Genomic DNA, 43314 nt, shown 5'->3' with positions numbered 1-43314 from the left:
GCTGACACAGGTCAGCGAATACCACACGCCCACAACACAATCAGGCGATCACGCGCCCCAACCCCACCCCACCTGAACTCCTTCCACGGATCCAGGCTGAGGTGCGAGGAGCGTTAGCGACGAGCCACGAAGGGCGCCGACTCCTCCGCCTCGGCCGGCGGCACTGCCTGCGAACCGCTTCCGCTGCCCCGCAACAAGAACGCCGCCGCGACGCCCGCGACCGCCGTGACGGCGACCGCGGCCCAGACCGCGTCGTGCAACCCGACCATGAAGGCGTCCTGCACCGCGATCCGGACCGCATCACCGATCGCGCCCGGCGCCTGGTCGGCCACCCCGACCCCGGCCATCACCGATTGCTTCGCCGCGTCGACCGCCTCGGCCGGCAACCCGCTGCCCGACAGCCGGTCCCCGACCCCGGCGACATACGCCGATGTCAGGATCGACCCGAGGACCGCGACACCGAGCGTCCCGCCGATCTCGCGTGTCGTGTCGTTGACCGCACTGCCCGCGCCGGCCTGTTCCGGACGCAGCGCGTCCATGATGAGCTGGGTGCACGGACCGGAGATGAAGGCGAGACCCGCCGCCATCAGCGACATCGCCCAGATGATGAGTTCCCAATACCCGGAGTCCCGCGCGGAGAGCTCGACGAGCGCGAACCCGCCGGACATCAGGAAGGCACCGGTCACCGAGACCACCCGAGGCCCGAAACGGTGCGACAGTGCCATCGCAACCGGCGACAGCGCCGCCATCACGATCGCGAACGGAAGGGTACGGACACCGGCCGCCAGCGGACCGTATCCCTTCACCGCCTGGAAGAACTGCGTGATCAGGAAGATGAAGCCGAAGAGCGCGAAGAACGCCACGCTGATCATCCCGGCCGCGGTCGCAAAGCGCCGGTTGGCGAAGAGCCGGACGTCGAGGATGGGGTGCGCGATCCGCAGCTGTGTGGCCACGAACACCGCCAGGATGGCCACTGCGACAACGACACCCACTACAGTGCGCGCCGTGGCCCAACCGACGTGGGGCGCCTCGATCAGGGTGAAGGTCAGCAGGCCCAGGCCGGCGATCGAGAGCACGACCCCGAGCGCGTCGAACCGGGGCACCGACACCGGTCGCGTGCCGGGTACGACCGCCAGGATCATCGCGAGGGCCACCACACCGAACGGGACGTTCACCCAGAACACCGATGTCCACGAGAAGTGTTCGAGGAGCCAGCCGCCGAGAACCGGTCCGATGGCCACCGCCACGCCGGAGACCGCTGCCCAGATCCCGACAGCCATCGCGCGTTCCCGGGCATCGACGAAGATGGTCGTGATGATCGCGAGCGTGGCGGGGAAGACCAGCGCCGCGAAGACCCCGAGCCCCGCGCGACCGGCGATGAGCTGCCCGAGGTTCTGGGATGACGCCGCCAGCACCGACACCAGCATGAAACCTCCGATGCCGGTGAGGAGCACGCGACGGTGCCCGAACCGGTCACCGAGGTAGCCGCCGGTCAACAGCAGGCCGGCGAAGACGAGCGTGTAGGCGTCGACGATCCATTGCAGGCCCGAGATCCCGGCGCCGAGGTCGCGGGCGAGCGTCGGGAGGGCCACGTTGACGATCGTGTTGTCGATCATCACGAGTAGTTCGGCGAAGCTGAGGGCGCCCAGCGCCCACCAGCGAGCATGCGTGCGTTCGGTTGGCATCGATCTTCTCCTGGTCGGGTGGCGCAAGCGATTTCTGCGATCCGTTAGGACAACGTTCCAGAGTTGTAGAACAGTGTTCTATTCAAGAAGAACACCGTTCCAGTAGGTTGTCAACATGTCTCCCGCGAAGCCGCGCACGCGTACAGCAGGCGCCGACGTCCGATCCGCGCTACTCCGGGCAGGTCGCACGATCCTCGAGCGCGATGGCACGGCCGGTCTGACGGTTCGGGCCGTGGCCGGTGAGGCGAAGGTCGCCCCGATGGGCGTCTACAACCACTTCGACGGCCGGGACGGCCTGCTGGACGCCCTGGTCACCGACGGGTACGCGGAGTTCGGACGGGCGATTGCGACGAGGGAAGACGATCCGGCGACTCGTCTGCGCAACGCCGGTGTGGCGTACCGGAAGTTCGCACTCGCCAATCCGGTGCTCTACGGGCTGATGTTCTCAGCGCAGTGCACGCCCGAGATCGACGTGGCCGCAAACGCATTCGAGGTCCTCGTCGACACCATCCGGTACGGCCAGGTGGCCGGGGTCATCTTGTCCGCCGACCCCGTCGAACAAGCCATGCAGACCTGGTCCGCCGTTCACGGCGCCGTGAGTCTCGAACTCGCCCATGCCTATCACCCCGACGTCGATGCATCGGCGAACTACGAGAACGTCCTCGACTTCGTGGCCCGCGCACTGGCGCCCCGGCCCGGCGACTGAGACCCGGCTCGGACACGGTCATCGGGTTCTTGCGTCAGGGCAGGACGATCGGCGGCAGACCGGGAAGCGGGATCGTCACGCCACCTGGCGGACGCGGAGTCCGCGGCCGGGGACGAGGCCGGGGCGCGGGCTCCTCCGCGGAGGGCGTCGTCGTCTCCGGCGGAGGAGGAGTCGTGTACCGGCGCGCCGGTTGCCGGGCCTCGGCATAGATTGCGGGATCGGCGAATTCGGGTTCCGGAGTGGCGCTGGTGCGCTGGGGAAGCGGCGCGGCTACGGTCGGCGACGCCTCATCGTGTCCGACGGCCAACGCCGTGGCCACCGCGACGACGGCCACCGCGCACAGCAGCGCCACCGCGGCGAGAACGCGCTTGCCTCCGTGCCGCCGTCGCCTCGCGCCGGCCGCCTGCGGCCCTGCTACGGACACGTCGGAGTGCGGTGGAGCCCCGATGGCCGACCCTGTGTCCGCCGAATACCCGGCCATCGGATCGACGTTCACCTCCCCATCGCCGGACCGGACGGGCGGCGTGGGCGTATGCGCCGACGTCCACCGTGGCGCAAACTCGGCCGACGGCGGCGGCTCGGCAACCGGATTCGTCGGCGTGCGCTGATCGTGACCGACCGGAGAGAGCTCGGAGAACTGCTGGTCGTCCCGAAGCGGCTGGGCGCGAGGGACATCCGGGGCAGCAACATACGGAGCGAGCGCCCCGAACGCCATGGCCACCACCGGTGGCGACTGGGTGACGGACTCGAAGATGGGGGTGTCGTGCGTATCGTGCGTATGGTCGTCGCCACTCGGAGCGATCTCGGCCATCTCGGCGGGGGCCGAGAAACCGTCATCCGGCCGGGTCGGGACCGCATCCTGTTCGGCGGGCGGGGTCGCCACTTCCACGTCCGGTTCGATCACATCGCCGGACACCGCGATCGGGTGCGGTACCTCCGGTTCCGCCGCGTGTCCGCCGTGCACCGGGGGCCGAGTGATGCTTCCCGACGGAGCGACGTCGACGACCGGCACGGGTACCGCTCGCGCGATCGCGTCCCGGAGGCCGGGCCATGCGCTCACGCGATCGGTGACCACGACCGCGGGGGCGGAGGCTCCGGACACCGCCGCGCGAGCGAGGTCCTCGGCGCGTGCGGTCAGCGGGGCTCCGGCTTCGGCGACGTCGCGGCGCGCCATGCGGAACAGCCGGATGTGGTCGCGGCCCATCAGGAAGGTGCCGTCGGACTCGCGGAGCCGCTCGCGGCCGCGGGTGACGAGGTCGAGGACCTCCTCGTGCCATTCGCGCGAGGTCGGTGCCGCCACCCGCCCGACCCGAACGAGATGGTCGGCGATCACCTCATCCAGGACGGCGAGGGTGAGACCGGAATCGGAGTAGGAGTCCGCGACGGTCCCTCGAGCCGGGTCCAACCGTCCCACCGAGACGCCCGCCCGCGGATCGAGATCGAACAGCACGACCTCGGCGTTCTGCACGATCCCCCGCCCCGCGAGTTCGGCGCGCACGGCGTCGACGACGGCAGCACTGACCGTGACCTCTGCCTGCGCAGACGTCGGTGTCACGGCCGGATCGGCCACCGTGTCGGTCATCTGGTTGATTCCTGCACCTCACGTGCACCTCGCCTCATGTCCCCCACGGCGAGACGGTGCCCCCTGGACAATCGCGAGCTCAACCTAGCACGACTCAGCGGACGGTGGCCCCCGGCGCATATCCGTTCACCTGCTCGGACGGGTGGTTTCGCGGCGCCGGGCGGGTGGGAGCGGGGCCGCCCAGGGCGCGGTAGTCCCAACCCGCGTCGCGCCACATCTGCGGGTCCAGGCAGCGCCGGCCGTCGACGATGCGCTTGGCGCGGACGACGCCCTCGAGTTCTTCGGGCGCCATGTGCACGAACTCGGCCCACTCGGTGGCGATGACGACGACGTCGGCCCGGTCGCACGCGTCGCGCGCCGAGGTGGCGTAGCCGAGGCTCGGGTGGACGCGTCGTGAGTTGTCCATCGCCTTCGGGTCGAAGACGGTCACCGACGCCCCTTCGAGCGCCAGCCTGCTGGCCACCGTCAGCGCGGGTGAGTCACGGACGTCGTCGCTCTCCGGTTTGAAGGCGGCGCCCAGGACGGCGACGTTGCGCCCGAGGACCTCGCCGCCGAGGGCCTCGAAGACCAGTTCCACCGCCGCACCCCGGCGACGCATGTTGATGGCGTCGACCTCCCGCAGGAAGCCGACGGCCCGCGGGGCGCCCATGTCGTCGGCGCGCGCGGTCAGGGCGCGGATGTCCTTGGGCAGGCAACCGCCGCCGAAACCGAGACCGGCGTTGAGGAATCGGCGTCCGATCCGCGGGTCGTGCCCGATCGCGTCGGCGAGGGTGTTGATGTCGGCGCCGGCGATCTCGCACAGTTCGCTGATCGCGTTGATGAACGAGATCTTGGTGGCCAGAAAGGCGTTCGCCGAGACCTTCACGAGTTCGGCGGTGGCCCAGTCGGTCTCGATCAGCGGCACGCCGGTCTCGAGGATCTCGCGGTAGATCTCGCGGGTGACCTCCCCGGCCGACGACCCGGCCTCGGGGTCGTCGGCGGCCGTGTTGAGACCGCTCGGGTCGAGCGAACCGGTACCGAGGACGAGCCGATCCGGCCGGAGCGTGTCCTCGACGGCGAATCCCTCGCGCAGGAACTCCGGACTCCACGACAGTTCGACATCCGCCCCGGCGTGCGACAGTACCGAGATCCGTTGTGCGAGTTCGGCGCAGGTGCCGACCGGTACGGTCGACTTGCCGATGATGAGGTGGGCGCCCCGCAGCGTCGGCACGAGCGCGTCGATCGCCGAGTACACGTGCGAGAGGTCGGCCCGGTGCCCGCGGGGTTCCTGCGGGGTCCCGACGCCGAGGAAGTGCACCGAGGCGTGATCGGCGGCCGCGAGGTGGTCGGTCGTGAAGCGGAGTCGTCCGGCGTCGATGTTGCGGCGCAGGATGTCGGCGAGCCCCGGCTCGAAGAACGGGACCTCGCCGGCCTGCAGGCGTTCGATCTTGTACGGATCGACGTCGATGCCGACGACCTCGTGCCCGAGTTCGGCCATGCAGGCCGCGTGAGTGGCACCGAGGTAGCCGCATCCGATCACCGTGAGCTTCATGAGGGCAACGGTTACCCAGGCGGAACCACCGGTAACCATCCTCGTCGTGGCGGGTTGTCATCGGCTGGGTGAACTTCCGGAGCCGCGCCCACCCGGTCCGCCCACCCGCCGGTTGAGCCGAGTGCTCCCGCTGGTTGAGCGGAGTCGAAACCTCAGTCGTGCTTCTGGAAGTTCAGGTACGCCTTTGACGGGGTGGGGCCACGTTGTCCCTGGTACTTCGATCCGACCGACGCGCTGCCGTACGGCTCCTCAGCCGGGCTGCTGAGGCGGATGAGGCACAGCTGCCCGATCTTCATGCCGGGCCAGAGGGTGATCGGAAGGTTCGCGACGTTCGACAGCTCGAGGGTGATGTGGCCGGAGAAGCCGGGGTCGATGAAGCCCGCCGTCGAATGCGTGAGGAGGCCGAGCCGACCGAGTGACGACTTGCCTTCGAGCCGGCCGGCGAGGTCGTCGGGCAGCGAGCACACCTCGAGGGTGGACCCCAGCACGAACTCGCCCGGGTGCAGCACAAAGGGCTCGCCGTCGGCGGGTTCGACCAGCGAGGTGAGTTCGTCTTGGCGTTGTGCGGGGTCGATGTGGGTGTAGCGGGTGTTGTTGAACACCCGGAACAGGCCGTCGAGCCGGACGTCGACGCTGGAGGGCTGGACGAGGGCGGGATCGAACGGATCGATGGCGAGGCGCCCGTCAGCGATCTCGGCGCGGATGTCGCGGTCGGAGAGCAGCACGGTGTCGAGGTTATCGAATGGTCAGGGAGGATCTGCGCCGGTGTCGGTTGGCGCCGACCCTCCGCTCTCCGGTGCCGCTGTACTGCGCCGCCGCCGGACATCAGCGCGCATCCGGTCGAAGATGGCGTCGGTGCGATGGGCGTGGTTGATCCGCGGCGTCGACGACGGGTGCGCGCGGGGCGGGTGCCAGACGGCGCGGCCGGCGTCGACCCCTTCGGTGGCGATGGTGGTGGCCCACTGATCCACCCCGGTGCCGACCACTCGGTTATGTGGTGGGCAGGCGGTCGCGAGGGTGTCGAGGTCGGTGGATCCGTGGTGGGCGTCCCACTCGACGACGTGGTGGATCTCGCAGTCGAACGACGGCCGCGTGCATCCCGGGAAGGTGCAGCCGCCGTCGCGGGCGACCGCGGCGATTCGTTGTGCGCGCGAGGCCAATCGCCTGGACCGCCCGAGGTAGAGCACCTCACTGGAGTGGTCCCGGAACACCGCGAGATGGTGCTGCGCGTCCGCGGCGAGATCGATGGCGTCCTTGATGGGCAGGAGGGTTCCCGTCGCGGTCCGTGCCGGGTCGCCGGCCGCGTCGCGCAGCGCCGATTCGGTGATGGAGACGACGAGGTGTGGCGGCAGCCCGTGGTGCGAACCCCCGAGCGCGCCGGCGTCGAGCACGAAGCGCAGCATGGCGCGCAACGCGTCGTGGTTCCGCTTCTCGGTCGTGCGCTCGTCGCGTCCGGCAGCGGCGGCCAGCGCGTCGGGGTCCGCGGCGGCGGGGTTCCCGGTGGGCGACTCGGGATCGGCGGGATTGTTCATCCCGGGAGCGGCCCACACCGACAAGACGACGTCGAACATGGCGCGCGTCACGGGGTCAAGCGTTGCGGTCAGCCGGGACATCAGTTGGGCGTCTTGCGGCCCGAGTTTGAGGCCGCGGTTGCGGGCGCGGTCGCGATCGTCTGTGATGGTTCCGTCGGGGTCGAGGTGGGCCAGGATGCGGGCGCCGAGATCACGGAGTGACGACGGGTCGTACTCGCGTGCGTAGTGCGCGAGCGTTGCCTCGGCGGCTTCCCTGTCGGCAGGGTCCACGTCGGCGGGGATCTTGCGCATCACCTCGATGACGACGTCGACGTGGCGTCCCGAGATCTCGCCGTCGGCAACACCTTTGGCGGTCTCGGGGAAGCGCGGTTCGAGCGGCACCCCCTGCATGTCCGGAAACCTGCCCAAGGCCCAGACCCGGTTCATCAGGCGGGTCGCCTCGCCGCGCCGGTGCAGACCATGGCAGAGGAAGTTGGAGACGGTCTGGCACCCCATCTTCCGGTACGCCGACCGCTCGTCGATGTCGACGATGTGATCGGTGAACAGCGACAGCAACCGTCGTTCGGCACGCTCGTGCTCGATCGCGACCTGTAAGAGGTCAGTGTCGGAGCAATCCGTGGACTGCGTCTCGGCGATCTCGTCCATAAGTGCATGCAGGCGCTTGTACTGGTCGAGAAGAAGTGGTGGTGCTGCAGATGGCTCGGTAGAAGCCATGATTTCATCCCCCGTCATCATGGCTTTACTCGAAACTACGTTCGAGACTACCGGCCGGTCGTCCAGCGCGCAACCCCGTCCCGCGAATTATTCTGCGTCGCAACCGAATCGCGTCGGCCCGCCGATACCCGGTCTCGCCCAGATGTCGCGGTTCGTTGCGCCTCACGCCACGATCTGCGACATCTGCGAGTGCTGACGACCGGACCGGCCACGGGTTTGCTAGGCTGTCGTTCGCGAGTCCGGCACTCGCACGCCGATGTAGTTCAATGGCAGAACATCAGCTTCCCAAGCTGAATACGCGGGTTCGATTCCCGTCATCGGCTCCACCATCACGGGGTCCGCAAGGCACTCCCCTGGTCCACTGACGGACTAGCCGAAGAGAGCCACAGCGGTGCCGGAGATCAGTGGCACGCTGAGCAGGAAGACGACGACTCCGTTGATCCATCGGTGGTCACGCAGAACCGCCAAGAACTCACGGACCTGGGCGTTGGGGACGAAGTATCGCGCGGTGTGGGCGCCGGTCGAGAATCCGTCGATCCCGGCAGACCGCATGAGCATCGCTCCGCGGAAGGCGTGATAGCCGCTCGTCACCACCGCGACCGGTTCGGTCACTCCACGCTCGTCGAGCACACGCCTCGAGTACCGGAGGTTCTCCGCGGTGTCGGTGGATCGGTCCTCGAGTGCGATGGCATCACGATCGACGCCCTTCGAGACGAGGTACTCGGCCATCGCCGCGGCCTCCGACAGCCGCTCGTCGCCACCTCTGCCTCCGGAGCAGATGATCAGCGGGTCCAGGCCGGAAGGCCGGGCCAGATCATAGATCTCGCGACCGCGGTCGAGTCGTGACGCCAGCAGCGGACCGACGCGGGACCCGTCGAGCAGACCGGCACCCAGGACGATGATCGCGCCGACCTTCGCCCGTCGCGCCCGCCACCTGCTCCACCGGCCGTACAGCCACGACCAGAGAAGCAGCGAGGCGAACACGAACCCCAGGTAGCCGGCCGGCATCCCCACCGCCAGAAGGAAGTTGAGCAGCGCGTTGCTCGTCGACACGTCGAACCATCCGACGATGATCCCGAGCAGGACAGCGAGCGCGTAACCGGACAGGAGTGCACCCAGGAGCGCCGACAGCAGGTTCGATGGACGGCGCCCCTCTCGGCGCAGAAGCGTCACGCCGTTGGCGATCAACGACACCCCGAGAATGAGGATGGCAAGCAGCGCAACGAGTCCGAGGGCCACGATGACGACCGCCGGCGCGAGAACCAAGCCGTCGTCGTCGACGCCACTGTCCACGGCCGCGATCACCGCGGCGAGCATCACGCCCGACAAGCCCGCGGTCAGCAGGATGCCGGGGCTCAGACGACGTGGGTCCTGCCATGCGAGCACCGCGCTCGCGATGAGCAGCACTGCAGCAACTATCAGTACCCCCATCACGAGCACGATGGTGTCACAGGTGTCGCGCAGGTCGGCAAATGAGGAATGCGCCCGGCGGCTCTAACTCGATCTCGGCGCACACGAAACGTTTCTCCGTACCCATTCTCGGACGCGATCGAAACCGCGCCGCCGGCGTGCAATCATCGAACGAGTTGGGCCGATGCCACAGTCGGTCCTCGTCATCTCAGGACGCACACATGCATCTGCCCGCGATGAGAACTCCGATTCTGGTGCTGAGCATCGGCCTGCTCCTGAGTTGGCTGCTGCCGCCGCCCGCTCATGCGGCGCCCAACCGGGTCGATGCCACTCCGGCTGGGCTGACGCTCGATGGACGCCAGTGGTGGCCATCCGGATTCGACGCCTACCAGCTGGCCACCGATTGGTCGGTGAATGCCGGTTGCGGAGCGATGGTTGATCTCGACGACTATTTCGCCGGCTTACCTCCGCATTCGCTCACCCGCTTCAATCTGTTCGCTCAACTGGCCGTGAACAAGTACACCCAGCAATTGGATTTCGGGCCGATGGATGCCGTCTTCGACGCCGCCGCGCGGCACGGTCAGATGGTTTTGCCTGTCCTCGCGGCCGCCGACGGCGCCTGCGAGAGTGGTGTGTTCAAGGAACGAGACTGGTACCGATCCGGCTGGCGAACCGTCGCCGGCGCGGGTGGACTCACGTTCGAGCAGTGGGTCAGGACGGCAGTGGGACGCTGGAAGAGCAGGTCGGCCCTGGCGGGATGGGAATTGGTGGGTGAACCCGAACCGTCAATCTGTGGCGATCAATCGTGTGGATGGCAGCAGCGGTCGTGTCCGGTCGACGCCGCGCGCGTATTGCGGTCGTTTTTCGGCGCGGCTGGTGCGATGGTCACCCGGTTGCACGGCGGAGCGGTGATCTGGTCCGGCTTCACCGGCGGTGGCCAGTGCGGTACCGCCGGGCCCGACTATCAGTACGTCGCCGGTTCCCCGTACGTGGATGTCCTGGATTATCACGATTACGGTGCGGATGGGGTCGCGCTCCCCGGGGATCAGTGGAACGGACTGGCCGAACGTCTACGACAGGCCCGCGCAGTCGGAAAACCCCTCGCGGTGAACGAGATCGGCCAGCATGCCGGCTCGTGCGGTTCGAGGTCCGAGCGCGCCGCCGACTTCCGGATCAAGGTCGCCGGTCAGCGGGCGGCCGGGACGGCAACCGCACTGTTCTGGGCATTCGTCCCGGACCCGCGGGACGACCAGTGCACCTACGACATCGGTCCCGGCGACCCGGTGCACGCACTGGTCACCGAACTGACCAGCCTCGAATGAGGCTCAGCACTCGAGCAACAGCGCAACACCCGGCCGAGAGGCCGACCGGCCGTTAGACTCTGCCGGTGTCCAGTCCCCTGGGGATCACCCCCGACGAATCTCTGCGCAAGGGACTTCAGAGTCGTCACATCAGCATGCTCGCGCTCGGCGGCGCCATCGGCACCGGCTTGTTCGTCGCCTCGGGCGCCACCATCTCCGACGCGGGTCCGGGTGGCGCCATCCTGGCGTATCTGCTGATGGGCTGCATGGTCTTCTTCCTCATGCAGAGCCTCGGCGAGATGTCGGCGTACATCCCGTGCAGCAACCCGTTCGAGGAGTACGGCAAGCGCTTCGTGTCCAAGTCCTTCGGTTTCGCCGCGGGGTGGAACTACTGGCTCAACTGGTCGGTCACCCTGGCCGCCGAGTTGGTGGCGGCCGGACTGATCATGAAGTACTGGGCACCCGACGTGCCGTCGTGGATCTGGTCGGTCGTGTTCCTGGCGGGCCTGCTGGCGCTGAACCTGTTCGCGGTCAAGGCGTTCGGCGAGGCCGAGTTCTGGTTCGCGGCGATCAAGGTCATCGCGGTGGTCGTCTTTCTCATCGTCGGCGTGCTGCTGATTCTCGGTGTCGTCGGCGACGGTCCGTCGCCGGGGTTCAGCAATTGGACGATCGACGACGCTCCGTTCGTGGACTTCCCCATCGGAATGCTGTCGGTCTTCCTCATCGCCGGTTTCGCATTCCAGGGCACCGAGATGATCGCGGTCGCCGCCGGCGAGGCAGTCGAACCGAAGACGGCCATTCCGCGCGCCGTGCGCACCGTCTTCGTTCGCATCCTGCTGTTCTACATCGGCACCCTGACCATCATCGCGTTCCTGATCCCGTACACCGACCCCAATCTGCTGAATGCGTCCGAGGAGAACATCGCAATCGCCCCGTTCACCCTCGTGTTCTCCGAAGCGGGGATCGCGGTGGCGGCATCGATCATGAACGCCGTGATCCTGATCGCGATCCTGTCGGCGGGCAATGCGAGCCTGTTCGCGGCAACCCGCGCGTTGTACGGCCTGTCTGTTCAGGGCAACGCCCCACGTGTGTTCGCCTGGGTCACCCGATCAGGTGTGCCACTCCTCGCCGTAGCAGCGACGACGGCCATCGGCGCCCTCTGCTTTCTAGCGAGTCGGGTGGGCGACGGTCGCGCCTACGTCTGGCTGGTCACCGCCTCCTCGGTGGCCGGCTTCATCACCTGGATGGGGATCGCCTGGGCCCACTACCGGTTCCGTCGGGCGTGGCACGCGCAGGGCCTGGACCTCGGCGGACTCCCCTACAAGGCCTGGCTCTATCCGGCCGGACCGATCATCGCGTTGCTCATGTGTGTTGCCGTCATCGCCGGGCAGAATCTCCCGGCGATCCGCGACGGATCCGCGGGAAATCTCGAACTGTGGCTCACCGCCTACGGCGCCCTCTTCGTGTTCCTCGCTCTGTGGTGGGGCCACAAGGTGATCACGCGCAGCCCGACCGTCGACCTGCTCACCGCCGATCTGTCACCCACATCGGCTGCGTCGGCGCATCGCGATCCGGCTCCGGACCTCGTCGGCTGACGATCAGCCGACAAGTTCGGCGATGTGATTCAACGAGTTACGCAGATGGTCGTCGGCGAACGGCGGGAACTCGATGTACTCGCGGATGTGGGTGGGTACGGCCGACCAGTCGTAGGTCAGGGTGAGCTCGGTGGACGACTCCCCCACCGGCACCAGGTCGTACCGCCATGTCCAGCCGCCGAATTCGAGCTCCCCGGAGTCGTTGCGCTGCCCTGATTGCCACGCTATCGCCGACCGCGGTTCGATCACCTCGACCCGGTTCTCCATCAGGTAGTCACCATCCGGATGGTTGGAGTGGTACATGTTCATCCGGAAGAGCTGGCCCACCTCCCGCAGCGGCGTCGTGTCGACTGCGTCCCGAACCCAGCCGGTGCCGTCGATGGCCTGGTGTGTGCGGGGGTCGGCGAGCGCCGCGAACACCTCGTCGGGTGTGGCGGAGATCGTGCGGCTGACGGCAACGTTCTCGTGCGTCATGGTGCTGCCCTTTCGGGTCGGGTCCCCCGGATCGGGGATCGGACACAGAGGTGGACCCGAACCGGCGCCCGTACTCATCGGTGACCTTGTTTCCCACGAGTGCGTGTCATCCTCGTGAGATGGACCTGCGCCTGACTCGGGAACGTTTCGCCGCCGCCCGGTCGGTCACGCTCGCCACCGTGTCACCCTCCACCAAGCCGCACCTGGTCCCCGTCGTGTGCGCACTCGACGACGACGTCATCTACACGTGCGTGGATCACAAGCCGAAACGAACCACCGCACTCCGTCGTCTCGCCAACATCGCGGACAACCCCGCGGTGTCGCTCCTGGCTGACATGTATTCCGACAACTGGGATGAACCCTGGTGGGTGCGGGTCGACGGCCGGGCACATGTCGTCGACGCCGGTGAATCCGTCGGAAGGCACGGCATCGACACGCTGGCCGCGAAGTACCCGCAGTATCGACTCCGACGGCCCGATGGACCGGTGATCGTCGTGGAGTCTCTGACGTGGCACAGCTGGTCGGCCACCTCATAGGCACGTCGGCGGGCAGCGGTTTCGGGCAATTCCGGCACGTTCCTGGATAGGCTGGCTGCCACGCAGGCATACCGAGGAGGTTCCCGATGGTGCAGCGCAGCGGCGAACGGCCACGCGACAACCGGTCCGGATCACCGGGCTCGGCCGGCCGAGGCTCCGGATCGCCTGACCCACAGCAGGACTTCGACGAGATCGACCACCAGTCGGCGGGTGAGCGCGCCGACGAGGTGGAACCGAAGATGCGACGTCAGCAGTGGATCGGACTCCTTGCCGGCGTGGCACTCGCGGCCCTGGTGTACGTGATCCTGCCCGCCGAAGTCGGGCAGGGAGCCCGGCTCACGGCGGCGACCGCAGTTCTCATGGGCCTCTGGTGGATGACCGAGGCGATACCCATCCCCGCAACCGCGCTGCTGCCGCTAGTGATCTTCCCGGTCTTCGGCTCAGACGAAGCAGGCGAGTCGATCTCGGTGAACGACGTCGGCGCGGCCTACGGAAACAACGTCATCTTCCTGTTCATGGGCGGCTTCATCATCGCCCTCGCGATGCAGCGGTGGAATCTGCACCGCCGCATCGCCCTGGTCACGGTCTCGGCGATGGGCACCAAGCCGCCGATGGTGATCGCGGGCTTCATGATCGCCACCGGATTCCTCTCGATGTGGGTGTCCAACACCGCAACCGCCGTGATGATGATCCCGATCGGCGTGTCGGTCCTGGCGCTGGTTCTCGACCTCGGCAAGGAATCGGGCACCGACGCGCCCGGGCCGAAGGCCACCGACACCGACGAACCGGTGGACGGTGAGACCCTCACCCAGGCGGTCATCAAGAGCAACTTCGGCACAGCACTGATGCTCGGCATCGCCTACGCCGCATCCATCGGCTCGTTGGGCACGATCATCGGCACCCCGCCCAACACCCTCCTGGTCGGGTACCTCGAGGGCGAAGGCATCGACATCGGGTTCCTCGAGTGGATGATCGCCGGCGTCCCGCTCGCCGTCATCTTCCTCGCCATCGCGTGGTTCCTGCTCACGCACGTCCTGTTCAAGCCGGAGATCGACGACATCCCCGGCGGCCGGCGCATCATCCGCGATCAGCTCGACGGCCTCGGCTCGATGTCGCAGGGCGAGATCCGGGTCGCCGCGATCTTCGGCCTCACCGCACTGGCGTGGATCGCGGTCCCGCTGATCTGGGACGAGAATCCGCCAATCTCGGACACCGGCATCGCGATGACGGCGGGGATCCTGCTGTTCCTGCTGCCCAGCGGCTCCAAACCCGGTGTGCGCCTGCTCGACTGGGAGACCGCGATCAAACTGCCATGGGGCGTGCTGCTGCTGTTCGGCGGCGGCCTCGCCTTGTCCCAGCAGTTCGAGTCCAGCGGACTGACCGCCTGGATCGGCGACGTGGCCGCCGGGCTCGACACGATCCCGGTCATCGTGCTGGTGGTCATCGCGGCGACCGCGATCATCTTCCTCACCGAGATCACCAGCAACACCGCGACAGCGGCAACATTTCTCCCGGTCGCCGGAGGCGTGGCCATGGGGATGGGTCTCGACCCCCTGGTGCTCACGATCCCCGTCGCCCTCGCCGCGACCTGCGCATTCATGCTCCCGGTGGCGACCCCACCGAACGCGGTGGCCTACGCCAGCGGGTACGTCACCATCGGCCAGATGATCCGTGGCGGGCTCTGGCTCAACCTCATCGGGATCGTGCTCATCACCCTCGCCGCCTACACGGTGTTCGCCTGGTCTCTCGGCATCGCGTACTGACCCACGACTCGACCGGGCCCGGTCGAGTCGCTCGTCACCCTCCCGCCGACCACGGGAATGCACCGAACCGACGGATCCGTTGCGCGAAGGGTCAACAACGTCGTCGAACAAAGAGGTGCAGTTGTGAAGATCGGGATCATCGGAGCGGGATTCATCGGCGGGACGCTCACGCGTCGTCTGACATCGTTGGGACACGAGGTGCGGGTGGCGAACTCACGCGACCCGGAGACGCTGGCCGAACTGGCCTCCGAGACCGGCGCCACCGCGGTATGGGCCGCCGACGCCGCGAAGGACGCCGACCTGGTGATCGTCAGCATCCCGCAGAAGAACACCCCCGACCTCGCGCCGGGCATCCTCGACGCCCGCAAGCCCGACGCCCCGGTGATCGAGACGAACAACTACTACCCCCAGCAGCGCGACGGCAAGATCGAGGCGATCGAGAACGGTACTCCCGAGAGCGTCTGGGTGTCGGAACTGCTCGGCGTTCCGGTGTACAAGGTGTTCAACGGTATCTACTGGAAGCACCTGCTGAACAAGGGCGTACCCGCGGGCACAGAGGGCCGCATCGCGCTGCCGATCGCCGGCGACGATCCGGCCGGCAAGGAGATCGTGTTCCGCGTGGTCGACGAACTCGGGTTCGACCCGGTCGACGCCGGACCGCTCGCCGAGTCGTGGCGGCAACAGCCGGGAACGCCGGTGTACGGCAAGGATTTCGGCGCCGACGACACCCTCAAGGCGCTTGCCGATGCGTCGCCGGAACGCACCGCTGAGTGGCGCGCCTGACGCACTGACAGGGGCGGCACGCCACGGCGGGAATCAGCGACGCTTCGGACGTCCGGGCCCGCGTCGCGCACTCTTGCCGGGGATCTTCCCGGCCGCCTCGCGTGCCGCCCTCTTCGCCGCCGCCTTCTCCTTCGCCGACCGTTTGGGCGCCTCGTCGGTCCGCCCCCGCGACGACGTCGCCTTGCGGCCGCGCACGATGCCGATGAACTCATCGGCCAATTGAGTTGTGGGAGCAGGCCAGAGGAGTCCGACGGACCCGGTCGGGGCGTCGGTGACCGGCCGATACACCAGGTCCTTGCGGTGATGCAGGCGCGCCAGCGACTGCGGCACGAGCAGTACGCCGACGCCGGCCGCGACGAGTTCGACTGCGTCACCGGTGGTCTCGGGCCGATGATCCACCGCCGCACCCGGGCGTTCGGATACTGTCAACGGTTCGTCCAGCGGCCACAGCAACTGCTCGTCGGTCAGATCGGCCAGGGTCATCTCGTCGCCGGCGGTCAGGGCGTGGTCCTTCGGCACGACGACGACCGTCGTCTCCTCGTACAGGTCGATCGTGTGATGTTCCCGCGCATCGCCGGACCGCAGGGCATCGGGCAATCTGGTGATCGCCATGTCGACGCGCCGCTCCCCGACCGCCTCGGCACAGACCGCGACGTCGAGGGCGATGAGTTCCAGCGAGACGTCGGGACGCCGCTCGGCCCAGATCCTGACCCACTTGCTCGGCGTGACCCCCGGAACGTATGCCAGCCGGAAGACAGGGGCCTCGCCCGCTGCGTGAACGTCGGGTGTGGTCACGCCCAAAGGCTACCGCCCGATACCCTCGTCGAATGAGCTCGCAGTCGATGAAGCCGGCCACCGCCGCCAAAAAGCTGGACGTGTACCTGCCGGCCACTCCTGCGGAGTTCCAGCAGGGCCCGATCACCCGGGCCGAACTCGCCGCCCTCCAGACCGACCCGCCGGAATGGCTCCGCACGCTTCGCGCCGACGGCCCGCACCCGAAGAATCTGGTCGCGGCGAAACTCGGCATCTCGAACTCGGGCCTGGTTCGCGGCGGCATCACCGAGGCACTCACGACGGCGCAGATCGACGACCTCCTCGCCGAGATGCCGGATTGGCTGGCCGCCGAACGCGCCACCCAGATCGAGGTCCGTCGCGAGGAGCGGCGCGTCAGGTCGCTGCACGCCGACCGACGACGCGCCCGCGAAGAGGGTGACACGGACCCGGAGAGTTAGTCCTCCGACCGGTCCGCAGCCGCACAACAGTATCCACCCGACAGCGACTATCGCTTCACTGCAACGTCTCTCGGATCTCGACCGCCAGCCCTGTCAAATGCTCCCGGAGCACGCGCTGCGCGCGGGCCGGCGAATCCGTGTCGGCGAGGAGCAGGTGCATCGCCAGACCGTCGACGAGGGCGTGTACCGCGACCGCATGAGAGTCGAGATCGCGGCCGGCGCCGATCAGCCCGTGCTCGTCGAGGACGCCCAGCACCGTCCGACAGAGCGAACGCAAACCGTCGTGGGCCTCACGCGCAGCATCTGCGAGACCGGGATGTGCCACCGACTCGGTCACCATCGCGAGGTTGACGTGCATCTCGACGCGCCGCTCGTCGTCCAGCGGTAGGACCTCGGACAACACGGCCTCGGCCCAGCGCAGCGGGTTGCGAATTCGGTCGTGCCGACGGATGCGAACCGCCACCCGCTCGTAGATCAGCCGCATCGAGAACTCGAGCAGCTCCTCCTTGTCCGCGAAGACGTGGCGGAGCGAGCCGACCGAGATGTTCGCTTCCGCCGCCACCTCGCGGACCGATACTCCGGATGCGCCTTCGCGCAACACGATTCGCCACAGGGCCTCGGCTATCTCGGCGCGTCGCCCGTCCCGGTCGATCAACTTGGGCATTGACTCATGGTAGTACACCCGTGCTACGTTGGCGCCGGTTTTGATAGCACGGTTGTGTCAGCAAAGAACGGAGAACCGATGGCGACCCGACACGCGGCGCTGGACGTCCTGCGCGGCATCGCGATTCTGGGCACCCTCGCCACCAACATCTGGATCTTCACCAACGCGGAGGGGCTGATCGGCTACATCCAGGGCGCCTATCGGGCCACCGGCTCCTGGGCGGTGGCCGAGGACGTCCTGCAGCAGCTCGCCCAGGGCAAATTCCTCGGTCTGCTCACGATCATGTTCGGAATCGGGCTGGCCATCCAGCAGCGGTCGGCTGTTCGACGAGGCCGGACCTGGCCGGGACGGTACTACTGGCGAGCCGCGCTGCTGTTCGTCGACGGCGTGATCAACTACTTCCTCTTCACCGAGTTCGACGTCCTCATGGGTTACGCGGTCACCGGACTCATCGTCGCCTACCTGCTGTCGATGCGGCTGCGGCGCCAGTACGTCGCGATCGCGATCGCTGCGTCGACGCATCTGGCGCTGCTGGGCCTGGTGAGCTGGGCCCTTCTCGCCGCGCCCGCTACATCGGGTCCGGGTGCCGCGCTGTCCCCGAACCCCTACGCGAGTGGCAGTTTCGTCGACCTCGTCGCTTTTCGCGCCGAGAACTTCCTGATGTTCCGTGCCGAGGTCCTCTTCATCCTGCCGATGTCGATCGCGCTCTTCCTCATCGGCGCGGCCCTGCTGCGCGCCGGCGTCCTGGAACCGCGCGGCGCCCGGCTTCGGCGACGCCTGATGGCCGTCGGGCTGGGGATCGCCCTACCTCTCGACTTTGCCGTCGGACTGGCCGGTGGCGATGCCGGACTCGTCGTGGGGCGGTACGGGTTGGCGCCGGTCGTCGCACTGGGGTTGCTCGCATGGGTCGCCGGGTACTACGCCGACGGCCGCACTCCCGGGCGGTGCGGCCGCGCGCTGACACCGGTCGGTCGAATGGCGTTGTCCTGCTATGTGTTACAGAACGCGATCGCGGGTGCCGCCTGTTACGGCTGGGGCCTGGGGCTCGCGCACCATCTCGACGGCTCGACGCTGGTCCCCGCCACGGTGTCGCTGTACCTCGGCATCGCCGTGGTGCTCATGCTGTTCTCCCGCTTCTGGCTCAGCCGATTCGAGCGGGGCCCTCTCGAATGGCTGTGGCACCGAAGCTACGACCGCATCACCGCTTCCGCCGACCGGCGAATGTCACCCGAACGAGTGGACAACCCGCGGTGACGGCTGTTCGACCGCAGGTCAGCGAGCTGACCGGGATGGGTTAGCCATCCCTGCCGCGGGGTACCCGACGCGCACCATCATCCGACCGAGGAGTGAGTCGTGGACACCGCCATCTGGATCATCATCGCCGTCGTCGTCGTGATCGTCATTCTTGCGCTCGTGTTGCTGCTGCTTCGTCAGCGAAAGGCACGCCGACGGGTTCAAGCCGAGGAGATCAGGCAGAACGCCACGCAACAGGTCTCGACCGTCCGCCACCGCGAGGCCGTCGCCGAGGAGGCCGATGCCCGGGCACGGAAAGCGCAGGCCGAAGCCGATGCGAAGGCCGCAGAGGCCAAGCGGCTGCAGGAACAGGCACGCCACCACCAGGGACACGCGGCCGAGTCGCGGCACGAGGTCGAGAGCGAGTTCGCCCGTGCGGACCGTCTCGACCCCGATGTCCGACGGAACGCGGATGGACGGGACACCGAGGGACGGGGCGCCGACGGGCGTGGTGCGGACGGGCGGAACGACCCGAACATCGCAGGCCGGCACGCCGGTCAGCCATCGAACAACCCGATCGATCCGCGTCACCGCCCGGACGCCGATCCCCGCGGACACCAGACGCCGCCGAACGCCCGCTGACGAGACCCTCTCGCAAGCGATGCCGGCCACACCGCCGGCGCGGTGTGACGGAGCCCGCTCCGAAAAGTGGTACTCAGTCCCGAGTGTTAGTGGGTACCATTTCTCTCGTCATCTGCGCCGGGACCTTCGGGGCCGGTCTTCCGCAGCACCAGAGGGGTCCACGCATGGCGTCGTTTCTGTTCAAGCTCGGAAGCTTCTGCTTTCGCCACAAATGGTCGGTGATCGCGGCCTGGCTGGCTGCGCTCATCGCGGTCGCCGGACTGGTCGGCGCACTCCAGCCCAAGTTCGCGCAGGACTTCAGCCTTCCCGGCACCGACTCGGGGGTTGCCACCGAACAGGTCGAGCAGTACTTCCCACAGGTCATGGCCCAGCAGGAACAGGCGTCCACGAGCATCCTCGTCGCTGCCGAGGACGGGCTGCAGAACCACACCGCGCAGCTGAACGAGCTCGCCGCGGCCCTCCGCGGACTCCCCGACGTGATCGAGCCGCAGACCGTCGTCAACCCGCTGACGGTTGCGGCCGCTGATCCAGCACTCGCTGCGCAGGTCGTCGGCGACAACGGTCGGGTCGGCCTCATCCAGGTGCGCCAGGACATCCCGATCCTCGACCTCACCGTCGAGAACAAGGAAGAACTCGTCTCGATCCTGGACGAGTTCTCCGTCGACGGCCTGCAGGTGGAGGCAACCGGGTCGCTGATGCAGGTGATGGAAGCCGGCGGCACGGCCGAACTGCTCGGTTTCGCCGTCGCCTTCGTCGTGATGATCGTGGCGTTCGGAGCCCTCATCGCCGCCTTCATTCCTCTCGTCACCGCGATCGTCAGTGTCGGCATCACCATCCTGCTGCTCACGCTGTCGGCCGAGGCTCTGTCGATCAACGAGTCCGCCACCGCCATCGTCACGATGCTCGGCATCGCCGTCTCCATCGACTACGCGCTGTTCATCGTGTCCCGGTACCGTGCGGAACTCCTCCGCGGCGGCGCGCCATCAGACGCCATCGGCCGAGCCGTCGGCACAGCCGGGTCGGCGGTGGTTTTCGCCGGCCTCACCGTGATCGTCGCCGTGGTGGCCCTCATGGTGATCGGCATCCCGATCATCACTCAGATGGGCGCGGGTGCCGGCGTCGCCGTGTTCATCGCGGTGCTGGCTGCTCTGACCCTCATCCCAGCCATCCTCGGTGCGTTCGGGCGGTTCGCCTTCCTACCTCGAATCCCCTGGATCAAGCACGCCGTGGAATCCGAGGACGACACTCTGGGTGTCAAAGTCGGGCGCACCGTCGTCAAATGGCCCATCCCGTTCATCGTGATCGGCCTGCTGGCGCTTGCGGCCGCGGCCATCCCGGCCACCAAGCTGGAACTCGGTCTGTCGCTGTCCAGCGAAGCCGAAGCACCCGCGCAGGAACTGCTGAGCCGCGGTTTCGGTGAGGGCATCAACGGCCCACTGCTCGTCGTCGTGCACGACGAGGACGGCGCGATCAACGCCCCGGCCGAGGAGACCGTACGGCACATCGCAACCCTGAGTGATGTCGCCAACCCCGAGGGGCTCACCTGGACGGGCAACCGAGCAGGCGACACCGCGCTGATCATGGTCACCCCGGAGAGCGCGCCGTCGTCAGCCGCCACACACGACCTCATGGAGCAGATCCGCGCCTTCGCACCAACGGTCGAGAACCGTGGCGCCGAACTCCACGTCGGCGGTCAGACAGCCATCATGTCCGATCTCTCCCAGAAACTCGACGATGCACTCATCCCCTACCTGGTCGTGGTCGTCGGTCTCGCATTCCTGATCATGATCGGCGTCTTCCGGTCGCTCTGGGTCCCGCTCATCGGCACCCTCGGATTCGTCTTCTCGGTCCTGGCGACCTTCGGCGTCACCGTGGCGATCTTCCAGGAGGGCTGGCTGGGATTGATCACCCACACGCAGCCGATCATCTCCTTCCTGCCGATCTTCCTCATCGGCGTGGTGTTCGGGCTCGCGATGGACTACCAGGTGTTCCTGGTGACCCGAATGCGTGAGGAGTTCATGCACGGCTTGTCGGCCAAGGAGGCGATCGTCGCCGGTTACCGGCACGGAGCCCGGGTGGTCACGTCGGCGGCGATCATCATGATCAGCGTCTTCGCGGCGTTCATGCTCTCCCCGGAGACGACCGCCAAGATGATGGGTTTCGCGCTGGCCGCGGCAGTGTTCTTCGACGCCTTCGTGATCCGCATGCTGGTCGTACCCGCGGCGATCGCGTTGCTCGGCGACCGGGCCTGGGGCCTCCCGCGCTGGCTCGACCGCTTCGTGATCAACTTCGACATCGAGGGCGAAGCAGTCCGCCATCGTGGGCTCGAGGAACCGGACGACACCAGGTCCCCGGTCCCGGCGAGCTGAGAAGCCGCACAATCCTTCTGACAAGAAGTGAGCACACATGGGCAACTGCCTGACTGTGCACGCCGACTCCGACGCCCCGGAACCCGCGCCGGGGCGTCGGATGGGCCTGCGTGAACAGAACAAACTGCGCACCCGCAACGCCATCCGGCAGGCGGCGATCACCCTGATCGCCGAGCAGGGGTACGCCAAGACCACCGTCGAGCAGATCGCCGAGGCCGCCGGCGTCTCACACACGACGTTCTTCCGCTACTTCCCGTCGAAGGAACAGGTGGTCGTCGGAGACGAGCACCTGCATGCCGAGGCGCACGCGATCGTCGAGTCCATGCCGCCCGGCCTCAGCCACTTCGATCTCATCCGGCGCCTGATGACCGAGCTGCACCGCCTGACGGTCGACGACCCCTGGGTCGGCAATCCGCTCCGCATGCAACTGATCCGCACCGAGCCGTTGCTGCAGAAGACCTTTCAGGTCGAGTCCGAGCGCATGATCTCGGACATGACCCAGCTCATCGCCGACTACTTACGGATCGCGCCCGACGACTTCCGGCTCAAGGTGTTCCTCGACGCGGTGGCCGGGGTGACCTTCCATCTGGCCACCGAGTTCGACGACAACCGGGAGATGCCCCAGCTCGAGACGACCCTGCGCGCGCTCGATCTGCTCGAGCAGGGGTTGCCGGTCGGATGAACAGTAGTTGTCCGGCCATTCGCCCCGCGAACATTCCCTCTAGGATTCAGAGCGTGATCTCGGACAACGCTGCCCGACCGCGACCGATGCCGGGCCTTCGACACGGCTCCTCGCTGCGCTCGTCGCCGGCTCAGGCAGCAGGGGGCACTGGCCGCTGGTCAGTGATTGCCATTGCGGTGGTCGCGGCCATCGCGGCCACCGTCTCGCTCGCGGCATCGGCCCAGGCCGCGCCGGCCAAGCCGACCCCGGCGCCGTTCCCGGTGACCGACATCGCGCGGCTCTACGCCTCGGACATCTCGTCGTATCCGGGCGGCGTGTACCTGCAACCGGTGGAGACGTTCACCGCCCTGCGCCGCGATCACCCCGAGGTGATGGCCCGCAATCTCGAGACAGCCGTCGCGATCAACCAGTCGGCGGCCGGCAACCCGGGGCTGCAGCGCCGGGCACTCGCCGACGCACACGACGATCCGCTCTGGACGATGTCCGATGCGTTCGGCGACCGGCTCGGACGGGATTTCCGGAACGCCCTCGCCGCCGATCGCCTCCCGAAGACCACGGCCCTCTTCAGCGACTACCTCGCCCGCGCCGGTGGGCTCGCGAACGCGACGCTCGTCGAGAAGTACGTGTTCGGGTACGAGCGGCCGTTCATCGTCGCACCCGAGCGGATCCGCAAGTACATGCGCGCCGGAGCCAGCGAATACGACGCGCTGGGCAGCAACCCGTCCTTCCCGTCCGGCCACACCAGCCTGTTCTTCTGGCGGGGCACCCTGTTCGCATCGATGCTCCCGGAACTCGCGCCGCAGTTCCTCGCCCGTGCCTCGGAGGGTGGATATCACCGCATCGTGCTGGGCGTGCACTACCCGCTCGACGTGATCGGTGGAGCGATCGTCGGGCAGGCCGCCGCCGCCGATCGCTGGAACGACCCGCAGTTCCGCCGGCTCCTCGCCGCGTCTGCCACCGAGATCCGCAAGGAACTCGAATGGCGTTGCGGCGCAGCCCTCTCGGTGTGCATCGCGCGTGACACGCCCTACGCCACCGACGCCGCGGCCCAGACGATCTACGCCCAGCGCATGACCTACGGATTCGGACGCGTCTCGTCGCCGACACATCCGATGGTGGTGCCCCGACAGGCCGTCGATCTGATCGCCGGGGCGTACCCGCGACTGACCGACGAGCAGCGGCGTCAGGTCCTGGAACAGACCGCGTCGCCCGCGGGATACCCGCTCGACGACCAGCGTGCCGGCCGCGCCTCCTGGCAGCGCCTGGACCTCGTCCGTGCTTACACCGCCGACGTCACGGTCGGCCGCGACGGTCGGGTGACCGTCCACTGAGGGCCGCCCTGACCTGCCGGTAACTGAATCGTTTGTCCCACTGCCCGTTGCGAACTCGTTCGTGACGGGCAGTGTCGTGCCATGTGGTCCACTGTGTGTCCAGTTTCGCCGAACAGCTTGACACCGGCGTAAGGGTATCGCTACTTTTCGAGTGGCCCACATCACATCCGACGTGGACTCACCGCCGTGACCAGGGCGGACGGTGCCGGAATCGCGGACCCAGACACAGCGCTGGGTCGATGAACTCAATCCTTCTAAGCCCCGCCGGGGCGATGTCGCCGTGCCCTCTCGCAGGGCGGTTCCGTCGTGCCCGGAGATCATCGGGAAAGGCAGTCGAAACATGCGTTGGTCGAATTCACGCAGGAGAGCCGGACGGTTGGCGGCGGTCGCCGTCGCCGCGGCGTGCATCTTCTCGGTCGTGTCGTGCAGCAGCGACGACGGCGGATCGTCGGACGGCTCCGCCGCGGATGCCAGCGGCACCAAGGCGTCGGGCGAGGCGATCAAGGTGGGGTTGTTCAACCCCACCAAGGGCCCCGCCACCCAGGGTGGCGTGACCACCGGCAAGGACGCCGCCCTGGACTACATCAACAACCAGATCGGCGGCATCGGGGGCCGGCCCGTCGAGATCGTCGACTGCGGAATCGACCAGACCGCACCGGAATCGACGGTGTCGTGCGCCAACCAGTTCGTCGAGGCCGGCGTGGTCGCCGCGATCGACGGCTACAATGCCGAATCCGCCTCCGCGGTGCCGATTCTCACCTCGGCCGGCATCCCGCTGGTCGGCCAGATCCCGTTCAACACCTCCACCGGCGCCTCGGCGGAGAACCGCGTGTACTTCGGTCCGCCTCCCGCCGCGTTCCTCGTCGGTTTCATGCAGCAGCTCAAGGCCGCGAACAAGAACTCGCTGACGCTGGCGAATGCCGATCTCCCCCAGGCACATCAGGTGTTCGACGGTTTGATGAAGCCGCTCGGCGCCCAGCTCGGCATCGACGTCAAGTCGGTCTACTACCCGCCGACCGGCCCGAACTTCACCTCGCTGGCCACCACCCTGGCCGAGGGCAACCCCGCCGCGGCCGGTCTGATGACCTCACAGAACGACAACGTGTGCACCAAGCTCGCGCAGTCGCTGCGGTCGGTGAACTACGAGGGCACCATGTTCATGGCGGCCTGCACCGACTTCATCGACACCATGGGTGCGCAAGCGGTTGGCGCACAGACATACTCACCGATCTGGCAGCCCCCGGCCATGGACTCCGCACCGGAGCCGGCCAAGGCGAATCTCGGGATCGCCCAGAAGTTCATCGACGAGCAGGGTGGCACCGGCGGTTTCTACGCCTACGGCACCTTCGCGACCCTCGCCGACTTCGCGATCACGCTCAACAACGCCAAGGTCACCGATTTCACCGGCCCGAACGTGCTCGGTGCGCTCAAGGCAGTCACCGACTACCAGTCGTTCATCGGCCCGAAGCTCAACTGCGGTAAGCCGACCACGCCGAACTGCACCACCGAGATGCTGCTGTTCGACGTCGTCGCCGAGAAGAAGACCGAACCCGCCACCGGCGGCTTCATCACCCCGCTTCCGGCTGCGCTGCAGCGCATCCCGGGCGCTTACTGACACGGGTCGCTGGTGTGGCGGGGTGGTCACCCACCCCGCCACACCCGGCTCTGCTCCCCGATCCGAACGCTCCGCATCCTCACACGCGCGTGAGATCCGTACGCGCCGAACGAATGAGTACGCCACATGGGCCAGTTCCTCCAGTTCGTCTTCCTCGGACTATCCGCCGGTGCCATCTATTCGGTGCTTGCGTCGTCCCTCGTGGGCATCTATGCCGCCACCGGCATCATCAACTTCGCGCAGGGCGCCATCGGCCTCTACTCGGTCTATCTCGTCGCCGCACTGCGCACCGACGGCAGTCTCGTCCTGCCCATCGGCACACTGAAACTCGGGAGTGAGTCCGACCCCACCTCGATGGAGTTGGCACTGGTCCTCGGCGTGCTCAGCGCGGTCGTCTGGGCCCTGCTCGCACACGTACTCATCTTCCGGCCGCTCCGCTCGGCCCCGGTGCTCGCCCAGGTCGTCGCCTCGGTGGGACTCATGCTCTTCATCCAGGCGCTCGTCCATCTCCGCTTCGAGACCGAGAACCTCTTCGCCGAGGCCATCCTGCCGGAGGACACCGTCGACATCGCCGGCGCGGTCGTCAACGTCTCGGACCTGATCCTGGCCGGCGTCGCCATCGCCATCTCACTGGTGCTGTGGGCCTACTTCCGGCTCACCACCCTGGGCGTCGCCACCCGCGCGGGCTCCGAAGACGAACTCGCCGCCCGACTGTCGGGTTACTCCCCGGACCGCCTCGCGGCGATCGTGTGGGCACTCACCGGTGCGGCAACCGGTCTCATCGTCGTCCTGGCGTCCTACACCATCGGACTCACCGAGACCAGCTACACCTTCTTCGTCATCCCGGCCCTGGCCGTCGCTCTCGTCGGCCGGCTCACCTCATTCGGGATCGCCTGTGCCGCAGGTCTTGTCCTCGGCGCATTCCAGTCCACCATCACGTGGCTCACCACCAAGGACTGGTGGCCGGAATGGGCGCAGGCCGGCCTCGGTGACGCCGTTCCGTTCGTCATCGTCGTCATCGCCCTCTTCCTGCTCGGCGGTCGGATCCCGTCGCGCGGCTCGCTCGGCGAGGTGCGCATGCCCGCGGTCCGGATCCCCCGCATCCGGCTGATCCCGACCGTCGTCTGCATCGCGGTGGTCGTCGTGGCGATCCTCCTCACGTCCGGCAGCTGGCGGTTCGGCGTCGTCACCTCGGTGATCCTCAGCCTCATCGCATTGTCGTTGGTCCTGCTCACCGGTTACCTCGGCCAGATCTCGCTGGCCAGCATGGCCTTCGCCGGCGCGGCCGGGTTCGCCCTGTCGAAGCTGACGACCAACTGGGATGTGCCGTTCCCGTTCAGCATGATCTTCGCCGCCCTGATCGCGACCGGCCTCGGTGTCCTGGTGGGCGTGCCCGCACTCCGGATCCGCGGCGCCCAGCTGGCCGTCGTGACATTGGCCGCGGCCCTGGCCATCCAGAGCTTCGTCTTCAACAACCCGGCGATCACGTCCTTCGAGGGCAACCTCATCGCGGACCCGACGATCTTCGGCCTCGACCTCGGGGTGCGCGACGGCACCAACCTGGTCACGATCCGGTTCTCGCTGATGGTCCTGATCGTCGTTGCCATCGCGACTCTCGTGGTGCTGCGTTTCATGGGCGGCTCGACCGGCCGGGCCTTCCTGGCCGTCCGCTCCAACGAGCGCGCCGCGTCGTCGGTCGGGATCAACGTCGCCGCAACCAAATTGCTCGGCTTCGCACTGTCGGCGTTCCTGGCCGGCATCGGCGGTTGCCTCATCGGTTACAGCCGCGGACAACTGTCGGCCGGCTCGTTCACGGTGATGATCGGGCTGACGCTGCTCGCGATGACCTACGTCGGCGGCATCACGTCGTTCGCCGGTGCGGTCCTCGCCGGCATCATCGGACCGCTGGGCGTGGGTTACGTGTTCCTCAACCAAACCCTCGCTCTCGGTGAGTACTACGAGCTCTTCGCCGCCGGCAGCCTCCTGCTGATGGCGGTGCTGAATCCCGTCGGCGTCGCGGGGGCCATGTCGGAGCTCGGCGAGAAGCTACGCGCCCACCGGCACAAACCGTCCCCCCGTCCGGAAGCGCCCGGCGCGGCACAGAACGCACAGGAGGGTGCACATGTCTGAGTCGACACTCGAGAAGCCGGCCACGTCGACGACACTCCTCGAGACGGGCGGGCTGTCGGTCCGGTACGGCGGCGTCAGCGCCAACTCCGACATCGACATCTCGGTCTCGGCGGGCGAGATCGTCGGACTGATCGGACCCAACGGCGCGGGCAAGACCACGTTCGTCGACGCGGTCACCGGATTCACCAAGGCCACCGGCACGGTGTCGTTGCGCGGGGAGAGACTGGACAAGGCGAGCCCCCATCGTCGCCGCCGGGCCGGCATGGCCCGGACGTGGCAGGCGGGCGAACTGTTCACCGACCTCACCGTCGAGCAGAACCTGGCCGTGGCGGTCCAGCCGGTCGGCCTGCGGGCCATGCTCGCCGACGTCCTCAACGGTTCCCGTCCGCCCGCCGATGTCATCTCGTCGGCACTCGAACTCGTCGGCCTGGCCGATGCCGCCGACCAGTTCCCCGGCGAGCTGACCCTGGGACAGCAGAAACTTGTCGGTGTCGCGCGGGCGTTGGTCGGCGGGACGCAACTCGTCCTGCTGGACGAGCCGGCCGCCGGACTCGACACCCACGAGAGCCGCGACTTCGGGACCGAACTCCGCCGGATCGCGGCGACCGGTATCGGCATCCTGCTCATCGACCACGACATGTCGCTCGTCCTCGACGTGTGCGACCGCCTGTACGTGCTCGACTTCGGCCGGGTGATCGCCAGCGGGCCCCCGGCCGCCATCCAGGACGATCCGGCGGTCATCTCGGCCTACCTCGGCAGTCCCGAGGTGGACCCGGACGCCGCCCCGACCGGACCCGACCCGAAGGAAACGCGATGAGCGCGCACGCCGCCCCCGGCCAGGCGACACCGGACCCGACGACACCGGATTCGACGACACCGGTGTTGACGATCGACGACGTCACCGTCGGTTACGGCGGGGTTCCCGCCGTCCGCGGTCTCAGCGCCGCCGTGCGTCCCGGCGAGATCCTCGCGCTGCTCGGTCCGAACGGGGCGGGCAAGACGACGAGTCTGCTCGCCGCGGTCGGTGCCCTCGGACTGATGTCGGGCACGGTGACCGCCCTCGGCGACCCCATCGACCGGCGCATCGAACGCAACGCGCGGCGCGGGATCACCCTGGTCCCCGACACCCGGGGCGTCTTCCACCGTCTATCGGTGTCGGACAATCTCCGTCTCGCCAAGCGTCGTAACGGGCCCGACCTCGACACCGTCTACCAGTACTTCCCGAAGCTCAAGACGATGCGGGGCCGACGCTGCGGCAACCTCTCCGGCGGCGAACAGCAGATGCTCGCACTCGCCAAGGCGCTGCTGGCGGACCCGAAGGTCCTCCTCATCGACGAGCTGAGCCTGGGCCTGTCCCCGGTCGCGGTCCAGGACCTGCTGCCCCGGCTCCGGTCGATCGCCGACGAACACCAGATGGCTGTCGTCCTCGTCGAACAGCACATCGATCTCGCCCTCGGCATCGCCGACGCCGCCATCGTGCTCCATCACGGTCGGGTCGCGCTCTCGGCACCCGCGAGCGAACTCCGCAACCGGCGGGACATGGTCGAGGCGGCCTACTTCGGGCGCACCGTCGAGGACCGCGCCTCCTAGGGCCGCGCGGTCTGCAGGCGTACGGACGAGACGACGGAACCGGGACGACGTGGCCACCGGAGACACCGACGATCCGGTGGCCACGGACGCCGGCGTCGTACGACCGGCCCGCAACACCCGCAATCGGCCCACCGACGACGAGTTGCTCGACGCCGCATGCGCGGTCATCGCCGAGGTCGGTGCCGAGCGCACCACGATGACCGCCATCGCCGAACGCGGCGGCACCACCCGGGTCACCCTCTACGCACACTTCGGGTCCCGCGACGAGCTGGTCAACCGGGTGATGACCCGCGAGCTCGACACGTTCACCTCGTTCATGTTCGAGGTGTACGACGCGAGTGAGGACATGCCGTACGGTGCCCGCGCCCGCTACTCGGTGCAGGCCCTGTTCGACTACGCCCGACGCCACCCGGCAGGTCTGCGTGTCCTCATCGGCCACCGGGAGGGTGGCAGTGACCGCCGGTTGTACGCCGCGCTCGAACCCCGTATCGCCGCACGCCTACGCCAGAACTACGCCGAACGCGGCGCGCGGATCGCGGCCAGTGCCGACACCCTCGCGTCGCTCCTGCTGGGGATGAGCCTCGACGTCGCCCACCGCGCGCTGATCGTCGACGGCGCCGGCGTCGACGAGGCCTGCGACCTCGCGATCACCGCGACCCTCGCCGTGCTCCGCGACGTCCGCGCGGACCAGCTGCGCGCTCTCGACGAATCGCTCGGGCAGCGCTGAACCCGTGACCGGCGGTCGACACGGAAGCGCTCAGGACCGGGGCGGTCACCCCAGCCAGCGGCCGGCACGCCGGCTGTGGCCCGCCTTCGTCGCCGCGGGCAACCGGTCGTAGGCCCGGGCGAGGAAGTTCGACCGCGCATTGGCCTCGAAGACGTCCCGGTGGTCGCGAACGAACGTCCAGTACAGCCCGTCCCAGTCGGCGGTCCAGTCGCCGGGCGGTATGTCCGACATCTTCTTCAGATAGTTGCTGCCCGAGACGTAGGGCTTGGTGGTGATCGCCTCACCGGCCGCGAACTGACTCATCGCGTACACGTTGGGGACCATCACCCAGTCGTAGGCGTCGACGAACATCTCCATGAACCACTCGTAAATCTGCTCCGGGTCGATGCGGAGCAGGCACATCGCGTTGCCCAGGACCATCAGTCTCTCGATGTGGTGGGCATACCCGTTGGCGAGAATCCGCCGGATGACGAGGTCCACCGGCTCGAGCCCGGTCTCGGCGGTCCACCACCCGTCGGACAGCTTCCGATCGTGGCCCAGGTGATTCCGGCTCCGGAGAGCACGCCCGCGGGTCTCGTACGACGCCCGCATGTATTCGCGCCAGCCGATCAGCTGCCGCACGAACCCTTCGACGCTGGCCAGTGGGACACGGTTACGTCCACCGGCCTCCAGCGCCCTTCTCAGCACCGTTCGCGGGCTCAGGAGCCCGGTGTTGAGTGCGGGCGTCAGCAACGAATGGAAGACGAACGGGTGCTCGGTGCTGATCGCATCCTCGTACGGTCCGAACTCCGCGAACCGGTCGGCCAGGAACTGCTCGAGCATGGCCAGCGCCTCGTCGTGGGCGGTGGGCCAGGCGAAACCGTCGGCGTCGCCCGGGTTGTCGGGGAACTCGTCGGCCACCCAGGCGATCGCGGCGTCGACCTCGGGATGTCGCGCCGGCGGTGTCGGTTGCGGGACCTCACGGTTCTTCGGCAGTTTCTTCCGGTTCTCGGTGTCGAAGCTCCACCGGCCGCCCGCCGGTTTGCCGTCGTCGTCGACGAGGATGCCGAGCCGTCGTCGCTGCCAGGTGTAGAACTGCTGCATCCGCGGCCGCTTGCCGGCGAAGAACTCGTGGATCTGCGCACGGGTGGTGAGGAAGTTCGGACTCTCGGCGATGTCGTCGGCCGCCAGTGGGCATCCGGCGTGCTGGAAGGCCGCCAGCAGGTCGCCCGTCAGCCAGTCGTCGACGACGTCGTACAGGTGAACCGACGCCGGGGGCCGGCCGGACAGGTACTCCACGAGCTGGTCGTGACTGGACTCCTCCGCGTCGGTCTCGAGCACGTCGACCTCGAAACCCCGGTCCCGCAGCCGGTCCGCGAACCTGCGCATACTCGCCCGGTGCAGGACGAGTTTCTGCACGTGGAACCGGTACTGCCGGAACATCAGATCGTGTTCGACGAGGACGAAGCGGGTGCCGGGGTCCGCGTCGAGGTGCGAGTCGAACAACTGATGCGGCAGCACCACGCGGACGACATCGCCGGACGGACCTGACATCGGCTCTCCTCTCGCCGCCGCTACACGCTCCCGACTTGGACGGCCCTCTCAAGGGCCGGACAAGTCGACCCCAAGTTCGCACCAAGCGCCCGGCGACATCCTGTCGTTCATCACCCGAACACCACGATGAGCCGCCGAAACCGGGCACCCGCCCACTCCAGACGATAGGAACCACGATGTCGCGCAGCACCGCCAGCTATTCGCACCCCTCCGACGATCGGATTGCCGAGTCCGGCGGCGACGTGCCGTCCGTGGACAAGCCTCTCTGGCAGCTGGGCCGGCGTGCCACGGTCATCGCGGCCTGCGTGGGCTTCGCCGCGCTGGCGGCCTGCAGCGTCAGCGTCGGCACGCAGTCGATCGAAGAGGCCTCCGACATCGACGTGGGCGAGTGCCTACAGATCGGTGCCGAAGCCGGCGAGGGCAAGGTCGAGGCGACCAAGGCCGAGTGCGAAGAAACCGAGGGGCTCACCTTCTACGCGGCCGAGAAGGTCAACACGTCGGCGGAATGCGGCACCCCCAACACCTCCGCGCTCACCTTCGGCGAAGGCGACCAGAAGCTCTGCCTCACACCCAACTTCGCCGTCGACACCTGCTACCAGATCCCGATCGGCGGCGGCAAGCTCGCCGACTACCGCGAGGTCGAGTGCGACGCCTCCCCCGCGGAGAGCACCATCCTCGCCAAGACCGTCAGCCGCGGTGCGGACTCCCTCACCTGCACCGAGGACGAGACGAAATGGGCCTTCACACAGCCGCTGTCGGTCAGTTACTGCTTGACCGAGGACGTCACGGCCGCGAGCCGATTCGACGGCTGAGCGGCGGCCTGCGGGCCGGGCGCCGCGTCGACGAGGTCGTGGGTGACGCGGTAGTCCTCCCGCATCCGCGCCATGGCGACATCCCGTGCGCGGTAGGATTTCTCGACGCGTGCTCGTGCCCGCCGGGCGCCACCGACCCGCTGCGCCGAATCCGCCACCGCGAGAACCGGTCCGACCCGTCTCAGCAGATGTTTGAACCGGCCGTCGGGGATTCCGAGCGCGTCGGCGTCGGCGTCACCGATGAACACCCGCTGCAGTCCGTGCATGGTCTTCGTGGCCAGCCGGCGTCGCAGGGCCTGCGGCCCCGGGAACACCGCTGCCAGTTCGGGCACCAGATAGTCGTCGGTCAACGCGACCACGAAATCCCGGTCGTCGGGACCCGGCCCCGGCGAGGTCAGCCGATAGAGCTCTTCGATCCGGACGTGGTCGGCCTCGCAGACCGGGTTGAGCTCGGGGCTCATCCCGACCACATGCCCCACGTACCGCCACAGGTGATAGATGTCGTCGAGCTCGCAGTCGGTGAACCGCACCCCCAGCTTGTGCATCGCGTCGATCGCGATGTGCCCGAACTCGGCGATCGTGAACGCCATGTACGGCTGCGGGATCGGCACGCCCCACGCGGTCTCATCCCAGTCTCCGCGCGCGAGCAGCATGGAACGGACATGCGCGTGGATCATCCGGACCCGCACCGTGTACGCGAAACCGTCACCGCCGCGGCGCATCCCGCCGGGCGTCAGCACCTGCCCCAGCCATTCACCGACCTCCACCGACCGCACCGCCGGCTGGGACACGTAACGCCCGGTGACCGCGAGTGGCTTGCCCGCGATCGTGTTTCCCGCCCCGCGGACCAGCGATGCCGCGCCGAGCACGATGCCCAGCGGTGCGGTGTTGACGACCAGCGCGTCGGCCGCGCGACTGATCCGATCATGATCGACCCAGTCGGGCTCGTCATCGAGGAACTCGAAGAGCGCGCGCAACGAGTCGGTCGCGTCGTCGACCGAGTCGATGCCGTTCTTCAGCGCCGCCCGCAGCACTGTCGTGGTCGGGCCACCGGGTTGCCGGTCGGCGGCCACGGCGTCGGCGAGCGGGTCGGCGATCCACATCTGATCGAGCCAGTCACGGCCGGCCGTCCCGAACCGTTGCACGGCCAAGTCGGTGTTCACGAGGTCGGCGGGTGCGCTCCGTTCCATGGATCCATGAGAACACGAGCAATCCTCACTTACTATTCACTTTTGATGGCATCGTCGACGACTCCCAAAACCACCGCATCGCAACGGCGCAAGGCACCCAAGCAGCAGCGCAGTCGTGAGATGAGGCAACGCCTCCTCACGCCGGCGCTCACACTCCTGGAGCGTCGTCCCGGCCGACGGCCCACCACCGCCGAACTCGCCGACCACGCGCACGTCAGCATCGGGACGGTGTACCGCTACTTCGCCGACATGGACGCGATCGTCGAAGAACTGCGCCTCGCCGCCGTTCACGACATCACCGCCACCCTCGCGAGCGGGATCGGCCGGGCGATGGATCAGCAACCGGACACCGCGATGGTCACGGTGGTCGAGACCCTCGTGTCGTCATTCGAGTCACATGCGCCGGTCCTGCGCGCCTCGCTCGAGATCGGGGAACACGGCTTCGGCGACGCCTGGGCCGAGGTCGAGGGACCGCTCCTCCCGCTGGCGCGGATCCTGCCGTCGCGGATGAGGCCCGACCTCGACGATCAGGCGATCGACGAACTGGTGTTCCTCACCATGGGTGCGACCGCGAGTCTGTGCCTGCGCATAGCCCTGCAACGACCCCGCGACGCCGACCGGACCTCGCTCATCGCGATGGCGGCACGAATGTTGTTGGCGGCATTCGACTCACCGCCGTCGGCCAGTGCTGGTCGGATAAGTGCTGGCTGAGTCGGCGACTCAGAGGCTGCGATGTTTCGCGTACTCCGCCATCGCCGTTCGCTCCGCCTCGTGTTTGGGGTAGAAGAAGAACACCACCGCCGCACCCACCACCACGATGGCGGCCGCCGCGCCGTAGGCGTTCTTGTCGCCCTGTACGAAGGCGTCGCGGGCCGCGGCGATGATCTGATCGGCGTACTGCGGATAGCGTTCGGCCAGGACCTCGGCACTCGAGAACGACTTCGTCAGCGCGGCTTCGGTCTGTTCGGTGACCTGATCGGCCTGCGGCGAACCGGAGATCGTGTTCTGCAACTGCTTCGCGTAACCCGCGGTGAGGATCGCGCCGAGGGTGGACTGCAGGATCGCGCCACCGAGGTCGCGTTGCAGATCGGACATGCTCGACGCCATGCCCGCGCGCTGCACCGGCACCGAACCGGTCAGCGACTGCGACGCCGGGGTGCCGGCGAGACCGACGCCCACCCCGACGAGGACGTAGACGAGGCCGACATGCCAGAAGTGGGCGTCCTCATCCCAGGTGAGCATCGCGAGCACCAGGCCGACGACGATGAAGGCGTAACCGGACAGCAACGTGAACCGCGACCCCATGCTCTGCACGAGTTTGGCCGAGCGCGGGGCCACGATGATCATGGCGGCCGCGGCCGGGAGGATCGTGGCGCCGGCCGCCAGCGTCGAGTAGCCGAGCACGTTCTGCATGTACTGCTGGCCGATGAACATCGCGCCCATGAGCGTGCCGAACACGATCAGCCCACCGACCGCCGCGACCCAGAAGGTGCGTCGGGCCGCGATCCGCAGGTCGAAGAGCGGCACCCGCACACGCAGCTGCCGCCAGACGAAACCCGCCCCTGCCAGCAGCGCGATCGCGGCCAGGATGTAGACCTGCAGTCGCTGATCGGAGTTCGGGGCGAAGTTGATCGCGAGCACGAGTGAGCCAACCATCACGATGGACACGACGCCGCCCAGGTTGTCGACGACCGCCGCCTGATCGCCGTTGTCGTCGGGCACCAACCGCCACGCCGCGATCAGCGCGACGACGGCGAGCGGCAGGGTCACCAGGAACACCGAGTGCCAGGCCAGGATCTCGAGGAGTGCCCCGGACAGGACCGGTCCCAGCGCCGAGATCGCACCGCCGAATGCCGACCACGCGGCGATCGCCCGGACCCGTTTCGGCCCCGACCACAGTGCGGTGATCACCGCGAGGGTGGTCGGGAAGGCCAGGCCCGCGGCGATGCCGCCCACCAGACGAGCACCGAACAGGACCTCGACGTTGGGCGCGAAACCGGCGACGAGCGACGCCGGGATCGACAGGCACATGCCGATGACCAGCATCCGCTTGCGCCCGTGCCGATCTCCCAGCGCGCCGAAGTAGAGCACCGACGCCGCCAGGCCCAGCGAGTAACCGACCGCGACCAGATTCAACTGAGTCGAGCTCGCGTCGAGCGCCTTGCCGATGTCGGGTAGCGCGACATTCGCCACCGCGAGATTGATGTTGGCCACCCCGGCGACCAGGATCAGCGCGACCAGGATCGCCTTCGCCCGCTTGGGAGCCGTCCCCGCCTCGACCTCGGCCGTTGTCGACGTCATCGGGGAATCGTACGTGCGCGAGCGCCATCGGGCCGGGGATCGGGACGCTCCGGCACGAAATGGTCACGGACTCCCGTTTAATCAGATCAGAGGCAGACGCTGATGGTCACCGGCCCGATGGGGATGCCGAAGCAGATCGCCACCGAACCGACGGCCTGCACCGGTTGCACCGGCTGCATCGGCGCCGGCGCGGCGGAAGCGGCCGGCGCGGCGGAAGCGGCCGGCGCGGTGGCCAGTCCGATCGCGCAGGCGGCACCGACAGCGGCCACCCCGACAGACGTACGACGCATGATCCCGGACATGTTCATGAGCAGCTCCCCTCGAGCTCGAGTCCCCCCGGACAACCCTGCGGATGGGGTCAACACGCAGGTGATGGTGACTGGAGATTCTACGCCCCGGCGTCGGCGTCGTCCCCATCCCGACGGGCCGAATCCGCGACGGGTGTCACAGGCTGATGCGGAGGCCGTCCCACTCGTGATCGTGCATGAAGCCCTCAGCGAGCCCGACCCGGTACTTGAGGCAACTGCGCAGGATCCCGGCATAGGCGAACGGGAGCATCAGCGCGGGCTTCTGGTCGCCCGGACTGCTGACGACATCGGACGCACCGCGGAAGTCGCGGATGAAGTCGCGCAGGGTCCGGTCCTTGCGCGACGACGGACGCCACCCGTAGAGCAGCATGCCCAGCCCGATCATCTTGTCCACGCCCGACCCGGGCGTGATCGGTCCGTCGTCGGGATCCCAGGTCCCGAGGAACGCGCGATCGACGCCGTCCTCGGGCGTGAACATCATGATCCCGCTCGTGGCGCGCGGGTTGCACTCGATGCAGAACAGGTCGCCGCCACCGTTCCGGTCCTCGATGAAGTCGAACCCGATCTGGCCGGTGAAGTTCACCCGGCGAACGAAATCGCTGACCCACCGGGCGATCCGCGGATGATCGACGGACCGGAAGTTGAGGCACGAACTGCCGTCGATGGCGTAGTCGACCGGATAGGTGGCGTGGGCGTAGACGCGACCCTCGTGGCAGACCGAATACGTGCAGAAGTTGTTCCCCGAGGCCCACTCCTGTGCGATCCACGGGTTCTGCTCATCGTGTTCGAGCCAGGTGAGCGGATCGCCGGGAGCCACCTTGTGAACCTTCTGCGACCCCCGCGAATAGCAGTGTTTGAGCGCGAACGGCGTGGTGAAATCGAGCGATCCGACGTCCTCGGGTCCGGACAGCCGCGCGAACTTGCGCGTCGGGATTCCGAGTTCGACGAGCAGCTCCTGGAAGTCGTACTTGTTGTGCAGGCGGTTCTCGGTGGTGAAATCGGAGAGGAACAGCCGACATTCGGGCGGGAACACCTCGGCGAGCATCGCGATGATGTCGGTCTCCTCGTGCACCGGGATCACCATGTCGACGTCGTTGTCGGCCACGATCCGGGCGAGGGCGAGGCAATATGCGAGCGGCTCGAACTTCGGCGGGGGCACGCGGTGAAAGTCGCTCACCGCGTTGGAGAATCGGCCGATCCCGACCGGGATGGAGTCGACGATGCTCACCCGGTGACCCGCCGCGGCCATGAGCCGTGCGAGTTCCAGGGTGAGGAACGATCTGCCGAATGTGATCAGTACATGGGTTTGTCCGGCGCTGTTCACCCGAGCGAGTGTAGTGCCGACGGGCCCTGAGCACGGAAGCCGGACGGCCTGCGAAAAAATCCGGTCGGGTCGGGAATATTCAGTACCGTCCTGTCGGTTCACCCTGTTAGCTTTTTGCACGATCGGCCGGTCCGTGTGCTTCGCTTCCGGTTGCGGAACAGCAGTTGCGGAGCAGCGCTGGTGCGGCCCGAGCCGATCGCGTGCGCACGCAGTCGGGGTGGTCGTCGGTCCGAGCCTGTCGAGGCTCATCCGGGCCGAGTTGGAGGAGGCATGCAGCTGTTCGTCATCGGCGTCATCGCCGCGTGCCTCGCCGCAGTCGCCTATGGGATGTCCACGGTCCTGCGCGCGCTCGGCGCCCGCCGCGTGGCCGAAGCCGCTGCCGACGAGGGTGAGGGCATCACCACCGAGAACGGCGCACCGACCCTCTCGTCCACGATGTCGACGCTGGTCGATCCGGCCTTCATCCTCGGCACGACGCTGGTCGTCCTCGGCTTCGCGGGTGGCGCCCTCGCTGCCCGGTTCCTACCGTTGTTCCTCTCGCAGACCATCGTGTCGGCCAACCTGGTCATCACCGCCCTGCTCGGCACGATCATCCTCAACATCGCATTGCACACGCGCGAATGGGTCGCCATCTGGCTGGTCGTGATGTCGCTCTGCCTGCTCGGCGTGGCGTCGTCCCATCACACCGGCGGCGGGGAGGAGGTCGGATTCCACTGGGGTCTGTTCGTCGCGACGCTCGCCCTCTGCGCTCTTGCTCTGGTGGGCGTCTACAACCTCGGTCCGGCGGGCGCCATCGTCGGCGGCGCGTCGGCGGGTCTGCTGTTTGGGATCATCGCCATCGCCGTGCGCATCCTCGACGGAGTCCAGCCGTTCGATCCCGTGGCGCTGCTGACCGATCCGGCCGCCTGGACCATCGCCGCCGCGGGCGCGGTGGGCTTCTACGTCCAGACCGTTGCCCTGCAGCTCGGCGCGGTGAACGGGGTGACTGCGGTGCTCGTGGTCGGCGAGACGGCCGGCCCGAGCCTGGTCGGGGTCGTCTTCCTCGACGACACGGCCAAACCCGGACTCGGCTGGCTGGCCATCCTCGGTTTCGTCGGCGCCGTCGTCGGTGCCGTACTGGTCGCCTGGTGCGGCTCGGTCGACCCGGATCACCTCGGCGAGGCGCCGCCGATGAAGGGCGGGTGGCGCCGTGGCCGCGAGGAACCCGCGTCCGACGAGGAGCACGAAGCGTCCGCGGCAGATGTCGATCCCGACATCGCTGATGGCGATCTGTGGACGACCGACGACCCCGTCTTCGACAGCCGGGACTCCGGGCGCACCTGACGCTCCCGCTCTCGTCATCGCAGGTGGTTGACACCCGCCCCGCTGATGGAGAGGGTGGGTTGATGACATCGACCAGCACGGGCTCCGCTGCTCGGCTCTCCTACGAAACCCTCGAACCCTTCCACATCCTGGCCTACTTCAACCCGGGACTGAAAGGCGCGCAGGCAGACACCGGGCTCGATCCCTACGCCTTCTACGTCGGTGCGCGCGGAGCGCCGTTCGGTCCGTGCGCGGCCTCGGTCGTCGCCTCCGCCTTCTACAACTTCAATCACGAACTGATCGCCAAGGGCTGGACTGCCGCCGTCGACGCCGGGCTCGACCGGGTCCACGAACGACGCAACCAGATGCTCGACGACTCGCTGCAAGAGATCCTGGGCGACTCCATCGACGACTCCCTCCTCGACGAACTCGCCTCCGCCTATTACGATCTGGCGGCCCGGCTCCCGCTCGGCGGACGCCCGCTCGCTGCCGCGTGGTCGACGGCCCCGCGACCGGACACCGCGCGCCTACGTCTGTGGCACGCCATCGCGATTCTCCGAGAGTGGCGCGGGGACAACCACATCGCGGCGCTCGCGCTCAACGGCCTGAACGGCTTCGACGCGGCCGTCTTCCACGAGTCGCAGCTTCCCGACCCCACGGTTCGTCGTCGTACCCTGGGCAAGCGCATCGTGCTGATGACCCGCGGCTGGTCCGAACAGGAGTGGGAGGAAAGCGTAGACCGTCTCGTCGATGCCGGACTGGCCGAGCGCGTTGAGGACGGGCACCGGCTCACGTCCGCCGGCGCGGCAACGTACGACGACATCGAGGCCACCACCGATGCTGTCGGAGAAGCCATCTGGGCCGGCACCGACGACCTCCTCACTCGGACGAGACCGGTCGTGAAAGCCGTCATCGATGCCGGAATCCTGCCGGGAACGAGGACGAAGTGAGCGCGCCCGCCGGCGGCTTCGAGGACCTGCGGGCGATCGAGAGCCTCAAGTATCGCTACCTGCGATCGCTCGACACCAAGGACTGGACGACGTTCGAGTCGACGCTCACCGAGGACGTCACCGGTAACTACGGTGAGAGCCTGGCCTTCTCGAATCGGAACGAGCTGGTCGGATACATGCGCGAGAACGTCGGTCCCGCAGTCATCACCGAACATCGTGTCGCGCACCCGGAGATCGAGATCGACGGGGACACCGCACGCGGACGCTGGTACCTGCAGGACCGGGTCATCGTCGCCGAGTTCTCCTTCATGCTCATCGGGGCGGCGTTCTACGACGACACCTACCGCCGCACCGCAGACGGATGGCGGATCAGCAGCACTGGTTACGACCGCACGTACGAGGCCACCGTCGGGCTCGCCGACGTGCCGAGCTTCGCACTGAAGGTCGGTCCCGCAGTGCAGGTCTGAGGCCTGCCCATGCGCGCCCGCATCTTCGCCGACCGCCGCGAGGCGGGTCGGTTGCTGGGTGCGCGGGTCGTCGAAGTCCGGTACGGCGCCGGCATTCCGGAGGCCCGTACAACAGAACCTGTTGTCCTGGGACTCGCGCGCGGCGGGGTTCCGGTCGCCCGCGAGGTCGCCGACGCCATCGCGGCGTCGACAGGTAGATGCGCGATGGACGTGCTGGTGGTGCGCAAGATCGGGGCGCCCGGCCACGAGGAGTTCGCCATGGGCGCGCTCACCGCGCACCACCTGGTGGTCAACGACGACATACCGCGTCGACTCGGGGTGTCCCGCAGCGAGTTCGACGAGGCCGCCGATCGACAGCGGCGCATCCTCGACGACCGCGAACGACGTTACCGCGGCGGACGTCCCGGCACCGAGCTCGGCGGCCGGACGGTCATCCTGGTCGACGACGGTCTCGCCACCGGGTCGAGCATGGCCGTCGCGGTCGACTCCGTCCGGGCCGCCGGCGCCACCCACGTGGTGGTGGCGGTACCCACGGCACCGTCCGATTCGATTCAGCGACTGCGGGATCGGGGCGCCGACGACGTGGTCGTCCTCGTGACGCCGACGCCGTTCCGGGCCGTCGGCCTGTCCTACGACGACTTCACCCAGGTGGACGACGACGAGGTGATCGCGGCCCTCAGCCGGCCGGGCGACTGAGCCGTCGAGGACCGCACTGAGAACCACTCGCCCGAGCGGCTCCGGCGAGCTGTCGTCGACTGTCGGTTTCCTACGGGTGGTTTTCAGCCGGGCTTTCGCTGGTCTTTGAGGAGTAGCTCGGCAAGCTCGGCACGGTCACCCACATCCAGCTTGGTGTAGGCGCGGAACAGATGCCCTTCGACGGTGCGGACCGAGACGGTGAGTCGCTGCGCGATGTCCTTGTTGGACAGGCCCGCCGCCGCGAGGTTGGCGATCTCCCGCTCGCGCGACGTCAACGGCAACGGTTGCGCGGCCGAGATCAGCGCCGGAGTCCGCAGGCCACCGCACTGCGACGCGAGTCGGTTCGCCACCGCGGCCGACGCCACGGTCGCGGACCGTCTGCCCGCCGCGTCGTGCAGGACACTGGCCTGCGCGGCCGCGTCCGCGGCGGACAGGCACACCCCGGAGTCCTCGAACGCCGTCGAGCACAGATCGAGTTCGACAGCATCGCCGTCGCGGAGCGCCGCGGCGTGGCGCGCGTACAGATCCGAGAGCGGACCGTCGACGCGCTCGGCCAGTTCGGTGAGCCGGTCGGCGACGCCGCCGTCCCCGAACCGGGCGGCGGTGTGCAGGGCCTCGGCCTCCACCGCGAACTGACCGGCGGCACGGGCGGACTCGGCCGCGGAGTGCGCGAGTTCGACGGCGGGCGTGACGGTTCCGGCTGCCGCCGACTGCCAGGCCGCCGCGATGGCGAGCATGGGACCGAAGACGGCCACGTGCTTGCCGGACCGCTTCCGCGCCTTGGCCAACGCGGCAGCGGCACGATCGGCCTGTCCCAGCGCACTCAGGGCCTGCACCAGGAAGATGTGGGCCGGGAAGTTCCAGGACTCGGAGAACCGGCCGCTGTCGAGGATGGCGAGGGTCTGCTCCATCCGCCGGGTCACCGAGGCGCACGATCCGCGGGCGAGTTCGACTGCGGCGACCAGTATTCCGGACATCGCCCAGCCCAGATACTGCGCGGTCTGTGCGGCGGACACGAAACGCCCCGCGGCGCCGTCCGCGTCGTCGAGCCGGCCGGTGAGGGTCAGTGCGAGGGTCTCGCCGAAACCGGTGGGGAACCGGAGCAATCCGTCCACCTCGACCTCGCGCGAGTGTTCGGCCAGCGCCCCGACCTCCGCTCCCCGACCGGCGACCGCACGGGCGAGGCTGCCACCGAAGACCGCCCACTCCACTGCCCACGGCAGAGCCCTGGATTCGGCGAGGACGGCGTCGGACAGCGTGATCGCCTCGTCGATCCGATTCTCGAAGAGGGCGCACGCCGAGGCGATCCCGGTGACGATCGGCGCGAGTGCCGGGTGGGTGACCCGCTCGGTCAGCAACCGCAGGATCTCGTCGGCCCGATCGGCGTCGCCCAGAGCCCAGAACGTGTTGCCGATGATCGAATTGCCCCACAGCACGAGTCGACCCTCGTCGAGATCGTCGGGCGAGAAGCGAGACAGGATGTCCCGCGCCTCGTCCGGATGCCCCTGCCACATGACCGCCCGCGCGAGCAGTTCGGCCTCCTCGAGGCCGCCGCCCTCGTCGAGCGCCGCCCGCGCGAACCGTTCGCCGAGCGGCGTCTGCGCCAGGTTCAGGGCGTCGCGGGCGGCGGTCCGTACCAGCGCGAGGTCGATCTCCACGTCGCTCTCGATCGCGAGATCGGCGAGCCGAATCCGCTCGGCCGGGGTGTTCGTGGGCCGTGACTGCAACGCCTCGACGAGCCGGCCGCGCAGCCGCCGCGACGACACGAGACCCAGGCGGCGCCGGATCACCTCACCGAACAGCGGATGGTGGAAGGCGACGTCGAGACGCCGCCCGTCGCGGGTGATGCGCACCAGCCCGGCGATCTCCGCCTCTTCGACGGCTTCTTCGCCGGCGAGCTCGGCGAGGACGTCGATGTCGAGGGGTTCGCACAGACTGAGGTATTTGAGGGCCCCGAGGACCGGCGCGTCGAGTTGCTCTATCCGCCCCTCGAGCAGCGATGCCAGCTCCGAGGTGATGGCGGCGCGTCCGCGTAGCTGCCACACGCCGTTGACCTGCCGCAGCGTGTCGGCCTGCCGCGCACCGTCGACGAGATGCCGTAGGAACAGGGCGTTCCCACCGGAGGCCTCCCACATGAGATCGGCCGAATGCTCCTCGAGCTGCCCGCCGAGCACCGACTCGATGAGGTCGACGCTCTGCTCTTTGGTGAACGGCGACAACGTGATCCGCGTGAGGTGATTGTCCTTCCACAGCGAGGTCACCGCATCCGGGACGGTCTCGCCGCTGCGGACCGTCGCGACGATGTGCACCGCACGGTCGATCGCAAGCTGATGCAGCAGCGTCGCCGACAGTTCGTCGAGCAGGTGGGCGTCGTCGACCCCGATCACGACATCGCCGTCGGCGAGGAGCGATTCACGGGCCGCCGCAAGGTAGGTGACCGGATCGCTCGACGTCGCCGGACCGACGAGATGTGCGAACACACCGAGCGGGATGGAGCGCGCGGACTCGGTGCCCGCCACCCAGCGCACCCCGGTCGGCAACTCGGCGGTGACGTGCCTGGCGAGGGTCGTCTTGCCCACGCCGGAGTCACCGGTCAGGACCACC

The 43314-nt window shown here is 68.1% G+C and carries 38 protein-coding genes and 1 tRNA gene (1 of these 39 running past the window's edge); 24 read left to right on the top strand and 15 right to left on the bottom strand.

Annotated elements, in window-relative coordinates:
• Positions 1–113: 113 nt before the first annotated feature.
• Positions 114–1685, bottom strand: coding sequence for a DHA2 family efflux MFS transporter permease subunit (locus FFS52_RS10855; protein WP_137809690.1), 1572 nt, complete (start codon positions 1683–1685; stop codon positions 114–116).
• A gap of 115 nt (positions 1686–1800) precedes the next feature.
• Between FFS52_RS10855 and FFS52_RS10850 the strand changes: the two genes are divergently transcribed.
• Complete coding sequence (locus FFS52_RS10850; protein ID WP_137809689.1) at positions 1801–2391, top strand: TetR/AcrR family transcriptional regulator; 591 nt, start codon at positions 1801–1803, stop codon at positions 2389–2391.
• A gap of 34 nt (positions 2392–2425) precedes the next feature.
• Here FFS52_RS10850 and FFS52_RS10845 read toward each other — a convergent pair whose 3' ends face one another.
• The 4 genes from FFS52_RS10845 to FFS52_RS10830 form a co-directional block, all read right to left on the bottom strand.
• Positions 2426–3973, bottom strand: a complete 1548-nt coding sequence (locus FFS52_RS10845) for a hypothetical protein (protein WP_137809688.1) — start codon at positions 3971–3973, stop codon at positions 2426–2428.
• A gap of 94 nt (positions 3974–4067) precedes the next feature.
• Positions 4068–5504: a UDP-glucose/GDP-mannose dehydrogenase family protein gene (locus FFS52_RS10840; RefSeq protein ID WP_137809687.1), complete on the bottom strand. Its 1437-nt coding sequence runs from the start codon at positions 5502–5504 to the stop codon at positions 4068–4070.
• Positions 5505–5656: 152 nt separating this feature from the next.
• Positions 5657–6229 carry a dCTP deaminase gene (gene dcd / locus FFS52_RS10835; RefSeq protein ID WP_058249633.1) on the bottom strand — a complete coding sequence of 191 codons (573 nt, stop codon included), beginning with the start codon at positions 6227–6229 and terminating at the stop codon, positions 5657–5659.
• Between the two features lie 21 nt (positions 6230–6250).
• Positions 6251–7750 (bottom strand): HNH endonuclease signature motif containing protein, encoded by a 1500-nt coding sequence (locus tag FFS52_RS10830; RefSeq protein ID WP_137809686.1) that lies wholly within the window; start codon positions 7748–7750, stop codon positions 6251–6253.
• 252 nt (positions 7751–8002) lie between these two features.
• On the opposite strand from FFS52_RS10830, the gene FFS52_RS10825 reads away from it, so the two are divergent.
• Positions 8003–8076, top strand: a tRNA-Gly gene (locus FFS52_RS10825).
• Between the two features lie 43 nt (positions 8077–8119).
• Here the strand turns inward: FFS52_RS10825 and FFS52_RS10820 are convergent.
• Positions 8120–9181 (bottom strand): YdcF family protein, encoded by a 1062-nt coding sequence (locus tag FFS52_RS10820; RefSeq protein WP_249356207.1) that lies wholly within the window; start codon positions 9179–9181, stop codon positions 8120–8122.
• 200 nt (positions 9182–9381) lie between these two features.
• Here FFS52_RS10820 and FFS52_RS10815 point away from each other — a divergent pair, with 200 nt between their 5' ends.
• Both FFS52_RS10815 and FFS52_RS10810 read left to right on the top strand, forming a co-directional pair.
• Complete coding sequence (locus FFS52_RS10815; RefSeq protein ID WP_137809684.1) at positions 9382–10482, top strand: beta-mannosidase; 1101 nt, start codon at positions 9382–9384, stop codon at positions 10480–10482.
• Between the two features lie 65 nt (positions 10483–10547).
• Complete coding sequence (locus tag FFS52_RS10810; RefSeq protein ID WP_137809683.1) at positions 10548–12056, top strand: amino acid permease; 1509 nt, start codon at positions 10548–10550, stop codon at positions 12054–12056.
• A 3-nt stretch (positions 12057–12059) separates the two neighbouring features.
• Here FFS52_RS10810 and FFS52_RS10805 read toward each other — a convergent pair whose 3' ends face one another.
• Positions 12060–12530: an SRPBCC domain-containing protein gene (locus FFS52_RS10805; RefSeq protein ID WP_137809682.1), complete on the bottom strand. Its 471-nt coding sequence runs from the start codon at positions 12528–12530 to the stop codon at positions 12060–12062.
• Positions 12531–12649: 119 nt separating this feature from the next.
• Here FFS52_RS10805 and FFS52_RS10800 point away from each other — a divergent pair, with 119 nt between their 5' ends.
• The 3 genes from FFS52_RS10800 to FFS52_RS10790 all read left to right on the top strand — a co-directional run bounded on the left by FFS52_RS10800 (position 12650) and on the right by FFS52_RS10790 (position 15612).
• A complete protein-coding gene (locus FFS52_RS10800) occupies positions 12650–13066 on the top strand; it encodes a TIGR03668 family PPOX class F420-dependent oxidoreductase (protein ID WP_137809681.1) in 417 nt (138 codons plus the stop codon).
• A gap of 86 nt (positions 13067–13152) precedes the next feature.
• Entirely contained in the window at positions 13153–14829 is a 1677-nt protein-coding gene (locus tag FFS52_RS10795) for a DASS family sodium-coupled anion symporter (protein WP_137809680.1), read from the top strand.
• Between the two features lie 57 nt (positions 14830–14886).
• A complete protein-coding gene (locus tag FFS52_RS10790) occupies positions 14887–15612 on the top strand; it encodes an NAD(P)-binding domain-containing protein (protein ID WP_277243466.1) in 726 nt (241 codons plus the stop codon).
• Between the two features lie 33 nt (positions 15613–15645).
• Here FFS52_RS10790 and FFS52_RS10785 read toward each other — a convergent pair whose 3' ends face one another.
• A complete protein-coding gene (locus tag FFS52_RS10785) occupies positions 15646–16407 on the bottom strand; it encodes a LysR family transcriptional regulator substrate-binding protein (RefSeq protein WP_137809678.1) in 762 nt (253 codons plus the stop codon).
• Positions 16408–16454: 47 nt separating this feature from the next.
• On the opposite strand from FFS52_RS10785, the gene FFS52_RS10780 reads away from it, so the two are divergent.
• A complete protein-coding gene (locus tag FFS52_RS10780; RefSeq protein ID WP_137809700.1) occupies positions 16455–16844 on the top strand; it encodes a DUF5997 family protein in 390 nt (129 codons plus the stop codon).
• 55 nt (positions 16845–16899) lie between these two features.
• Here the strand turns inward: FFS52_RS10780 and FFS52_RS10775 are convergent, their stop codons facing one another.
• Positions 16900–17508: a TetR family transcriptional regulator C-terminal domain-containing protein gene (locus tag FFS52_RS10775; protein ID WP_137809677.1), complete on the bottom strand. Its 609-nt coding sequence runs from the start codon at positions 17506–17508 to the stop codon at positions 16900–16902.
• 78 nt (positions 17509–17586) lie between these two features.
• Here FFS52_RS10775 and FFS52_RS10770 point away from each other — a divergent pair, with 78 nt between their 5' ends.
• The 10 genes from FFS52_RS10770 to FFS52_RS10720 all read left to right on the top strand — a co-directional run bounded on the left by FFS52_RS10770 (position 17587) and on the right by FFS52_RS10720 (position 29827).
• Positions 17587–18762, top strand: coding sequence for a DUF418 domain-containing protein (locus FFS52_RS10770; protein WP_137809676.1), 1176 nt, complete (start codon positions 17587–17589; stop codon positions 18760–18762).
• Positions 18763–18861: 99 nt separating this feature from the next.
• On the top strand, positions 18862–19383 hold the full coding sequence (locus tag FFS52_RS10765; RefSeq protein WP_137809675.1) for a hypothetical protein: 522 nt from the start codon (positions 18862–18864) through the stop codon (positions 19381–19383).
• 164 nt (positions 19384–19547) lie between these two features.
• A complete protein-coding gene (locus FFS52_RS10760; RefSeq protein ID WP_137809674.1) occupies positions 19548–21752 on the top strand; it encodes an MMPL family transporter in 2205 nt (734 codons plus the stop codon).
• A gap of 37 nt (positions 21753–21789) precedes the next feature.
• The gene (locus tag FFS52_RS10755) at positions 21790–22434 is read left to right on the top strand and encodes a TetR family transcriptional regulator (protein ID WP_137809673.1); all 645 of its coding nucleotides are present in this window, start codon (positions 21790–21792) and stop codon (positions 22432–22434) included.
• Between the two features lie 170 nt (positions 22435–22604).
• Positions 22605–23765 (top strand): phosphatase PAP2 family protein, encoded by a 1161-nt coding sequence (locus FFS52_RS10750; RefSeq protein ID WP_137809699.1) that lies wholly within the window; start codon positions 22605–22607, stop codon positions 23763–23765.
• 340 nt (positions 23766–24105) lie between these two features.
• Positions 24106–25380 carry an ABC transporter substrate-binding protein gene (locus FFS52_RS10740; protein ID WP_171011606.1) on the top strand — a complete coding sequence of 425 codons (1275 nt, stop codon included), beginning with the start codon at positions 24106–24108 and terminating at the stop codon, positions 25378–25380.
• Positions 25381–25506: 126 nt separating this feature from the next.
• Positions 25507–27510, top strand: a complete 2004-nt coding sequence (locus tag FFS52_RS10735; RefSeq protein ID WP_058249621.1) for an ABC transporter permease — start codon at positions 25507–25509, stop codon at positions 27508–27510.
• Positions 27503–28327, top strand: a complete 825-nt coding sequence (locus tag FFS52_RS10730; RefSeq protein ID WP_058249620.1) for an ABC transporter ATP-binding protein — start codon at positions 27503–27505, stop codon at positions 28325–28327. The genes FFS52_RS10735 and FFS52_RS10730 overlap by 8 nt, the downstream gene beginning before the upstream one ends.
• Entirely contained in the window at positions 28324–29100 is a 777-nt protein-coding gene (locus FFS52_RS10725; RefSeq protein WP_058249619.1) for an ABC transporter ATP-binding protein, read from the top strand. Before FFS52_RS10730 ends, FFS52_RS10725 begins: the two co-directional genes overlap by 4 nt.
• Positions 29101–29149: 49 nt before the next feature.
• The gene (locus tag FFS52_RS10720) at positions 29150–29827 is read left to right on the top strand and encodes a TetR/AcrR family transcriptional regulator (RefSeq protein WP_065630385.1); all 678 of its coding nucleotides are present in this window, start codon (positions 29150–29152) and stop codon (positions 29825–29827) included.
• Positions 29828–29872: 45 nt separating this feature from the next.
• On the opposite strand, the gene FFS52_RS10715 is transcribed toward FFS52_RS10720, so the two are convergent.
• On the bottom strand, positions 29873–31360 hold the full coding sequence (locus tag FFS52_RS10715) for a cryptochrome/photolyase family protein (RefSeq protein WP_137809672.1): 1488 nt from the start codon (positions 31358–31360) through the stop codon (positions 29873–29875).
• 176 nt (positions 31361–31536) lie between these two features.
• Here FFS52_RS10715 and FFS52_RS10710 point away from each other — a divergent pair, with 176 nt between their 5' ends.
• Positions 31537–32172 (top strand): pyridine nucleotide-disulfide oxidoreductase, encoded by a 636-nt coding sequence (locus FFS52_RS10710; RefSeq protein WP_065630383.1) that lies wholly within the window; start codon positions 31537–31539, stop codon positions 32170–32172.
• Here FFS52_RS10710 and FFS52_RS10705 read toward each other — a convergent pair.
• Positions 32124–33362: an oxygenase MpaB family protein gene (locus FFS52_RS10705; RefSeq protein ID WP_065630382.1), complete on the bottom strand. Its 1239-nt coding sequence runs from the start codon at positions 33360–33362 to the stop codon at positions 32124–32126. The genes FFS52_RS10710 and FFS52_RS10705 overlap by 49 nt on opposite strands.
• Positions 33363–33482: 120 nt before the next feature.
• On the opposite strand from FFS52_RS10705, the gene FFS52_RS10700 reads away from it, so the two are divergent.
• Positions 33483–34073 (top strand): TetR/AcrR family transcriptional regulator, encoded by a 591-nt coding sequence (locus tag FFS52_RS10700; RefSeq protein WP_137809698.1) that lies wholly within the window; start codon positions 33483–33485, stop codon positions 34071–34073.
• A 9-nt stretch (positions 34074–34082) separates the two neighbouring features.
• Here FFS52_RS10700 and FFS52_RS10695 read toward each other — a convergent pair whose 3' ends face one another.
• The 3 genes from FFS52_RS10695 to FFS52_RS10685 all read right to left on the bottom strand — a co-directional run bounded on the left by FFS52_RS10695 (position 34083) and on the right by FFS52_RS10685 (position 37295).
• The gene (locus tag FFS52_RS10695; protein ID WP_137809671.1) at positions 34083–35663 is read right to left on the bottom strand and encodes an MFS transporter; all 1581 of its coding nucleotides are present in this window, start codon (positions 35661–35663) and stop codon (positions 34083–34085) included.
• Between the two features lie 86 nt (positions 35664–35749).
• Entirely contained in the window at positions 35750–35971 is a 222-nt protein-coding gene (locus tag FFS52_RS10690; protein WP_137809670.1) for a hypothetical protein, read from the bottom strand.
• 136 nt (positions 35972–36107) lie between these two features.
• Complete coding sequence (locus FFS52_RS10685) at positions 36108–37295, bottom strand: carboxylate--amine ligase (RefSeq protein WP_137809669.1); 1188 nt, start codon at positions 37293–37295, stop codon at positions 36108–36110.
• A 270-nt stretch (positions 37296–37565) separates the two neighbouring features.
• Here FFS52_RS10685 and FFS52_RS10680 point away from each other — a divergent pair, with 270 nt between their 5' ends.
• From FFS52_RS10680 to FFS52_RS10665, 4 genes are all read left to right on the top strand, one after another.
• Complete coding sequence (locus FFS52_RS10680; protein ID WP_137809668.1) at positions 37566–38618, top strand: EamA/RhaT family transporter; 1053 nt, start codon at positions 37566–37568, stop codon at positions 38616–38618.
• Positions 38619–38680: 62 nt separating this feature from the next.
• Complete coding sequence (locus FFS52_RS10675) at positions 38681–39547, top strand: hypothetical protein (protein WP_137809667.1); 867 nt, start codon at positions 38681–38683, stop codon at positions 39545–39547.
• The gene (locus tag FFS52_RS10670; RefSeq protein WP_078114138.1) at positions 39544–40014 is read left to right on the top strand and encodes a nuclear transport factor 2 family protein; all 471 of its coding nucleotides are present in this window, start codon (positions 39544–39546) and stop codon (positions 40012–40014) included. Before FFS52_RS10675 ends, FFS52_RS10670 begins: the two co-directional genes overlap by 4 nt.
• A gap of 9 nt (positions 40015–40023) precedes the next feature.
• Positions 40024–40710, top strand: a complete 687-nt coding sequence (locus FFS52_RS10665) for a phosphoribosyltransferase family protein (protein WP_137809666.1) — start codon at positions 40024–40026, stop codon at positions 40708–40710.
• 83 nt (positions 40711–40793) lie between these two features.
• Here the strand turns inward: FFS52_RS10665 and FFS52_RS10660 are convergent, their stop codons facing one another.
• Positions 40794–43314: the 3' portion of a LuxR family transcriptional regulator gene (locus tag FFS52_RS10660; RefSeq protein WP_137809665.1), read on the bottom strand. Its footprint extends 86 nt past the window's final position; 2521 of the gene's 2607 nt are visible here — the last part of the coding sequence; the start codon falls outside the window, past its right edge; the stop codon is at positions 40794–40796.

The organism is Gordonia sp. ALPHA1B1, from assembly GCF_005502615.1.
Lineage (GTDB): Bacteria > Actinomycetota > Actinomycetes > Mycobacteriales > Mycobacteriaceae > Gordonia > Gordonia hongkongensis.
The sequence above is the reverse complement of the archived record's forward strand: the minus strand, read 5'-3'. Positions and strand labels throughout refer to the sequence as shown.

Bases quoted from the DNA above. Each gene is read 5' to 3' on its own strand.
- FFS52_RS10805 (WP_137809682.1), bottom strand. From the start codon at position 12,530: ATGACGCACGAGAACGTTGCCGTCAGCCGCACGATCTCCGCCACACCC.
- FFS52_RS10850 (WP_137809689.1), top strand. From the start codon at position 1,801: ATGTCTCCCGCGAAGCCGCGCACGCGTACAGCAGGCGCCGACGTCCGA.
- FFS52_RS10755 (WP_137809673.1), top strand. From the start codon at position 21,790: ATGGGCAACTGCCTGACTGTGCACGCCGACTCCGACGCCCCGGAACCC.
- FFS52_RS10715 (WP_137809672.1), bottom strand. From the start codon at position 31,360: ATGTCAGGTCCGTCCGGCGATGTCGTCCGCGTGGTGCTGCCGCATCAG.
- FFS52_RS10845 (WP_137809688.1), bottom strand. From the start codon at position 3,973: ATGACCGACACGGTGGCCGATCCGGCCGTGACACCGACGTCTGCGCAG.
- FFS52_RS10800 (WP_137809681.1), top strand. From the start codon at position 12,650: ATGGACCTGCGCCTGACTCGGGAACGTTTCGCCGCCGCCCGGTCGGTC.
- FFS52_RS10680 (WP_137809668.1), top strand. From the start codon at position 37,566: ATGCAGCTGTTCGTCATCGGCGTCATCGCCGCGTGCCTCGCCGCAGTC.
- FFS52_RS10735 (WP_058249621.1), top strand. From the start codon at position 25,507: ATGGGCCAGTTCCTCCAGTTCGTCTTCCTCGGACTATCCGCCGGTGCC.
- FFS52_RS10710 (WP_065630383.1), top strand. From the start codon at position 31,537: ATGTCGCGCAGCACCGCCAGCTATTCGCACCCCTCCGACGATCGGATT.
- FFS52_RS10675 (WP_137809667.1), top strand. From the start codon at position 38,681: ATGACATCGACCAGCACGGGCTCCGCTGCTCGGCTCTCCTACGAAACC.
- FFS52_RS10665 (WP_137809666.1), top strand. From the start codon at position 40,024: ATGCGCGCCCGCATCTTCGCCGACCGCCGCGAGGCGGGTCGGTTGCTG.
- FFS52_RS10815 (WP_137809684.1), top strand. From the start codon at position 9,382: ATGCATCTGCCCGCGATGAGAACTCCGATTCTGGTGCTGAGCATCGGC.
- FFS52_RS10780 (WP_137809700.1), top strand. From the start codon at position 16,455: ATGAAGCCGGCCACCGCCGCCAAAAAGCTGGACGTGTACCTGCCGGCC.
- FFS52_RS10690 (WP_137809670.1), bottom strand. From the start codon at position 35,971: ATGAACATGTCCGGGATCATGCGTCGTACGTCTGTCGGGGTGGCCGCT.
- FFS52_RS10795 (WP_137809680.1), top strand. From the start codon at position 13,153: ATGGTGCAGCGCAGCGGCGAACGGCCACGCGACAACCGGTCCGGATCA.
- FFS52_RS10730 (WP_058249620.1), top strand. From the start codon at position 27,503: ATGTCTGAGTCGACACTCGAGAAGCCGGCCACGTCGACGACACTCCTC.
- FFS52_RS10740 (WP_171011606.1), top strand. From the start codon at position 24,106: ATGCGTTGGTCGAATTCACGCAGGAGAGCCGGACGGTTGGCGGCGGTC.
- FFS52_RS10820 (WP_249356207.1), bottom strand. From the start codon at position 9,181: ATGGGGGTACTGATAGTTGCTGCAGTGCTGCTCATCGCGAGCGCGGTG.
- FFS52_RS10770 (WP_137809676.1), top strand. From the start codon at position 17,587: ATGGCGACCCGACACGCGGCGCTGGACGTCCTGCGCGGCATCGCGATT.
- FFS52_RS10840 (WP_137809687.1), bottom strand. From the start codon at position 5,504: ATGAAGCTCACGGTGATCGGATGCGGCTACCTCGGTGCCACTCACGCG.
- FFS52_RS10855 (WP_137809690.1), bottom strand. From the start codon at position 1,685: ATGCCAACCGAACGCACGCATGCTCGCTGGTGGGCGCTGGGCGCCCTC.
- FFS52_RS10725 (WP_058249619.1), top strand. From the start codon at position 28,324: ATGAGCGCGCACGCCGCCCCCGGCCAGGCGACACCGGACCCGACGACA.
- FFS52_RS10830 (WP_137809686.1), bottom strand. From the start codon at position 7,750: ATGGCTTCTACCGAGCCATCTGCAGCACCACCACTTCTTCTCGACCAG.
- FFS52_RS10705 (WP_065630382.1), bottom strand. From the start codon at position 33,362: ATGGAACGGAGCGCACCCGCCGACCTCGTGAACACCGACTTGGCCGTG.
- FFS52_RS10775 (WP_137809677.1), bottom strand. From the start codon at position 17,508: ATGCCCAAGTTGATCGACCGGGACGGGCGACGCGCCGAGATAGCCGAG.
- FFS52_RS10790 (WP_277243466.1), top strand. From the start codon at position 14,887: ATGCACCGAACCGACGGATCCGTTGCGCGAAGGGTCAACAACGTCGTC.
- FFS52_RS10700 (WP_137809698.1), top strand. From the start codon at position 33,483: ATGAGGCAACGCCTCCTCACGCCGGCGCTCACACTCCTGGAGCGTCGT.
- FFS52_RS10760 (WP_137809674.1), top strand. From the start codon at position 19,548: ATGGCGTCGTTTCTGTTCAAGCTCGGAAGCTTCTGCTTTCGCCACAAA.
- FFS52_RS10695 (WP_137809671.1), bottom strand. From the start codon at position 35,663: ATGACGTCGACAACGGCCGAGGTCGAGGCGGGGACGGCTCCCAAGCGG.